Source organism: Chryseobacterium sp. PvR013 (genome assembly GCF_017833095.1).
Lineage (GTDB): Bacteria > Bacteroidota > Bacteroidia > Flavobacteriales > Weeksellaceae > Chryseobacterium > Chryseobacterium culicis_A.
Genome location: NZ_JAFIBT010000001.1, coordinates 4546365 through 4604035, shown reverse-complemented (window position 1 = coordinate 4604035; position 57671 = coordinate 4546365). Strand labels below are relative to the sequence as shown.

The following is a 57671-nucleotide window of genomic DNA, read 5'->3' as shown; positions in this document are numbered from 1 at the left end:
TTAATCTTTCCTTCCTGAAGCTCATTTTCAAATTTTTCTTCCATCTGTGTGATCGCCTGTTGTGGAGAAAGCGCATAGGCATCCTCTGTTACCATATAAGCAAATCCTTCTACCTCACCATTTTCTTTTTCAAAAGCTGAAAGAGGAGTATATTCACCTCTTAACTGAAGTGCAATAGAATAGACGATATAATCATTATAAACTCTGATGTTTTCATACTCTTCATTTACTTTCGGCTCTGTTACTGGCTGTAAAGTGATTTCCGGAATTGTTTCCGCCACCTCTTCTACTGTTTCCTCTACGATCTTTTCCTCTGGCATTTCCATTTCCTGAACCGGAGTACTCACATTTTCCTGACTGTTATTCTTTTTCTTAAAAAAATCAAAGATTCCCATACTGTTATTTATAATTGGCGGTAAATATAATAAAAGCGATCAACAGACTCATCATAAAAAAAATGCCATTGTGTCAGTTTCTGCTTTGTCTTTCTGGAATTTATTTTGAAATAAAAAAACCCGGCGGAGCCAAAGGCTCCGCCGGGTTTTTTTATTAATTAGGTTTATCATCTGTAAGCTCAAATCCCCAATCTTTTCCTTTCTGGGTGGCTGGAATACCTTTCGTCATCCAGACCGGAGCTTTAGCTCCTTTAAGATAATAATCAAAAAACTGCTGTTCGCGGATTTGGATATCTTTTCTGTTCTGACGTTTGATAAGGTTATGATCATCACCATTATAATTCAGAAGCCATACTGGTTTTCCGAGACGGCGTAATGCTGTAAACATTTCAATTCCCTGATACCAAGGTACTGCTCCATCTTTATCATTACTCATAATAACCACTGGAGTTTTTACTTTATCAATCGTAAAAAGTGGTGAATTTTTAATGTAAAGATCCGGTGCTTCCCATAAATTCTTTCCTAATCTGCTTTGAGATTTCTCATACTGAAACTGTCTGTTCATCCCTGAAGTCCATCGGATTCCTCCATATGCTGAAGTCATATTAACAACAGGAGCACCACTCCATGCTGCTGCATACATATTGGTATGAGCAATAAGATACGCTACCTGATAGCCTCCCCAGCTTTGTCCCTGAATTCCGATTTTAGCAGCATCTACCCAGGAATTTTGCTTCAACTTTTCAACTCCGGAATTAATATATTCCATTGCAGATTCTCCTGGAAATCCGTCTGTATAAGAAATATCAGGGGTAAAAACCAGATAACCGTTGCTCACAAAATAAGAAATATTTAATCTTGAAGGTGTCGGAGCAGGTGCCACATAACGGTTTAAGTTATCCGAAAGCTTTTCATAGAAATAAACAATCATAGGATACTTTTTATTCGGATTGAAATCTTCCGGTTTGTATAAAATTCCGGTAGAGGTATTTCCTTTTGGAGTCGTCCAGTTTACCAATTCATCTGTTCCCCAGTTATACAGGTTTTGCTGCGGATTTGTATTGCTCAGTTTTTGCTGTTCTGAAAAATCTGATGTTGCAAAAATATTTGGAGAATCCGTGTAAGATTCTTTTACTAAAATATATTCTTCAGCATTTTTTGCTTTCTGAAGACTTCTGTATCCCCATACGTTTTCCATCTGAATTTTTACAGGATCAGAATTCGACTGAATAGAGGTTTTGAAAATTCCGTTCGCCTTGGATGTATTATCAAATGCAGATAAATAGATTGATGATTTTCTGTTCAAACTTTTAATATCTTTATCTAAGACGTATGTTTCAAATGTTATTTTATGTTTACGTCCAAAACCATTGGTTATATTTCTCGGTTTTTTGGAACCATTCAGAAAGAACTCCCAAAGGTCATAACGGTCTTTGATAATCACAGATTCATCTTTATCTGTCCAGGATGCAATACCATAAGAACTTGGAAAATCCGGCATATCAAATTCTTCGTCAACGAAAGAAACAGGTAATCCTGAATTCAGCGGAAGTGTTTGTTTTGTTTTCACATTGTAGCTCAGCCACTTCCCTTTTTCTCTGTCAAAAATCACCACAAAATTCCCAAGCGGAGATACTGCAACCGATCCATCCAGATTTTTAATGACTTCTGTTCTTTCCCCTGTTTTATTATCAATCAGAAAATAGGTTTTCTTGATTGAGCCCTCCCATTGTGAAGAAATACGGTTATTGATACTGGTGATACCCATCGCAAATTCAGCATTTCCTTCGTTTACCAGCCTTAATGTATCTAAGTCTTCACCATCAATATTTCTAAAGAAATCCGGTTTTTCCGTTTGCATTACTGCAGCGTAAGATTTCTTCAGATCATTTTTCAATTCTTTTAACTGCACCGTTTGCAGATAGTCATCCCTATAATTCCAGATATCTACCACAGCATGGTCGTTTGCAATCATCGCCGTATCTTTTGCGATAGGCTTTGGACTCACCCCAAAATACAGTTGTTTTCCGTTTTTACTGAAAATAAGCGAACGATTTTCAGAAATCACCCACCCTTTTTTCATGTTTGTATTTTCATTGGTAACAATTTCTTTTTTGTTTCCTTTAAAATTAAAGTAATACAACTGATATGATTTCACCAAATCATTCTGTGCTGAAGAAGTTCCCAAATAAGCCAATTGATTTCCTTCTTCGTCAAAAGACAATTGTGAAAAATCACCTTCCATTTCAGAAATTGTATGGACTGTTCCTTTCTGCAGATCCACTACCTGTACGGTTTGAAATGCATATTTCTTTGGCTTGGATTTGTCTGTGTCCTTTTTATCTGCAGATTTTTCATCTTCCGAATCCTTACCTTCTTTTTTATCCTTTTTAGGTTTCTCTTCCGGCTTTTTAGTCACAAAAGCAAGCTGCTTTCCATTTTCACTGAACTCGTAGCGTATTACATTATCGTAGGTTGTACTTTTTCCATCCAAAAGATTTCGTACAACCAGCTGCAATGGCTTTACATTCTTATCTTCATCCTTATTTTCGTCTCCATCTTCTTTATCAGAAGCATCATCCGAAGATTTATCTTTTGTATTTTCAAGAAGATAAGCAACGTAAGAACCTGCTTTTTCAGGAACTTTAAAAGATTTTACATTAGGAATTTTCTCCGTTTTATCATTAAAAAAATCAACGATGGCAAGACTGTCTTTCGTTAATTTATTTTTTTTAAGCTTTTTATCTTTTACCGCTTTTATATCTTTATACTGGGGACGGATTTGAAAAACAGCAAACCTGGAATCATTTGTAAAATCCACTTTTGTGGCTCTTGCAAACTTCTTTGAGGTTTTATTTTTAACGGAATATAAAGAAAGGTTAGAATTTCCTTCCTGAGCATCCACAGAGTAAGCAACCCATTTTCCATCATTTGAGATTTTTCTCGAGCCGATATTTTGCCAGCTGTCATAAACAGAATGGTCTAAAGGCTTTTTCTGCGCATACATCCAGGAGGTCATGATGAGCAGAATAAAAACTGTACATTTCAACTTCATATTTAAAATATTTTAAGAATTAAAAATAAGGTATTTCTTCGACAAATTCACATGATGAGCACATTTCAGGCTAAAAAAATGTCATTCTGTCACATTCCTCATGATGGTATTTTTTTTGAGAAGTATGTGGAATAATTAAAATATAAAATATGATGACTAAAGGAAATATTAATGTATCTGTGGAAAACATTTTCCCACTTATTAAAAAGTTTCTTTACAGTGACCACGAAATATTCTTAAGAGAATTAATCTCTAATGCGACTGATGCTACTTTAAAATTAAAACATTTAACAAGCATCGGTGAAGCAAAAGTGGAATATGGAAATCCAAAACTTGAAGTTAAAATTGATAAAGAGCAGAAAACATTACGCATTATCGACCAAGGTATTGGGATGACCAGTGAGGAAGTTGAAAAATACATCAACCAGGTTGCGTTCTCAGGAGCTGAAGAGTTTTTGGAAAAATATAAAGATTCTGCAAAAGATTCAGGGATTATCGGACATTTCGGTCTTGGATTCTACTCTGCTTTCATGGTGGCTGAGAAGGTGGAAATCCTTACAAAATCTTATAAAGATGAACCTGCAGTACGTTGGATCTGCGATGGAAGCCCGGAATTCACTCTTGAAGAAACCACTGATAAAACTGACAGAGGAACAGAAATCATCCTTCACATCGCTGAAGATTCTGTAGAGTTTTTAGAAGAAGGAAAGATCCGTGAACTGTTATTAAAGTATAACAAATTCATGCCCGTTCCAATTAAATTCGGAACAAAAACACATACACTTCCATTACCGGAAGATGCTCCTGAAGATGCCGTAGCTGAAACAGAAGAGGTAGACAATATTATCAACAATCCGGTACCAGCGTGGACAATTGCTCCAAGCGAACTGACCAACGAGGATTATATGAAGTTCTACCACGAACTATATCCTATGCAGTTTGAAGAACCGTTATTCAACATCCACCTGAATGTTGATTATCCTTTCAACCTTACAGGAGTTCTGTTCTTCCCGAAACTGAGCAACAATTTAAATATCGACAAGGATAAAATTCAATTATACCAAAACCAGGTATTCGTAACGGACGAAGTAAAAGGAATTGTTCCAGACTTCCTGATGCTTCTGAGAGGAGTAATTGATTCTCCGGATATCCCATTGAATGTATCCCGTTCTTATTTACAGGCAGATGGTGCCGTAAAGAAAATTTCATCTTATATCACGAAAAAGGTTGCCGACAAAATGGCTTCTTTAATCAATGAAAACCGTGAAGACTACGAGCAAAAATGGAATGATATTAAAGTCGTTATCGAGTACGGAATTGTTACGGAAGAGAAATTTGCTGAAAAAGCAGACAAATTCACATTATATCCTACAACAGATGGGAAATACTTCCTTTGGGATGAATTGGTAGAGAAAATCAAGCCTATACAAACAGACAAAGACAATAAACTTGTGGTACTGTATGCAACGAATGCTGATGAACAGCACAGCTACATTCAGTCTGCGAGAGATAAAGGGTATGAAGTTCTTTTATTGGACTCTCCTATTATTTCACACGTGATTCAAAAACTGGAAACTTCAAAAGAAAATATTTCATTTGCAAGAGTAGATGCTGATCATGTAAATAATCTTATCAAAAAAGATGAGCCGGTAATTTCAAAATTGAACGAAACTGAAAAAGAATCTTTGAAAAAGAATGTAGAAGAGGCTATTCAGGATTCTAAATTTACGGTTCAGCTTGAAGACCTTGACAGTAATGATGCTCCGTTCACTATTACCCAGCCAGAATTTATGAGAAGAATGAAGGAAATGCAGGCAACAGGCGGAGGAGGAATGTTCGGAATGGGAGGTTTCCCGGAGATGTATAATCTTGTGGTGAACTCCAACAGTGAACTTTCTAATCAGATTTTAAAAACGGAGAATGCTGAGGAGAAAGAAAGCCTGATCAAATATGCGCTGGATCTTGCCAAACTTTCACAAAATTTACTGAAAGGAAAAGACCTGACAGATTTTATACAGAGAAGCTATAAGCAACTTGAAAAATAATACACAAGAGACTGTTTCATTTTGAAGCAGTCTTTTTTTATCTTTTTAACCACAAAAGCCACAAAAGATCCTGGGCACTTAAGCTTTTTGAAAATCTTAAATTTCCACAGATTTTTGTGGAGAGTTTTATGGAGAGTTTTTGGGAAACGCAAAGACGCTATTTTTTTATATACTATGTGCTTTAAGACGCAAAGATTTTATCTCCGATAAAATTGTATCCTGCTAAGTCGTTATCCATTATTCTTGCTGAAAATCTTTGATTTCCCTGTGTCTTCAAACAGTATAAAAATAGAAATCCTTGCGCCTTTGCGTTTTTCCAACAATTCCAAACAATCTAAAAATTGTACACAATTAATCCAAATAAGATTCATATTATACAGCTTTTCTGCCTTTTCTATTCGCTTTCATTGCTTTGCTCTACATTTTTTCTGTTTTCTATTGTATAGATTCTGCTTTTTTGCCATTTTTGTATAAAATGTCGGTCATGCAAAAAGAAAAATTACGTCTCATCAGAAAGCAAAAAGGCTACACTCAACAACAGGTAGCTGACTTCATCGCAACGGATGTATCGAATTACAGCAGAAAAGAAAGTGGTGATGTAAGAATTGTAAAAGATGAATGGGACAAACTTGCCCGTTTTCTGGATGTACCGTTTGAGGACATTTATGAAGAGGATGAAGCAACGCTTGTTGTTAATAATGATCATCCTGTGTTTAATGACAATTCTGGTACTTCTGCTGGGACAATTAATAGTCAGAATAATTATAGTAATATTCCAGGATCTATTATTGAAAACCTTCAAGGTTATATCGCTTTATTAAAAGAAGAAAACGAAAGGCTAAAAGAAGAAGCGAAAGGTCTCCCAAAAGGAAGAAAATAATATGGTTTTAAACTGTAAAAATATAGATGTCACTCATATTAAATTATGGAGTGACATTTTTTCTGTATTAATGCATACTAGTTTTTTTTAACGCAAAGAACTAATGATTCAAATGTTTTATTTCAGGAAGCAAAGAATTCCGACTTTGTCGTTGAGGAAGCTGTGTGGTAATGCGTTCGCTTAGAAAGAATCAATGGAATTGATTCCGACTTTGCTCTCTTAAAAATATTACAGAATACGGAGAAAATCTTTGCGTTAAAAAATTCTTTGATTTAAATCCTTTGAAATTTACAATTCAGTCAATGGATCCCAGAATAGTTTTTTAAAATTTTTTATTCTAAGATTTTCCACAGTGATTCCTTCTGCTTCCAGTTTAGGCTGAAATTCCGGGACAGATAATACTCCTGAGCTGGAAATCACACGGTGGGCAGGAACATCTTTCGGACATCCACCCATTGCTTTTCCTACATGCCTGGAATGATTTGGATAGCCAACAGCCTTTGCTATAGCTCCATAAGTAGACACTCTCCCTTTCGGAATAAGTCTTGCCACTTCGTAAACCTGTTGTTTGAAAATTTCTTCCATAGCTGAGTATTCTCTTTTTGCATCATTTTTGAACTCTATCAAATTCGATGATGTTTCATTAAAAGATAAAGATATGAAAAAATCATTTTTCAGGCTGCTGAATGCCGTTAATAAAAAAGTTCTTCCGAAGCTGAGTAAGAAAGATCCTAATCATCTGACTAAGGTTGAAAAGGGAATTCTGGCGTATCGATATTTTGTGCTGGTGAATTCTTTGGATTGATTTTTCTGGATTTGTGTGAATGTTTTTCCCGCAGATGACACAGATTTTCATAGATTTTGGTGTTGAATTTTGGGAAACGCAAAGACGCTATTTTTATATACTATGGGCTTTAAGACGCAAGGATTTTATCTTCGATAAATTTTGGACTATTAAATCTATACAGAATCCTTGCTGAAAATCTTTGATTTTCTTTCGCCTTAAAAATATCCACATACTTAGGAACTCTTTGCGCCTTTGCGTTTTCCAACAAAATTACACTTACTTATGGTAATAAAAAAAGCGCTCCAAATGAATTGAAGCGCTGATATTGTAATCTCTGATGAGATGTTTATTCTTAAGCGTTTTCTAAGATATAAGAGAACATTAATGGTGCACAGATTGTTGCATCACTTTCAACGATAAATTTCGGTGTAGTGATATCCAATTTACCCCAAGTGATTTTTTCATTGGGAACAGCTCCTGAATATGAACCGTAAGATGTTGTAGAATCAGAAATCTGGCAGAAATAAGACCAGAAAGGAATGTCATGCATTTCCATATCCTGGTACAACATTGGAACTACACAAATAGGGAAATCTCCTGCGATACCTCCACCAATCTGGAAGAATCCAACTCCTTTTCCTGCAGAGTTTTTAGTATACCAGTCCGCAAGATAAGTCATATATTCAATTCCTGATTTCATTGTAGTAGCTGTAAGCTCTCCTTTGATACAGTAAGAAGCGAAGATGTTCCCCATTGTAGAATCTTCCCATCCCGGAACTACGATTGGTAAATTAGCTTCTGCAGCAGCAATCATCCAAGAATTTTCTCTAGGAATTTCATAGTACTGCTCCAATACTCCTGAAAGGATCATTTTGTACATGAATTCGTGAGGGAAATATCTTTCTCCTTTAGCTTCTGCATCTTTCCAGATCTCTACGATATGTTTTTGTAATCTTCTGAAAGCTTCTTCTTCAGGAATACATGTATCAGTAACTCTATTTAAACCTCTTTCTAAAAGATCCCACTCATCCTGAGCCGTTAAATCTCTGTAATGAGGAACTCTTTCATAGTGAGAGTGTGCCACAAGGTTCATTAAATCTTCTTCAAGATTCGCCCCTGTACAAGAGATAAAATCTACTTTCCCCTGACGGATCATTTCTGCAAGAATTTTACCCAATTCAGCAGTAGACATTGCTCCAGCTAAAGTGATCATCATTTTCCCGCCATCTTTAAGATGGGCAACATACCCTTTAGATGCATCCACCAATGCAGCTGCATTGAAGTGCAGGTAATATTTCTCTATAAATTCAGAAATTGGTTTGCTCATTTTTTTAATTTTTGCAAAGATAAAACTTAAAAACGGAATGCAGTCAAAGCACTTGAAGAAAGTATCATAGAGAAGTATTTTTTTATCATTTGTTAAATAAGTTGTTGGAAAACACAAGGACGCAAAGGATTTTATATTATCTGCAAAATCAACGTGAAATAAATTATACAATATAAAATTTTATCGAGATAAGATCCTTGCGCTTTAAAACTATTTAGTATTTAAAAAATTTGCGCCCTTGCGTTTTCCAACACATTACTATAAAAAAGCGCAGCCCAAAATGAGCCACGCTTTCCTATTGTAATTTAACTTAATAATATTCAGTAAAGGATTATCCTTCCCAGGTTTCCACTTTCAGAATCTCGATTTTCCTTTCTCCGTCTCTGAAAGGCCAGTCTATCACATCTCCTACTTTATATCCAACGACTGCCAGGGCAATATCCGAAAGGATAGAATGTTTATTCTTTTTTAGCTTTTGTTTGGTAGAAGGCACAAATATATATTCATGCTCAAAATCTAATGTATGGTCTTTTAAGGTCACTTTTCTGTCAACGGTTACAATATCGGCAGGAAGATCTCTTCTCAGAACCTGTTTTGCCTTTCTAAGTTCTTCCGTTAATCTCTTTTCTTCTTCGATGCTCACTTTTTTTCTTCTGAGTGTATCTTTTATAGCATCATAAATTCCGGTGGTTACAATAATATGATTGGACATTTTCTTCAATTTTTTAAAATTAAATGCAGTTATTCCCTGATGATCCAATGTAGAATCCAGGTGTAGAACAGCCTTCTTCCATAGAAAACTGCAAAAAAGTAATACATAAAATCCGAATTGATTCCCTGTCTTGGATCCTGACAGGGCTTATATGATGAAGTCCTTAGAACTTTTCAGAAAAGAATCTGTGTGAAGATAAAGTAAAGACAGCAGCAATCCTGACCGGCGGCGTTCTGCAGATAAAAAGATTGTTGCTGTCATTATCAATTATTATTAACTCTAACAAAGATACAGCTTAAAAACGGAATGTGGCAGCTGCACTTAAAGAAACTCTGTGCAAACCTTCTTTTTGATCACCATCAAATTTATAAGTGACTCCGTTATACTTCATTTTATTCAGGGTTCCACCACTTAAACCTACTTTTGGGCCAATCAGAAAATTTTTGCTTACCTGATACTGATACCCAAGATCAACTTCTGCCCCGAACGTGGTTCCTTTACCTTTTACATCTCCTGTTTTGTGGTATAAGACATTACTCCCAACGCTACATCTGCAAATATTTTATGTCTTGTAGCCAAATGATTATTTGAAATAAGCCCGGAGAAACCGAAAAATATAATATTATCCTTTGTCGTTACAGGAACAGACACAGGCATTCCATTTACATAACCAAGCAGAAATCCGTCACTGGATGCACTGTAATTAGAATATTTTAATCCGAATGCAAGACCATTTTTCACTTCATAATGGGCTGCAATGTCAAAGTTCAATCCATTTTTCAGGTCTTTTACATATTCTTTTTCTTCTTTACTAAGTCCGGAAATTGTTTTTGCAGTTCTCCATGCGTACCCAACGGAAGGTCTGATGGAAAATTTCTGAGCGAAAGACATAGTGGAGATTGAGAATACTCCAACTAAGATTAATTTTTTGATCATGGTTTTAAAAGTTTCCGCAAAAATAATGCTTTCTGTGAGAGAAACAAGTTAAAACCTGAAGCGTCTGTTTTCTTTTTTATCTGAAAGTTTTTTCTTGCCATCCAGCCTTTTTTGCTTCTGCGCTTTTGAGGGTTTTGTTGCCGTTCTCTTTTTGGGAACAATGAGTGCTTTGTTTACGATTTCAATTATTTTTTCAATGGCTTTATTTTTATTCATCAGCTGGGTTCTGCTTTCGGAAACCGTCAGGAATAAAAAACCTTCAATATTAATTCTGTTTTTCAGTTTATTATGAATCAGTAATTTTTCATCTTCACTAAAAACTTCTGATGCACTTACTTTCCAAAGCACGGTAACAGCAGTTTCCACCTTGTTGACATTCTGTCCTCCTGCACCACTGCTGCGGGAAGTTTTGAAACTGAGTTCTTTTGAAAAGTCTTTCATTTTTTGGTGACTAGAGGTTTATGTTGATGCTTTTATACAGTTCCATTCTGTTTACTTTCCCGTTAGGGGTTCTCGGAATTTCACTGATGAAGATAATTTCTTTTGGTTTGTGGAAATTTTTATCAAAAGGGATATCCATCACTGTTTTTATCAATTCATCGGATTTATTTCCTTCTATAATCAATATCAGTTTCTGACCCAAACTTTCATCAGGCAAACCCATAAACACCGCTTCATTCGGAAGTTCTTTTTTCACCAATGTCTCCAGTGTTTCCGGGAAAATTTTTGCTCCTCCTGAGTTAATCACATTGTCAATTCTTCCAAGGAATTTAAACTGTTTTTCATTTCTAATATCAACTAAATCATTAGTTTGCAGTTCGTCAGCATTTATATTGGGAGCAAAGATCTTCAGGCAACCTCTGTCGTCCAAAGAAATAGACACATTTTCAAAAACAGTGAAATAGTCTTCCTGTTCCGGCATCAATTGTTTTAAGCCAATATGGGAAAGGGTTTCAGACATTCCATAGGTTTCAAAAATACGATTTGAAGGGCTAAGGTTCATTTGCAGAATTTTACTTTTCAGGCTTTCTGAGACGGCAGCCCCTCCAATGATCAGGTTTTTAATCAGATGAAGCTTTTCCAGAGAGTTTTCTACCTGAAGAGGTGTCATGGCACAAAAGTCTATTTCTTCATCCAGATTTTCCACTGGTTTTAAAGAAGGTTCAGCAATTTTTAATTTTAATTTTCTTTCTATGGAACGGACAATCATCATTTTTCCTGAGATGTATTCTACAGGCAGGCAAAGTAATGCACTATCCCCTTCTTTTAATCCCAGAAAATTACAGGTCATTACTGCGGAATTGATCATTTTCTTTTTCTCAATTTCAAAAATTTTCGGAACTCCGGTAGAACCTGAAGTCTGAACATTTACTTCTGTTTTTTCTGAAAACCATTCTTCCAGAAAAATTTTCACTTTCTTTTCAAATTCCGTATCGAATGATAATTTATTAGTATTGAGATTATTGAAGTCTATCAGCATATTTTCTGTAAATAAATTCTACAGTAAATTTAAAAAAAAAATCAAAAAGTTCTTGTATATAAAGAAAAAAGCTGTAAATTTGCACCACCAAAATAAAACAGACCTATAGTGTAACGGTAACACTCCGGTTTTTGGTACCGTCATTCGGGGTTCGAATCCCTGTGGGTCTACAAACCACTCTTTTTTAAGGGTGGTTTTTGTTTTTTGTTCTCTTTTGAAAAATAAAAAAGGGAGATCCTGAATCCGTCACAAAAGTTGTGGACCCGGTAAAAAGTTGAGTTCATCTGAATAGAAAAAATGTTCTGTTCTTTACAGATTAGAATTAAGGGTCGCTTAAATGGGTTTTCAATGCAAAGTTTTCACTGAAATTATTCTTCTCACATCCTTTTCGCTACTAAAAAGTATTTCTTATTATTTTTTAAAGTGGCCTTTTAATATAATCTTCATTATAAATTTGGGCCTTTTGAATAATTTCGTTGATATAATCTTTGTGCATATTATATAAACCTGATAGCTTGAAGATTGTAATATTTCTAATTGCTTCTTTTATTTTTTTATCATCCCAAGTACCCAATTGGTTTTTCTTAAATTTAACCCTATAAGCACCATTTTTACCATTCACAAAATCAATATTTTTTGGAGCTATAGAAAAAAGTATGTCTTCTGAAAATCCTTCTATAAATGTACGAACGTTCATCCAAGTTAAATAGATCTGATCCTTTTAGATTTGAATTATATATATGGCAACCAGGTATTAAATTATAAAAACTTAGAGCCGGATAAAGATAGGTGGCTTTATCAAAAAAATGATCAAACTCAAATCTGTTTCCTTATTTCAAATCACTTCCCAGTAAAAATATATAGCTGCGATTACAATATTCACGAGTCCATTTATCGTGAATTGATTATTAATTCACACCGTCTTATCTCTGTTAAAAATACGTGTTACTGCAACTACAGAATAGCGAGGTCAAAAAACTTTTATAAGGACCAAAAAACAATGAAATTTGCACTCTAAAGAATGTGAATGATCATTGGAATCAAAAAAAATATACCAGGAAAACAGTATAGAAAAATGTAAAAGAATGTAGTTGATTTAAAATAAATTACAAAAAAACATTGCGAAAATATATGTTTTCTAAGTTGCAACCATATTAATAATTCACTAATTGACAGTACGATAAAAGAGGGCAAAAATCAATAATTACCCAAAAGAAAGAGACTTCTATTTAACTACAATAAGTCTATCAGGAACCAACTTTCCCTCAAATCATCAATTTTATAAAAACTAATTTTCAATAATAATGAAAGTACCATTAAAAACAATATTTAGCTGGTTTGAAAAGGGTGATATACCCACAGAAAATCAATTTCAGCAGACCTTTTCTTCATTCCGTCATTTAGATGAAAATATCAGGATGGATGAGGTAACGGGTTTAAATGAAACTTTTCAAAAAACGGTATCCAGCACAACTTTTACAAATCATCTGCAAGATGAAAGCGCACACCATTTAGTGCTCGCAAGACTTAATGCATCCAATCTTACTGCCAGAAATATAGAAGAATGGAAAGAAAAATTAAAGATCAAACTGGCAGCCACTATAGACGATGGTGAAGAGACCGGAAATGTCTATACAAAGGAGCAAATCGAGGAAATTGTAAATATACTTCAGGCAAAAGATAATGAAATGCTTGAGCTGATTGCAAAAATCAACGAAATACTAACTTCGAATGATGATAATCTTGATAAGCTTCAGAAAATCGTAGACTACATCAAAGAAAACAGGGAGCAGATAGAATTGCTTAAAGGTTCAGGAGCAAATTCTTCCTTTGGAGGAATTTTAAGGCCTACTGATCATATTATTGTTAAGCCTGGATCAGCAAAATGGTTTTGGGCAGGGAGTGGAGTCTACGAAAATGCTTCAGGAGTTAAGGTTGAAAATTTCGGGATAATTTCCTATGACGGTTTGGTTTGGTCTGTTCTGGAGGTTAATATGCCTGGAGGTGGAACAGATGGTTTTATTGATTTAACACAAGAAGATTAAAATGAGATATACAGGAAGAATTTATTTTACAAATTATGAAAGATCAGATAAAGAAGTTGCAGACAACTTCATTTATCCCGTGATGTTCTTCATTAAAAATGAAGATGGAAAAATCATTAAACAGATTGCATATTCAGCGTTAGGAGAAAAGTCAGAAAGTGAATATGGAACTGGTGGAGGAACCGGAGGAGCCAATGGAATTGTTTTCCGCGCAAAATCTGAAATACCTACATCATTCATAAAATCATTTGGAAGCGAAGTTAAAATAGTTTTTTCGTGGTCATCCATCGACAGCGTTGATGGTAGTGAGACTGGCGGAGGAACTGCAAGTATTTTAAAAGGAAATACGATTCTATTTAATAAAAACATTAATCAGGGAGTCAATGAGATAGATATTACGTCATATATTTTGGCGGGAGATAATACAATAACGCTCAGTATCACCGATAGTTATGGAAATAATAGGAAATTAAAATATGACATTCAAACAATAGCACTTGCTTTAAGTACTACCTACGACAAGACCACTATTAATTCGGGACCAATCATTTTTCGATATATTCCAACCGGGAATGTAGAGAAGACGATTCATTTCAAATTAAATGGATCAGATCTTCCACCAGTAGTTACGTCAATTAATAACAAAGAACTTCTTTATGAAATTCCAGCACAGTCTCACGGAGTTCATATTTTAGAGGTGTATATGACCGCTGATTTGTCCGGAGAGATCATTGAAAGCAATCACTTATTTACAGATATTATCAGTGTTGCTGCTGGTAATTTAACACCTCTGGTGTCTTCAGCAAATAATGTTGCCGCTAATCAATATGCTCCAGCTTCGATTGAATATCTGGTGTATTCACCATCATCAAATTATAGCGATGTTGAGATTTTGGTCGACGGATTGAAGGTTTCAGAATTGGTAGTAAATAGAAGTTTGCAGAAGTTCACCTATACATTTATGGACTCAGGTGCGCACACTGTAACTTTTAAATGTGGCACTGTCACGAAAAATACTTCAGTAGTTGTAACAGCATTTGATATTCAGGTTGAAGCCGAAACGTTAGGCCTGGAATTATTTTTAAGCAGTCGGAACAGAAGCAATTCAGAGATTAACAAAAACGAGTGGAAATACAAAAACCTGTCATGTACTCTTACTGATTTTGATTTCAGCACCAATGGATGGGTTCAAGATTCAAAGGGTTCTGTGGCACTTAAAGTGAGCGGAAATGCAAGGGTTGAGATTCCTTTCAAGATTTTTGAAAATGATTTTAAAACAGGTGGTAAAACATTAGAATTTGAATTTTCAACTTCAGATATAAAAAACAGTGACAGTACTATTTTTTCTTGTAAAAATGGAAATGTTGGATTTGTTGCTACCTCAAATTCGTTTTCGTTCAGTTCTGAGCAGGACAGTACTTCCATATTTTTTAAAGAAGAGGAAAGGATCCGTGTAAGTGTAGTCGTTACAAAGGTTGCAGATCAAAGATTGGTATTTGTGTATATCAATGGAATTATATCTTCATTATATCAGTATAATTCATTAGACAGCTTTTTACAACAAGCTCCTCAAAACATTACCATTGGAAGCAGTGATTGTACTATTAATCTATATAATATCAGGGTTTATAATAATAATCTAAACGCGGATCAGATGTTGTCAAATTACATCGCTGACATGGATAACCTGGTTGAAAAAGTCAATATTTACGAGAGAAATAAATTGTACGATGCATTCGGAAATTTGTCCTACGATAAATGTTTACAATCAATTCCATGCTTAACCATTGTTGGAGATCTGCCAACTTATAAAGGCGATAAAAAAACAATTGTTGGAGAGTATGAAAATGCTAAAGATCCTACAAAATCGTTTTCTTATGTAAATGCGAGTATTGATGTTCAGGGTACATCATCACAATATTATCCCCGAAAAAACTTTAAAATCAAATTTAATGGAGGTTTTAAAAATGGTGAAATAAATTCTTCAAAATACAAGCTTCGTGATAATTCATTAGCGGAAAAGACATTTACTTTTAAAGCCGATTTTATGGAGTCTTCTGGTTCTCACAATATTGGTTTGGCGAGGCTTGCACAAGATTCTTTGAATCAATTGGGTTATTTAGTTCCACCACAATTAATTAATCCTGATATCCGTACTACGATGGACGGGTTTCCAATGCTTATATTTCACAGAGCGACACCAGATTCGGAGCGTATTTTCTTAGGAAAATATAATTTTAATAATGATAAGTCTAATGAAGCAACAACAGGTTTTACAGGTGGTCAGGAATGCTGGGAATTTTTAAACAATACGTCAGATAATACATTATTTATTGCTACAGATTTTCAAAGTGTAGACGGAAATGGTAAGCATTTATGGAAGAATGATTTTGAGGGAAGATATCCGGAAGATAATGAAGATACATCGAATCTTGAAGCTTTGCATACATGGATTGTAAGTTGCAAAAATAATCCTGCAAAATTCAAAGCCGAGGCTCAAGATCATTTTAATATTCAATTTTTATTGTTTTATTATGTATTCACTGAGTTTTTTGCAATGGTTGATCAGCGCGCTAAAAATCAGATGTTTGCGATGTATCCGGATGCGCAAGGAAATAACCGTTGGTATCTTATTTTTTATGATAATGACACAGTTTTAGGTCTTAATAACGAGGGCCACAATGTGTATGATTATTGGGTGGAAGCTCACGACCAAGTAGGAAGTGGTTTTGTCTGGAATGGCGCGCTTTCAGAGCTTTGGAAACTGGTTGAAGTGGCTTTTGATACTGAAATTACCGCATTATACCAGCAAATGAGAACTTCAGGAATTCTGACTTATGATAAGTGTAATACTTATTTCAACACATTAGAATCTGACAAATGGGCGGAAAGTATTTTCAATGAAGATGCGAAATATAAATATATAGATCCTTTGGTTATTGCCGGGAACGGAAGTTACTTATACACCGCACAAGGCTCAAGAAAATCGCACAGGAATTATTGGTTATTAAATAGATTCAGATATATGGACGGAAAGTATGACACATCTACTTTCTCATCTGATTATATCACGATGCGACTTTATACACCTTCGGGCACGCCTGTAGTTGCTCCCAATGCTAATTTTTTACTAACTGCTCAAAAAGACGGATACACTAAAATTAAATTTGGTTCCTATATCAACCGTGCGAGGCTTAGAAAAAATGTTGCATCTTTAGTTCAAGCTCCGGCTATTACTTTTAACGATACAGAAACCATTATTTATGGTGCATCTGCAATTAAAGATCTTGGAGATTTGTCAGGAAAGTATCTGGGTACTTTAGATGTTTCAAAAGCGACGAATTTGTCGAGGCTTCGGATTGGAAGTCAAATTTCCGGTTATTCAAATCAAAATTTAAGAAACTTGTTTATTGGTAATAATACAATTTTAGAAGAATTAGATATTTCAAATTGCCCAAATTTAAAACAATCAATAGATTTAACTGCTTGTACAAGTATTAAAAATATTTCCGCTGCAGGAACAGGAATATCGTCGGTATTATTGCCAAAAGGAGGTTTGCTTGCTTCCTTAATTTTGCCAAGTACAGCAAATACTTTGATTTTGGATAATCAAAAATTTATTAAAAATTCTAATTTAACTTTTACGGAAAGTTCTATAAAAACTCTTGTAATTAAGGACTGTCCTTTAATTAATGTTAATGATATTGTTTCAAATCTTAAAAATTTGAGCAGAGTGAGAATTAATAATCTAAATGGAAGTAGTACTTCTAGCGAAAATTTCTTTCCACTTATAAATGCTAAAGGAGTTGACGATTTAGGTAATACAGCCCCACATTCTATCGTTGAAGGAAAATGGACTTTTACTAATATTTATCAAGAAGATAAAGATTTCATGGAAGCTAATTGGCCCGACTTTCATTTTACTTATACAAACATTACCAATTTTATTCAGATTTCGGATATAACAAGAAAAACTACATTATTAAAAGCCTATGATACTAATGGTGATGGTGAATTAAGCTTTTCAGAGGCAAGATCTGTTACTGATATACCTGCCAGTAGTTTTAATCCTTTTATTAATTCAGAAACATTCTTAGGTGGAAGTTTTGATGAATTTAGATTTTTTACAAATGTAGAAACTATTGGAGATCATGCATTTGACAACAACTCATTGCTAAGTATAACTTTTCCACCCAATATCAAGAAAATAGGGAGAAATGCCTTTCAATTATACGAAACAAGTGTTATAAATGGCAACTTTGATAACGTTGAAGAATTGGGTATTTCCCCAATTATGGGAAAATACCTAGACATTAATTTGTTTAAAAATGTTAAGATTTACGATGCATATTCGTTTACCTACAAGTATCCCAAAGCTGGTAAGTACAATCTCCCTTATATCACGCGAATATTTCCGGAAATGCTTACCACGAATATAAACAATCCAAATGTTGAAGATTATGTTACTAATTTTATTGATCTTACAGGATGTACAAGTCTGGAAAGAATAGATTCATTTGGTTTAAGACTAAGATTAAGAACGGGTGAAAGTGAAATAACTATTATATTTCCCGCTTCTATTAATTATATGGCAAATGGCTGCATGCATCTGATTGCAGCTGGTGGTCAAACCAGTGTTAAAAAAGTAGTAGTAAAAGTATTGGCAACTACACCTCCTGTTTTGGTAGGTACAAATCTCGTTTCTGATGGGATTATTATTGATAAAGTAGAAATTCATGTTCCTGCAGCAAGCGTTTCTGCTTATAAAACGGCAACCAACTGGAGCTATTTTGCCGCAAAAATTTATCCGATAACATAATAATAAAATATGACACAGACAGACAATATAATTAAAGCGGATCCTGGGAAATGCTTTAAAAGAAAAACAGATGGAGTTGTTTTTGGCGATGAAATCTATTTGGGAACGACTTATTATCTTGATGGAATTAAGCTTCAAGAACCCATTCAGGAAACTCCTGATGATTTTGAAGAAATTGATATTGAGGTGAAAACAGAAGAAATTAATTAATATGCTCAAAATACGAACGAATATAATAACGAATCAGTTAGAATAATACTATAATTACAAATATGTTTTTATGATGTTAGCTTTGATAGAACCATAAGGTCTTCAACTATTTGGTTCGACATTTGTTCGCTTTTGACTACAAACCATCCTTTTTAAGGATGGTTTTTGTTTTTATCCATCCATCAATTGTCATGGGAGTAAAAATCTATTTTTTTAATGTAAACAGCAGAAAATTGAAAGAAGATATTTGTAAATAAGAAAAAAATATATAAATTTGCATCACCAAAATAAAGCAGACCTATAGTGTAACGGTAGCACTCCGGTTTTTGGTACCGTCAGTCGGGGTTCGAATCCCTGTGGGTCTACATAACAGGAGAAATGATTATTATTATCATTTCTCCTGTTTTTATTTTGTGACAATCCATTGTTAATCTGAAAGATATAGTGAGCTACAGTATTAATTCTTGTGGTTCGATAATGATTTTCGTCAAATTCAAGTTTTTCAGGAAAAATCGAACCAATAATTTGTCGCTTGACTGCAATATCCCCTTCTGTATAGACTTTCCAGATATTGGTAAGCGTTTCTAATGCTCTTTCCAGTAGCTTTGGTATATCTATTTTATTCTCTTTAGGCTTGTCATTTAATTGTGTTTCCAGCTTTTCAATCTGGTCTTTATATTCTTTTTTTATTTCAAGATATTCTTCATCGGTCATTACTTCGGAAAGCAGTTTATTTCTCGCCAGAGAAATCCTTGAATTCAACCTGTCTATCTCATCGGATATCTTCTTTCTTTCATCCTGTGGGGCTTTTATAAACTTCTGATAGTTATCCAGAAATACTTTTTCTATAAGCTTTTTTGCAGGCTCAGCCATTTCCAATTGCTTTAATCCTTCTTCAAAAACTGAATTGACCAATTCTGCTCTATGACGGAATCCACAGGTTGCATTGCAATGATAATAGTAGTATCTGTTATTTCTCCCTTTTGAAGCGCTTGCTGTAATATTCTTTCCACATCTAGGACATACCAAAAAACCTCGCAATGGAAAATGCTCACCGGAAAGAATTTTAGTATTAGGCCGCTGGAGTCTTCTTTTACCATCCAGTGCTTCCTGTACTCTGTTGAATAACTCCTCACTGATTAAAGCTTCATGCTGACCATCAACAAAATGTGCTTCTTCATCTTTGTGTTTTTCTAAAAATACTTTCCCATAGTATATGGGATTTCTTATTGCGACATGAAAAGATGTTCTGCTCACTTTTTTAATTGTTAATTCATTGACCCTTTTTCTGATTTGATTAGACGCCAATACCCCTTTTGCAATCTCATTAAAAGCCCAGTTCATTGCTGATGCTTCAGGTTCTTGCAGTACAATATACTTTTCACCATTTTCCCTGCTTTTGTTAGCATAACCAAATGGTGCTTTTCCCATAACCCTTCCCTCTTTTTTTGCCCTACGCATTCCATAAAACACGTTAAGCGCCCTTCTGTCATTTTCGACTTCAGGCGCTGCCAAATAAATTGCAAGCATCATTTTATTTTCGGGAATAGAAAGATCTAAAGGCTGGTCAACAGCCTGTGGTTCTATTCCCAATTTTGCAAGTGTACTTATCATTTGATATGCATCCCCAGCATTACGGCTGAAACGGTCCCATTTAGTAAATAGAATAAGGTTTGTCTTACAACTTTTCTTTTTAAGTGTAGTTAAAAGTCTTATCCAGCCGGGGCGGTTAAATGATTTTGCGGAATGGTCTTCGTAGATGATTTGTCCAATAGAGATATTGTTAGATGAACAATATTTTTTTAAACGATCCTCCTGATCTCTTTGTGAATATCCTTTGTCTGCCTGTTCATCAGTAGAAACACGGATGTATAGATCTGCTACCTTCATAATTTTCATGTTTAGTAAATATTAGAGGATAGCTTTAGAAATACATTATTCAGAACCGAAGTACTGTCTAATAACAGATGAGGTAAGAGTGTACAGAAACTCCATGATCAATTCTGCCTCTTCCTCAGTTATTTCCACGCCTTCGTTTTGAAAGAATTCTACCACCTCCTCAATGGGTATTTTTTTTATTTTCTTGTCCTCCAGCACTCTGTATAAATTTCAAATAAAATTATTAGCTAAATTGAATAATAATTTTATTCGGCTTCGAAGGATTGTCTATGTCTTTTAATGGCTTTATTTTAAGGCTAGTATTTTCCGCCCACAAAAGAATCGGAGGTTTCACCTTAAGTACATTTCAATTGGATTATTATCCATCTACAGCCATGAAGAAATTTTAATCAATTTCTTCCTTTTATTCAGGTAAAGTAAATTTCTCCCGATTACACTTATCACCTAGTCAATAGCTAAGCCTCTTGTTTTATTTTAAACATTTCTCTAAAGCGTTTTTATGTTTCTTCCCTGATGTATTTTCTTTCCATATCATACATATAAAAAAGAGCCCACGCCGTTGTATATACTATTAAAGTATTTAGTGAGTGTTTATAACCTCACCCCACGGGTGTACAAGCACCCTCATTATTTTTTAGCTATCCAATTATTAATTCGATCCCGGCTTTTTCGGCTTTGTATTTTATTTTGGTCTGCAATTCATAATAGCTCCAGTTGCGTAGCACAAATTCATTATCTTTTGCAATACCAATTTTATCTTCCTGATTTTTAAGAATAAGTGTAGATGCTTGCTGCTGGATGCAAAAATCTATAAGCTGTCGGCTGTATACATGAAGCCGATGACTTACATACCGACTCTCCAAATTTTCAGTTTTATACAATGCTTTCTGTTTCCGTTTGACTCCTTTTCCAGAGCGAGCGTAGCCAATACCAGCTTGAATCCTTTTTTGACTTGCTTGAATGGCAAGTCTGCGATATAAAAACTCTTCTTTTGTGCCGATATTGATGCGCACATTGCCAGCTTTTGCTACGATAGGATGCTCCAGAGACAAGGATGCTTCCGCAATAATTTCGGGTTTTAAAAGATGTTCTTTCTTTTCAAATTCAAAAACTGCAAGCCAGAATATTTTCCTGTCTTTAAGTTGGATCTGTGAGTTGCAAAGCTTTATCTCTTCTTTTAATAGGCGCTCCATAATCACTCGCTTATCAGCGTAGTCTTTTCCTAAGTATGTTTTGACAGGTATCGCAAACATATTGAAGCAAAATGCTTTCTTTTCAGGATCATACTTCATTTTACTGATGCATTTAATCGGAAGTGGGATTGGAATGTCTCTTTTATAATTTCTAAGTGATTTTGTTCCCTGCCAATAATCGGCTTTGCTTTTAGAGAAAGTAGATTGAATTGTATTGTTCAGGCTTCCCAGAATATCTGTTGGGATTTCTCCTTTGAATCGGTCAAAGACCATTCTTGCTGTGCTGTTTGTTTTCGAACGGTCAAACATTCCCATCTGATCTTTTTTTTCATCAGCTAACTTGTATTGTATTTTTTCGGTGAGGTAAAAGAAATCCTTGATCATTTCCTGAACATACAAATGAGAAGCGATTAAGTTTGCCGCTCGGAAACATCTATTCTGATAACGGTAGAGTTTTTCCCATATTTCTTTTTTTTCATTGGAAGGAACGTCGATCAGCAACTGAATTTTTCGGGTAAGGGTAATCGTTGATTTTTCCATTTCAAAAAGGGATTTGAGAGGTATTTCGATTTTGTAGATATTGATAAGCATATAGAAATTCCCGCTGGACCTGCTTTTCAGAAAGTTTAAGCTCCCTAGCAATTACTATGAAAGAGGATTTTTGCTCAAACCTTCTTTTTAATATCTCGAGCTGTTGGCAAGTAAGTTTATCTGGGTGCTCTTCATTAGCTGAAGCTTTTTTCTGTGGATGTTCTAAAGAACTTCCTTTAATAATTTTCCGAAGATCATTTATAGCTCTGCTCACCTCATTGCTGATGCCTGTCACACTACTTCCCATTGCTTCTGCGATTGGTTTGTATTGAAAACCATATTCAAGACAAAGTTCAATAAGGTGTTTTCTTTTGGGATCGAGTACGTTTACAACCTTTTTAACTTCATCAAATTTCTTTTGTTCAGATTCCTGATTGAGAAGATTCTCTTTATCATTCTGGGGATCAAAACCTATAAGATAATCCTGATAGTTCTCAAAACTTTCAAGTGATGCCGTTAAGCGTGCGAATTTATTTTTCGGAGTATTGAAATATGTAATGCAGTCTCTTTTCAAAACAAACCGTAAAAAGCCAAGAATATGATTCGGAGTTTCAATGGAATCACGGTGTAGCCAAAGTTTGAGAAAGGTATCCTGAACAAGCGTTTCTACTACAAAATCATCATCAAGCATTTGTCTTCCGAGCCAGAAAAGAAGTCTTTTGTATCGTAAATAAATATGTTCTAAAGAGATCGGATTACCTTTTTTCAGCAACTCATATAGCTGATGATCAGTGGGCATACGAGGCAAAGAGTGTGTTCTTTTCATAGCAGTATATTTTAGCTAATTTATTGCTGGAAGGAACTGCTTCAATCAATAAGATGAATTCTTTGCATCAAAACGCTAACTCAACTACATCTTGCCTAAAAGAAAAGGCGTGGAACTCGACTTATAGCATTAGAGGCACTGGTATACCCGTGTACGATAAGAGAGCCCACGCCGCGGTCGTGAGCAAATTTACTTATCTTCTCGTACACATAAAAATTACCAGTTTTCTAATGCGAGATTCTAAGCAATTGCTTCAATATTTTTAATTCTATTGGAATAATTGCATTTTATTATTTACAAATATACAAAAACTTTCATGTAATCCAAATGGATTACATGAAAGTTGTGTTTTTTTGCAAAATTGCGTTATGGCTGGACTCAACGAGGAAGATATTTTGCTGAAAAATAAAATTGCTGATAGAATTAAGTTTCTAAGAGCTAATACTGGTTTGTCTCAATCTGAATTTTCTAAAAAATACGAAATTGACAGACAAATATTAAATCGTTGGGAAAGTAAAAACAATAAAAGAGGATTGACAATCTATACAATAGCAAAATTTTGTAATCTCTTAGGAATTTCTCTCAAGGATTTTTTTGATTTTGACGCATAAAAGAATAGAAAAATTACGTGAACAATTTTTTAAATCATATAAGGGTATTGAGGATTTAAAGAAATAAGGTGTTTATAAGATTCTCAAGGAAAATAGTCCTTAGATGTGTCTTCTCAATAGAATTTGAAGCTACTACCCCTAATTCCGCGACGACCAATTATATTTTTCAAAAGAAAAAAGGAAAAAAGAAAGCCAAAAATTCATTATGGAAGATTTTAAAAAGCAAGTTTATGATAAAAAATACAACCTGCAAGGTGGAGATTTTTTGTCATATCCTTTGGACCTGAACTTGTCTTTTTAAAAATCTGAAACAATACCTTTGTTTTCTTTTATGAATTTTTTGCAGTGCTACTTAGGACCTCTTTATCTTTTTTCTTTTTTGCTGAACCGGAATATCTTCGGTATTATATTGTATTCTATGATCACAAATGTTCAGTAAGGAAAATATTTCTAAGCTGATGTCAGGATTTTTAAAAATCTCTTCTAGTGATGAAAAAGGAATATTGTTTTCTTCAGAAACTTTTTTACAAATACGATCAACAATTGCTATGAGTTTTTCTTTGGTAGTATCAAATAACTTAGGCTGTTTAAACTTTTCAAATTGGATTGATTTTATAATCGTATCCTTAACAGAATTAAAATAAGTTTCCTTTTCTCTTGTATATACTGCAATATTAGACAATATGCTGGAAAGCTTGTTTTTTAACTGTGAAACTTCTTTGTTTAAGTTAATATTCTTTTGTTGAAGCTCAGTAATGATTTTAGTTTTGGATTGAAGAATTTCTTTATTTTTAAGCAGTTCTACATTATATGATTTAAAAACTCTTTCATAGTTTTCAATCGTTTTATCTATTTTGATCCTGCTAAAACCTAAAAAGTCATTTTCCTTGACAATAAGATCTGTAAACTTTTTAGATTTGAGCTCTGCCTTCATTTGAGCTATCTTACTATTTAATAATACAAGCTCATTTTCCTTTTTTTGGATTTTAAATTCAATGGCTTCCAGTCTTCCTTTAGAGCCTGAAATACCTCTCTCCATTTCCAAGCATTCAGCAGTAATATCCTGCATTTTTGAATAATGAAAGAATTGGTGTTTCAATGTTTTCCCTGTTTCCAAATCCTGCCAGTCTGCTACCAAATGAGCATGATAATTAGGTTTCCATACTTTAGAATCTTTATCATAATGACCTTCATCTTTATGAATGGCAATTTGAAAAGTTTTTATTCTCAGCTCTTCTTCAAGCCTTTTAGCGAGCCTATGCAGATCTTGCATCGTTGTATTTTCTTTAATGACAACTACAGCTTCACGAATCGGCATTGCATTTTTCTGTAATTTCCTTCCTGATTTTTCCTTACAGTATGCTTCTATTGATTTTAGCCTATCTGAAATCTTATTTTCTACCCAATATTCATTTTTTACCGTAAGATCCTTTTTTATATAATCGAAGGTTTTTCTTCTGAAATTGTGTGCTTCGGAATCTGTTTTGACTGCTTTGAAATTGATAGACGTTTTCATAAGACAGTAAAATAGCTCACCTATCTTTTACTTATAAATGACAAGACTCATTTGGCTTCAACTGTCATTTATTGGCTTGGAAAAATAAATCCATTTCTCATCAATACGTTATTCTCCTTTTTTACTAAAAATACCTTTCTAACCCTATTAGAAGATTATAGGTAAGAGCTTAAAATATAATATTTTCATCAGATGTCGAGATTTATCCCAAGATACTACAACAAAGCCCCGCAATCGCGAGGCTTTGTTACTATAATTGTAAAAGATTACAGTAATTAAATTATTGAGAAGATGAACTTTTAATCGATGAGTTGTGTATTTTTAATATATTCAATTCATTGATACACTCTGTAAATTCCTTCTTCTTATTTTCCTTAAAATAAGGTAATTCTTCTATACCATTTTTAATATCACTATACTTTATTGGTAAATTATAAGTTTGCACTTTTTCTCCTGTAAAGTAATGGCTTCGAGCATAAACAATTGATTTTGGGGTATATTGATCAATTGCTAAACACTTTTCAAAAGCATTGACTTTATTTTGCCTAACCAATTCGTACCTAAAATATTCATCAGGATACTTATTCTTAAAATCTTCGATAGAAAGTTTTTTAGTGTAGAAAACCATTTCACCATATGAAATATCTTTTTCCTTGACTTTCCTATAGGAAAGACTGTCTTGATGTAATTTATAAGGACTTGTGGTAACCTCACAAATATTTTTATTATTTATTATAAAAATGCCATTGTAAAAACCTTGTTCATCGTGGAAACCGTCTTCTATATAAATCTGAGAATATTTTTTGTCAGGATCTATATCGCAAGACTTTACACCTAGCAATCTAAAAACCTTATATGCTTCTGTAAGCATTTTTATTGTCTTGGGATCACTATAGGTAATAGAATTTTTATCTTTTAATAAATTTTCATTCATTTGTCTCAGAGTTATCTTTCCTTGGGAATTACACGAAGAAAATAACATAATACTTAATAATAATAAAAAATTTTTCATTTTCAAAAGTTTATTGTTTATCTAGGGCGATTTTTGAATTTTTGCAATTTATAATATCCAGCAGCTCCAATATAATTATATCTGTTTTGCAATATTGTGCTGTTAACATTAAGAACGCTTTGAACACTAGGAGTAGGAGATATTTGACCTCCATTTGAATTGTAATAAATACTACTTCCCGCATTATCTATTAACCTTCCTTCATTATTAGGAATACAAGTAGAGCCTAAACAAATACTACCATAATTTGTTCGCAATGGTAGACCCGACTCAGCTCTTACAATATTTTCTACGTGTGTACCATATATTTCCGCTGTTGTGCTGTTAGGTCCAAATCTTGTATCGGATTGAGAAGTTACTCCTAAAGCATAGTTTTCATAAATATGCCCCATTTCATGTGCTATTGTTGTGTATAAAGGAGAATATTTAGAGTCATTACCCGAAGTAGTCCAAACTCCTTTGGTTGAAGATGTATTTAAGTCAATTATATTGCTGATACCATATTTTATTTGTGAATCACCATTAGTAGAATTAAAATAAATATCTCTCGTTTTTCCATCTTTTCCTTGTGCCTGATCAAAATATCCAATCATTGTTTTTCCTATTGAAGTATTTTTGTCTAAATGATTTAATCCTGCTATAGTCTGAACAACATAATCTGATAATTGAGTACTTGCATCAATATTGGTCCATTTACCATCTACTTGATGTTGTGTCGCGCCATTATGGTATCTGTATTGTGTTCCATTTTGATCGTTAATATATATCCACTCCCCGTTTATATCAATAAATTTAGTTGGATTATTTGCTACATAACTATAAGGGGAAGTAGGAAAATAATTCTCACTGTAATTATCTAATACTCCCCAACGTCCGATATCTGTCATATAAAACCTTGCACCATAATCATACATCCCCGTCTCCTGAAGTTCTTTACCATTATATTTGTAATTCTTATAACTTCCAGATCCGAAGAAAGCATTTCCTGTTTTTAAGTGGTTCATTCCAAAAGGGTAATAATCATTAGCGTCTGTAATTTCAAGAGAACCTACGCTGTTTCTTGCATAACTTATCCTGACATTCCCCAAATGATCTTTATATTGGTAAATATACTGATCTTTCCCGTAATCATAAAAACCTTCTGCTGTAGGAAAGAACATGAGTTGAGGAGTCTTAATAGTAGTTATTCCTAAAGGAGCTGCAGGTGCTATTGCAATCCCACTTTCAGTACTGTAAGCCTGTTGTTCGTATGCATATTTTAATTTTTCAGTGATCATGCTGAGTTCTTCGATACCGCCTCCCCCATTATTGTCTGATTCGTTGCGATAATATTGAAATCCATCAAGATAATCAGTAATCTCAGTTACAGTATAACAATTGATGATTCCACACTCACTTTTGGGAAGCTTTTTCTGAAGACGAACTCCGTCTGCTCTGTACAGGTAATTATGAAGGCCAGAGAGCCCTAGGTTTCCATATTCAATCTTATTGGGAAGATTCAGATGATTATATGTAATCTTGGTTATATTTTTATCCGGCATCTGCCACATATTTCCATTGCTGTCATACTGAATCGTTCCTCCTCCACCTTCATATCCTGAAGGATTATTCCTGTGGTCTTTAATCACAGATACCTGATTGGTTAGATTATTGGCTCCATAAGTATATTCCAACTCATCAATGACTGTAGCAGTTGTATTATTTCCTTCTATCGCAGAAGTTCTGTAAAGGTTTGTAATATTTCCATTCAGATCATAAGCAAAGGATTCGGTATGTTCTTTACTGTAAGGGTTCACAGGGTTTTGATAATATCCTGCTGTCAATCTGTTTAGGGCATCATATGCATAACCATACCTCTTCGGTTCTATAGGTGGATTGGCTCCTATAGATTCTACGGCTCTCCAGTCAACTTCTGCTATATTACCGTTGTATTTTGCCTTTACATTCTTCCCAGAGAATAATGCTGGATCAGGATTCTCTATTCCATTCACCTGATTGTATTTAATTTTGTAGGAAAATAGTTTCCCTCCTAAATCAGGAACCGACATCTGTGTTTTATTAATATCTGTCAGCCAACCTCTTATGTTATAAGCATAATCAATACTCTGCAGATTATTGCCGACTTTTTTGTTGGTAATCTGAACCAGCTCATTATAACTGTTTTCTGTAAGAATCTCTTCCGGTTTGTCATCTACCTGATGTTTATGAACCAGCAATCTGTTCTGATTATCATATTCAAAACGTTCCGTAATAGTAACTCCTGACTCATTGGCTAATCTTTTATGTAGAGTAACTGTTTTCTTTGGTGTCCCGGTAAAATCCAGCTCAGATTCTGTTCTGGTATATCCTCCCAAATGATTGATAGAATGGCTTCCAATAGCTCTTCCCTTTTGATCATAATAAGTGTAGTTTTTCGTCCAGTTATCATCTTCAATATTCTTTACAAAGCTCATCACAGGAAGTCCTTTGGTGCTCCTACCATCAGTCGTAGCGCTGGCAGTAAGTACAGGTACTCCCTGAATAGTTGAAGGAAATGCAGGATTGAAACTATATGTTGGATAGCTGTCATAATAATTAACACTTAACAGTATACTAAGACCAGTAGGAGTGGAAAGCTTAGTATAATATACAGGAAGGCCATTTAAGATAAATCCTGTTGTAGCAGTTCTGGTTTCATATAAATTAGTATTGATATTAGCACTATTTTGCATTGAGGCCCTGCTGGCAGGATTATTTGTGATCCCCGTATACACGATTCTTCCAAACTGATCATATTTAGTAAAGAGCCATTGTCCTTTATCTTTAAGAACGGTATCCTGATTAAGAATTAGTTGATCAGCTTTATTATACACCATATATTCCCATCCTTTTCCAGGAAGCTTCTTCTCCACCAATCGATTTCCTTCATCATATTTATACTGATAACATAGCTCGTTTAGTACAGTATTAGCATCTGCTTGTATGGCGGCTTTTGGAGGAATCACAAAAGCCAGTTGATTATAATCATTGTAAACATAATAGGTATCTGCATTTTCTGTATCACTGATTACTTTTCGTACTAATACAACTTGTCCCTGACTATTTTTAAACTCAATAGTTTGGTTTCCGTCTTCATCAGTAACAGTATTCTTAAACAGCTGCCCTGATCCATAAGAAGCTGATAATATTAGTTTCGCCACAAAAGTGGTGTAACTAAATGTAGCGGTATATTTTTTAACCTCTCCGTTCTTATTGGATTCATACTTAAAGGTTACAGGCTTGCTAGCCCAGTCATTACCTACCTGAATTTGCTGTTGAAGCCTGTCTAAAGGTGATTTTTCAAGCACTTTTTCCGTAAAGGGTCTTTCTCCAGAGTATATTGCTTCTGGATCTCCAACCGGAAAATCAACTGCCAAGGAATTTTGTGAGTAAATTTTTCCATTTTGCGTTCCTGATTGTGGTACTGGAAGATAATCCCGCGTTGGTTTTCCATAGTAATCGTATGTAAAAGGAGTTACAATATCTCTTCCCTTTGGGGAAGCCTTTATATTAATCGTTTGTTTAGCCCTTCCTAATCCGTCAAAATATTGAATAGCCTGTATTTGCTTAGCATTGCTATCACTTTGAGTTTTAGGTTCGAGGTACGTTCTTGTATAGACATAATTTTCGTCAATCGTACCGGTAAGGCCAGAAGGAAGTTGGGTCTGGCCTTGGACTTCTGTAACGGTCCATACTAATATGGCCATTGTATATATTCTTCTCATTAAATGACAAATTCTAGGTTATAAGTTTTTACTTGTAAATGCGTATTTCTATTATTCATTACCATATTAGTTCGGAGTTTTATCATACTCAAAAACAAAATACAACTGAGTCCCAGGAGCCACATAACCATTAGGAATAAATATAAGGTCACCAGCAGAAGTGATCTGTACTTTCCACCAGGTATTTGTTGTAAGCTCTTTAACATTATTATTGAATATATCAGGTGCTAAATTTGTATTAGGACGACATGGATTCGGAATGTTAGCAACTCCTTTTTGCCACCATTGGCTGCCATCTGGATTGGTTAGTGAGTTAGGTACTTTGACCTGTATATCTACCTTAAAGTGTCCTAAAACGCTTTGAGAAATTTCTGCATGAGGTCCAACTTGAAATCCGTTTATTGAACTTGCATAGCATTGGGCATTATAACATTGTGCGTTGGTATTCGCAGCATTCTGCCCATTCGCTGCAAGATCATTGGCTGCCTGTTGTTCAGCATCGGTGCTGCTGATCAATGATACGTACTTATTAGCAGGTACTATATAAGTGTAGGTACCTCCAACCTGTAACGAGTTACAGTTATTTTTGGTATAGGTTTGGCTTCTTTCGCTGTTATAGAATTTCTTGATATTATATTTATAAGCAAACTCTTTAATAATGTTACCGGATTGATCCACGATTCTTTCCAGTTCATTCGCTGCATTGTACTTATAAAACTCTCTAATTCCTGAAGGTTGTCCGATGCTTTTCACACCAATTAAAGGATCATAACTGTAAGTGGTAATAAGATATCCTGCCAATTCAGGACGGTTTTTAAATTGGTCCAACGCATTAACAAAATCTTGTTCAGATGCATCTGTCGCCTGCTGAGCATCTATTTTAGAAGCATTGATAATCTGATCAACATACGCTTGAGGAATATCGGATAGCTTGGCTCCCTGAATTTTCACAATTGGAAGGGTATTATTCTTATATCCCCAGATAATCGATGTAGAAACCCCATTTTTGGTTGTATACTGAAGTAGATTACCTTTACTGTCAAACTTGTCATATGTAGCTTCAGTGACTGGAGAGTTGCTTTGCAACTGATAAGAAACTTGCGCAGTAGGTAATGGCAGACCGGAGGTTTTATTATCAGCTTCTGTTTGGCTTAACGGGTACAACGTTTCTGTTTTAGAAACTACTTTTCCGTTTTTCATTTCCTCAGATTTAAGTGGAAGGCCCACCATATATTTTCCTAATAAAAAGTTATTTGGCTTATCAAAAGCATACGTAAAGTTCGTTTGAAACTCATCACCGTTCGAATCTATAATTTTCTGAGACTTCAGAGTATTATAGTTATATTCATAATCATATGATTCCTTTGTTTCTACTCCGTTTAAAGTGGTTTTAATTCCTTTAAGAAAGCTGCTATTAAAATTGACGTTATAAGCGGTAACTGTTAGTAGGTTCAACATATAATGAATATTTTCCTCTACCAGACCATATGCTTTTATCAGATCATTGTTATATCCATATTCATATTCTTTCGTCTGCACCACTCCACTAGCAGAGGATGTAATTTCTTTAAGAGGTTTTCCTCTCATAAGAGAAAAAGATGTGAAAGGAACACTTTTATACAGTCCGGTAAATTGATCAGGCGGTCCCATAATTATAGGCCCTCTCTGATCATTACAACTAGGAGTGTCAAAATTGGTAAAATAGTTTTCAGTTTTACCATTATTGGTATCTGTTACGGTTACTTTACTATACCCAATCATGTTATTCTCCCCTTTTAAGGATTGATATGAGCCCATTGATTTATGACTAAACTTATACATATCTTGGACTTCTCCAGCTCTGGTAAAGTTGAACTGATAAGGTAAAATACCGCTGGATTTTCCGTTATCACCATTATAGGAATAGTTCTTGATTACACATCCTGTACTATGTTCTGAACAAGCCTCAATCCTCTTAATTCTTAAACCACCCGCTATTTCATTAGGAGAAACGGTGTCAATCAGCTCAAGGGTATTCGCAGATGTATAGAAAGGGTTTTTATTTCCATACTTGGAAAAATCATTGAGCTCATAGATGAAATGGGTAACTCCTCCCGTAGGATGGTTTATCCATTCTAAAGTCTCAGCTTTTGTATATTCAAGATCCGGAGTACTATGAGTTGATGGAGCATAGTATCCCCATTTATCATATTTTGAATCAAGGTATAGGGGAAGCGTCTTAGGATTATAATCAAATGAGTATTTTTCATCGTTATTCTTTATCACTGCTTCCAAATGCATTCGCTTGGTTGTATCAACATTATTATAATGAAATGTTGTGGTGTTAACGGTATGGTTATCCTTATCCCTTACAGTGATACTATCAATTTTAAACCAGGTGTTAAAGAGAAGCGAACTATCTCCCGAGCCCAGATAAGAACCCATTTGGCCTCTTAATTGCTCGTTCAAAACCTGATAATTTAATGGCTTTACTTGTGATGTATTAATTTCAACGGAAAATTCATCACTTTCTACTTTTTTCAAATAAGTATTATACTGCCAGTTTAAAGCTGTTGATCCATAGGATTCGAAAAGGTCAATATTGGGTGCTTTTAACACAATATCATAACCTACCTGACTTGCAATATAGTTAGGCTTTGGAGCTCTTTCGTAAGTGTATTTTACTTTTTTGCCATCTGGAAATTTAACCTCATTGATTAACCAGGAACTTGCTACAATCTGTTCATTAAAATTACAATTGGCACAAGGAGGTCTTTCTTCAGTAAATTCTACGGCATTATCATCCTGTCCAAAAATATATTGGGTACCATCATCCATCGTGACTGTAAAACCATATAAAATTCTTCTCAGATTATAACTGATATAACTGTTGGGTTTTATTGTGTGATTTTCTTTATAGACATGCTGTATTGAAAATGTTTTTCCATCACGAGTTCTTCCGATCCATTTTCCCTTCTCATTCATGTAAAATCGTCCATTAATACCCAATACATTTAATATAAATTCGTCCGGATCAGGGATTAGCATCCATTTATCCGTATAATTATCTAGCCCTCCTCCGAAGTTAAGAGTGTTCGTATTTCCACTCTGCATTGAGTAATTATAAAAACTTGTAAATCGTAGTGAGTTTTCCGCATCGTAATAAAAAGCAGATAATGAGGCCTGAGAATCCCAGTCAGGTTTATCCAATGTATTGTAATGATCTAGATAGGAAAGTTTGTCATGTTCGTTAAGATGACTTGTGTAAAGTTCATCATACTGCCCGTTAACGACTCTTGTAATTGCCCCGCCGATATTGGTACTCCATCCTAGTCCAACCCAACTGTGTACAGCTTCGGGTTTAACCGTACTAACATCATAGTTGAGTGAAATGTTAAAATTAGTATTGCTAACTTTTTTCTCAAAGATCGGAATAGAAATATCAGGGAGTCCTCTGTATAAATTTACTGGATAAAGTCCTTGAAAACCAAAACTTTTAGAAACGGGGCTCTGGGAAAAAAGATTGGTATATAAAAGCTCACTTTGTGCATAAGAAACACCTGATTGCATGAAAAATACTGCCAAGAGAAGGTGTTTGAATTTAATATTCATGAATTATTGATTTTTATTTTTTGATAAGTTTGGCATTCGCCATTTTATTTGTATCAGTTTTTATGGTCACCAGATAAGCTCCCTGAATGAGTGCCTGAGTATTAACCTTAGTCACTCTATTCTTTGTTTTAATACTCTGAAGCTGTCTTCCGCTCATGTCATACAGCAGAATATCTGCATCTTTAAAATCAAAACCAATTTCTACATAGGCATAATCGGAAACCGGGTTTGGATAGATCTTGATATCATAATTCTCGATTAACTGATCAACCTGTTTATCTCCCAGCTTTACAATCTTCCAGTTTTCTTTCCCCAGTTCTTCAGCACTGGTTCCGGCCAGAACAATAGAACCATCTCTATTAAGTTTTAAATCAGAAAGTCTTTCTTCCTTCTTTCTGGATTCTCCTTTCACATGTTTTCTCCACTGCTCAGTACCATTCTGATCCAAATACAGCATCCAGAAAGTTTCATCATCAGTTTCTATTCTTCCTTCAGCATGAGTATAGCCTCCTAATAAAATTCCTTTGGAAGATTTATCATCTGCTGAATGAATCACGTTCATTCCCATCAAAATATCCCTGTTTTTGAAGTTGTAGGATTTCTGCCACTGCTCATCACCTCTTTCAGTTAATGATATCAGCCATAGGTCTGATCCTTCTTCAAGGCCTGCCGTTTTATTTCCTGATCTGTCTGATCTGGATTCTCCGCCGATAATAAAGCCAGTTGACGTCAAGGCTAGCGTTCTCAAATGGTCATCTCCTTTACCTCCAAAGTTCTTTTCCCATTCTACCCTTCCGTTTTTATCAAGCTTCAAGATCCAATAGTCACCCTCACCAAAGTTTTCGGTTTTCTTTGTTCCTCCAAGTGAACTTCTGGAATAAATTCCAAGTAGTGCTCCTCCATCACGAGTAGGGATCATCTTCTCTACTTCATCAAGTCCACGCCCTCCCAATGTTTGCTCAGACAGAATCTTTCCGTCCTTATCTAACCTAATGATCAGAACATCTTTGGAGCCATAACCTTTTGATGAGCCCTGTACATTACCCGCAACAAAGAATCCCTGATCTGTAGTCTCAATCACAGCTCTTGCTTCTTCATCTGATGAGCTTCCTAAAGTTTTCTGCCATAATTCGTCACCAAACTCATTGATTCTAATTAACCAAATGTCTGAGCCACCTTTAGAATCTTCCTTTTTATCAAGTCCTTTTCCTGAATACGATGAACCTGTGATCAGAAAACCACCGTCCTGAGTAGTAACCGTTGAAGATAAATAGTCGTGATTGTTTCCAGAAAAATATTTTTCAAAAACCTGGTCTCCCTGCTGATTTAATTTAATCAGGTGAAAATCATAACCATTGTTCTGCTTACTTCCAGTCTCCAGCTTCCCGCTTCCTGACTGTATAGAACTTCCTGTGATAAGATACTGTTGATCTATAGTTGTAGTAATTTGGCTTAAAAAATCCTGAGTAGAGGACTTAATGTCTTTTTGCCAAAGAACTTCCTGGGCAGAAGTATCCAGAAAAGCGCATAAGGTGAGCGCTCCGAGATAGATTTTTCTCATTTCCCGTATTGTTGTTTTTTGAGTTAGTAATTAGTTTTTTAAAACTTCGCAAATTTAACCCTTTTTAAACATAAAAATCATTTTAATGTGATATCCGATAAATAATATTCTTTATAATTAAATTCTCTCTATTTAAATTTATTTTAATTCGATTATGACAAAAATATCCATCAACAACGACAAAACTTGTCGTATTAATACTAAATTTTGATAATATGAAAAGCAAGTACAAAAGAAAAAGACGCAAAATTTATATAATAATATTCTACAATGAATATTTACTTGTACAAGTATTGAAATAGATAACAGAGAGAATAACCATCATCTAATGTTGTTCGTCCTCCTGAAAAAATTATTAATTAAGGTCAGATTATAAGTGTAAAACAAAATCATACCGATTCAAAAGTCTCACAGAGCGAAGCAGCAACTTTGTTAGGACGTAAGGACTTTCAAAGTTGCGAATGAGCTCCTAACTTCTCCACGTAGTTGTAAAGTCACACGCATTTCAATAAGCAATAAATCTATTCTTAAAACAATATTTTGTAACATTACTCTTTTACAAAGCAGGCTTGATTTTCATTAATGTTTTAAATGTGCAAAACAAAACCACCTACATATTTTAGATTTTGTTTAATGAAAGATGGACTTCTCAAAATTATTACGTGCTAAAGTAACTATTACCGGAAAAATTTGTAATTCCAATTACTAATATCTTCACCAATAAAAGGCTTCTACTTTAGACTTTCATCGATAATCGAAGTCAAATGTTTCCATGCACTTCCATTGTACATGCATACATCATTTACAGGATTAATTTTCTGAAAAATGAATTATGCTACACAAGGAAACGGTTAGTAAGGAAATGTGGGAACTTCTACAAAAACTGATGAAAGATGAAATGCTAAAGGACTTCACTTTGGTGGGCGGTACCGCCTTAGCCTTGAAATTAGGGCATAGATTATCCATTGACATTGATCTATTCACTACGAAAGACTTTAACTCAAAAGATTTAATTAGCTACCTGCAAAAAAAATATAAGGCAACAGATGAGATTGTTTTTGAAAATACCGTTATGACCTATATTGAAGACATAAAAGTTGATCTTTTAGCTCACAAATATCCTGTTATAGCAATCGATAATTTTTCAGAAAATGTTAGAATGATTTCAAATGATGATATTGGTGCTATGAAACTTCACGCAATATTTCAAAGTGGAGCAAGGTTAAAGGATTTCGTAGATATGTATTTTCTTCTTGAAGAAAATCCTTTAAAGTCATATCTAGACAGCTACCAACAAAAATATAATGGAAATTCAAATTTAGTAGCACGTTCATTAATTTACTTTGATGGTATTAGAACACAATATGATGTTTCAATGATTCAAGGCAAAGAGAATAATTGGAAGACAATGCAGGAAAGACTTAAAAAAGCTGTTTCAAATCCCAATCTTAAATTTGGAAGTTCACTTTCAAAAAAAGCCATTCCCATGAATAAAGGAAAACGATTTAAAAGGTAATTTTGTTGCGAAAAAGAGATAAAAACCTTATATTTATTGTATGAGAATAGAAGATAAAATATTACCTGATATTCATCCTAAATTCTTTTGGGATACCGATTTTAGTTTATTAAATTGGGAGACAGCCTGTGTGCCTATCATATCTCGAATCATCGAAAGAGGAGGTCAAAATGAGATAGATGAAATTATAAAATACTATGGTCGTGAAAAAGTTGTAAATACAATTCGAGACGAAATCTATTTTTTGGCGAATTATGCAATTGACCGAGCAATCGACTTTTTTCCGGAACTTAAAAAAGAGGAAATGCATTGTTATAAGAATAGAAGTGGTAAACCTTATCATTGGATTTAGTCTTTCGAAGCTTACATCCGGAACTCAGCATCAATAATATTTTTGAGAAAATAATTTCTCACAATAAAAATTGAAAGTTGTTAATTTTCGTGAGGCATTTAAAGGCGGGAAATTAGCTTCTTTTTCCTTTTGAAAAAAAGATGTAAGGTGTCCGCTTTTTAGCGGACTTCTTAATTTTTGTAAACCATAAGTGGCGAAACATTAAAAATAATCTTTTTTGATACTGGTATTTTCAGATTTTCTAAAAACTGCAAATAAAAAACCGTAGCACTTCTACTACGGCAATTTTGTGGAAAGAGAGGGAGTCGAACCCTCCGGAGCTGTCTTAATAAGTTCATTCTTAGTTTGTACCTAAATATTAACGACGATCTTTCTGCTTTCCAAAATTGCTCCCATCCACCAAACCGTATTATTTTTCATATTATTTAAATTTAATTGTTTTAAAAGTCCGAATAAACTAACTCCTCCCAAAGCAAACTGAAAAAAAGTAGGCAGCGGGCAACCAAACATTAAATTAGATACTAAAACTAGAACTACTGATATCCATTTTAGTAAATCTAAAATACTACTTTTTTATGATATGAAACTATTAATCTTTTAATTTCAAACTTCTAAAAGGATTCTCAATCGAGATTGAGACAAAAAAGTAAATTAAAAAGGAATCGTTTTGTTAGATTATTTTATCATATTGTAAAGTAGAAATCATTAGATTCACAATAAGCAACTTCCCCGTTAGATTTCATTCGTTCCCAAACTTTTGTTCGAGCTTCTTCCCAGTTATTATTTCCTCCTTCAGAAATAATACGTTTCACAAATAAATTTTTACAATGTAAAATCATCGCTCTTGAAATTCCTTTTCCTAAATAATATTTTTTTGAATCTGAAAATAGATCAACGACTTTCAAATCAGTGCCATTTTCCATCTCTCGGAGCATAAAACTAAACTTGTCAAGTTCTTCTTTCCCTTTCTCCCAAATCTCAAAAATTAATATATTACCATTGTGCGCTTCTAAATATTCTTTTTGGAAACTATATAAAAAGGTGTATTTTTTTTCATCTTTTAAAGAGTATAGAATACCTGTCATTTTTTCATCGCTTTTTAAGATTTATTACTAATCAATTTCTAAATTATCCAATAATCCAGAATCTTTAGTTATAAATATACTTACAATTTCATCAGAGTTAAAATTATTAGTATTATCCGTTCCAATTAATAAGTCTTCATCAAATTTTAAATTGAGCTTTTTAAGATCGCTTCTAGTTTTTTCATTCGATGATAAATCAAGTTTTTCTAAATTTTTTGCAATACCTTTTGGTTGTTTTACTGCTCGAATTAATGGAGGACAAAGAGGATAAGATATTTCTTCTCCAATTGATAATATTTTATCATCTTCATAGTAAGGCAAATAAAACTGGATGTATGAATTTTGATAATATAATTTAATCCAGTAAGTAGGCAATTTACTTTCAAAATTTCTTTTTCTAAATATTAAAATTTTTGGTACTGAAACACTGAAACCTAATAAGCCTCTATGAATTTGCTTAGCGTGATGAGCAAAATGAGATGCATTCTGATTTTGCATTATAAAATTAAGACAAAGTTTATATTTTGAAATATTGTCATCAGGAATTACAGTTAATGCAATTTTCAATAGACACTTGAAAATATTAATTGGTATATATGAATTTTCAATTACGGAGAATTCAATATTTCCTTTCTCTTTTTTTTGAATTACCCCATCCTTAAGTGCTCTTATTTCAATACCATTAAAACCCTTAAAAACATTTCTTTTAGCCTTTATAGATTTATCACCAGATAAAAAAGTTGGTGGAGTTTGAAATCCTAAAGCATTGATACTTCTATCCAACCCTAAGAAATTAGCCATATCACCTTCAAAAGTTGAGAAAAAATTGTTACAAGTATCACATTCATGATCAGATATACCTGAATTTTTTCCAAATAATTCTGAAATTACATGTGTCTTACTTTTAAAACTGGTTTCATTTGAGTCCTTACCACAGAACCGACATATTCTATCGGATACAGATTTTCGTTTTAGGTTTTTATAACTAGTAGGCGGTTTATAGTAAATTTCTAATTTATATTCCTTATCAAAAGCTTTTAAATGCTCAATATTTTCTGAATAAGTGTAGAATACCATAATATTGATTTAATCGTTTTTTGAGATTTTTTAAGCAGAGGAACTGATCAGGTTGTCTCTTTTGTCAAGGAGTTTGTTTATATAATTCTCTATTGCGCTTCTCCCAGTATTCATGTAGTCCATGTCGGGTTGTAGTAATTAAGTCAATAATTTCTTTTAACGAGTCTTCAGAGAATTGCATATACTCCTGCTCCATCCCATTACTTAATATTTTTAAATTTACATAGGTATAACCATCGTCATCGGTATTTTCCCAATCAGCATGAACTACAAGGTTTCTTAACCTTCCACTTTCTCTAAGATTTGCTATCAATTCTTGATATCCTTCAATCTTTATATCACAACCGAAATGGAAATCTTCGCTAAACCTTTTGAATAAATCTACTTTAGTGGCATATGACATTCTATGCAATACAATTAATCCTGTTGAATCTGATCTGTCAGTAAATATTTCACATATTATTCTATCTAGTGATTTTTCCAGACCATTAAAATACATAACTATTAAGCCGATAAGTGGGAGAGAGCTGTCAAGATATTCCTCCGCCTTTTCCTCGTCATCTATTTCATGATACAGATGTTGTTCAAATATTTTCTTTTTTAGCTTCATAGTATTTATAGATATTCAACAAATATAAATTCTTGCTACGCAATCTATTGGCGCATCTTATCGTTTTTTTGAGATTTATTCAGTTCTATTTTACTATCTCGGCTATTACATCGAATTTTTCCATCAATAGTAGCTTATAAAGTTCTTTGACTTCGTTCCAATCTTTAGCTTGATATTGGGTTTGTTGTCCTTCAAAAATTACAAAAAGTGATAAATCTTTATTTACTTCAATTACATTTTCATCATCGGTTATAACTGAAACCCAAAATGCTCCATGTTCGTCATCCACTAATTGAATGTCTGATATTGCTTGTACTATATCCCTTTCATCAATATTGTCTTTTTGATAGCCACCTGCATATTGAATGTAATTTTCTGTCATCTAATCGTTTTTTGAGATTTCGGTTATTTCTTTTATTAGTGTTTTGGACATCTCTATAATATGGTAATCGAATGATAAATTTTCAATCTAAGACTGTTGTTATACTTCCCATTTCGTCGTACTAATTGCATTGTAAATCAATTATTTCCAAATTTCATAAAAATCAATTTCAGATATTTCACAATTATCGAAATCTTCAATTTCTAAAGGTTGATCTATTAGAAATCCATATTGGTCTTCAAAATTTTGTTCGTCATATTTTAAAATCTTTTCATTTTCAAAAATTTGAATTTGTTTGTTTACATTAAGATTTTCGTCCGTTTCAAAATAATATGTGGAATTTCCCCAAGAATCAGTTACTTCTTCTCCAGTTGTTTCGTTCCAAAATTTTTTAAAATATCTATTTTTCATTATGACGAGATTTGTTTACATTTCCACACACTTTAAAATTTGTGAGTTACATCAATGTGATTTATACAGCTTTCGTAAAGCTAATTATGCCCCTAGTTTAGAATTTATTTTGATCGTTTTTTGAGATTAATTGATTAATTTATAGCCTTTATTTCTTCCAAGGCTTTAAGCGCTTGTTTGTATACATAATCTACTTCAAATAAACTTAATATAAGCTGCTTGTTAACAATAAATGATTTTAATATTTGCAAGTTTTTAAGTTTCGAAGTATACCTATAGTTGGTATGCACAATTGCATGTCTAATTTTGCCCAATTCCGCAAAAAAATCATTTTTAAGGTCATTTTTTTCTTCATAATTTAGATATTTAGAAAATTTAGACCTATACTTATCTTCCCATAAATTATAGATCATTGCTATTGTATTGCCTGCAATTATCTTTTGATAAAACCCGAGATGGTTTGCTTCCTTCAATTCTTCTTCTGTAAACTTTATCTCAATTTCACATTCTTCATCTACTATATGGAAATTTTCAGGATTTTTCGTAATGTCATCTTTTATAAGCCTTTTATAATTATAAAGTCCGGCATTAGAAAAGCGGTATGCTTTATAAATATTCTCAATTTCAATCCTGAAATTTTCTATGTCGTAATTGATGTTATGCATCGTTTTTTTGAAATCTAATTTAACTTAAATGGAAAAATCTTAAACAATAACTATTATTTATCTTTTAAAATTTTATAAAAATTATAACGTCCTGAACTGTTTTGTCTATAAATCTGATAATCTTCCGAATTTTTTGCTTTATAAATTGAATCACTTATTTTTAAATCATCTTTTTCAGGAGCATAAATCCAAAAAGTATAATTAAAATTTTCATCTCCAACAAATTTAGCAACTTTAGAGTTTTCAAATTTTCGATTAGATTTTATTTCCTCAACTATACCGGTCAATACTGAATTGTAAAATTTATTGTATTTGTTTAAATTCCAAAAAAATCCAAATATTACACTTAAACATATAACTATGAAAATTGAAATATTACCTCGTTTGTTTAGCTTCATAAATTTAATTGTTTTTTACATCATTATATGTTTATAATCGTTTTTTGAGATTCAGTTATATCTATTATTAACGTCCGTAGCTTGGTGAAGTTGCAGGCTGTTTTATTTTTTACATTGTTTGCACCATTTATTATTTCTAATTGCCTTTTCTGGAGTTGCTTCCCATTGATGATTATTTTCACAAATCCAATTTAGTTTTATTTTGTAACCCAGATATTCACTTGATATACATTTACCATTTTTGCTTTCAGCAATTTTATGCATAAATTCAATATCATATTTTCTTCTGCTCAATCCAGACTTATTTCTACCACAAATTGGACACCAATATCCAGTTGTTACATTTGATGGTTTTGATGAAAACTGATGTCCAAGTTTGCATTGCCATAAAAGATGCGTGTTATTGTTAATATATTTTTCTGATAAACATTTTCCTTCGAATTTGTTTGCTAAAATCTGCATATCTTTTATTGTTTGATTTTTACCTAAACAATTTGGACACCAAGAATTACTATTTTTTATATTATTTGCAGCAGCTTTCCATTTATGACCTTTTTCACATTGCCATTCTAACGGTTCAAAAATCCCTAAATATTGTTTTGATAATAACTTACCCTTTTTACTTTCTGCAATAATTGATAGTTCTTTAAGCTTGTTTGGACAATAAACATCTTTTAAGTCTACAATTTTTTGGTCAAAATTTTCAGGAATTATTATTTTATTTTTTAAGCATTCATCCTTAATAAAGGCTTTAAGATTTTCAACTCCGAGTTTTTCTAGAATTGATGGAACTTGAATAAGAATTACGTTGTTTTTAGAGCAAAGTTCTAACTTGAGTTTGTCTCGGTTTAAAGTTTGTTGAAATTTTTCAGGCTTTGCCGAATAAAAAAAATTGATTTTCTTATAATGTTGTTCTCCTTGATGTTCAAATGCTATTTTTAGTTTTTCTGAAAAACCATCTAATTCCATCAAGTTATCATTTTCAGTTTTTAGCCAACTTGGTCTAGCTTTTTCAAATTCAGTTTCAAACAATTGTTCAAAATATTCACGACATATTTTTTCGCCAATGCCTTGACTACATTTTGGACACCAAGCACCACGCTTAATTAAACTTGGCATTGCTTTCCATCTATGACCTTCGGAACATTGCCATTCTAATTTAGTTGATGAATTTTTATAAATAGAGGATAAACATTTCCCATTTCTCTCTTTTGCAATTAAATCCATTTCTAGAATATTGCCTATATAATTTCCAGCACAAAATGGACACCATTTGTTACTATTAATTACATTATCGGCTACTGCTTCCCAAATGTGACCATTTATACATTCCCATTTATATTTAGATTTGATATTAATGAATTTTTCAGAATTACAAAACCCTTCTTTTTTTATTGCGAAGTCTTTTAAATCTTCAATAGTATATTTAATTCTATTTCTTGCACGGTTAATAAGTGCACAAGTCGGACACCAATTTCCACCATTTTTAATTTTATGAAATGAAGCTTTCCAAATATGACCTTCTGAACATTTCCAGTCATATTTTTTTTCTACACCTAAAAAAACATTCGATAAACATTTTCCATTTTTGGCTAAAGCAAATTCTTTCAAATCTTCTATAGAATATTTCATTTTTCTATTTTGCAAAAATTCAATTTTATTAATTTTTATACTTTTAGAAAATTTGGCACTTTATTCTTCTAAAAAGTCGTATAAATATACTAATAGCCAAATTGTTATTCTGGTTTTCACCTTTAAACTTCTTACTTGATTCTCTGATAATCCAACGTTATTTATTTAATCTTTTTTAAGATTTAATTATTGATACGGTTTTCGTTTTGAAGTTCTTTAAGTAAAATAATCAGCTTTGAAAAACTATCATTAAAGTCCTGGTTATAATCTATATCAAATATTTTTACTCCATATTTTAAACATTTTTTACGTTTTTGATTATCGAAAAATTGTGTTTTGGCTACACCTTCTTTTCCTCCAAAAAAATCTATGGGATGAAAATGTTGAATACCATTATATTATATTGCAATATTTAGTTCTTTAATAAATATATCGAACCTCTGCCCATTTAACCATTCCGGAGAATGCTGGCTAATGATTCTGTAAGTAGGAAATTCGATGGTAAGTAGATTTAGAAAATGCTTTTCATAACATAATTTCCAACTTCATCAAAGCCTTTTTCTTGGCGGATATGATTTTCTAAGCTCCTGTAATTATTCATTAGGCGAGAGTAAAAAGTCTTTTTAACATCGTCAGAGCTATAAATTTTCTTGTCCCAATCTATAAAATTTCTTTTATAACCAGAATTAATGACTAACATATCTCTCAACAAAGTATAGGAAATTTCATCAACTTTAGCAAGGTTACGTAAATAATCTAAGCAAAAAAATTCTTCAATTTCAGCTAGATTCAATTGATTTAGAAAAGTTATAAATTCTTCACTACTAATTACTGTTTTAGTACTAGAAGATAAACTACGCAAAAGCGAATGAATAATCTTTTCTGTCTTTAAATTCTCTTTCTTATAAATAACATATGTCAAATATTTCCTAGGTAAGACTAAATCTTCACCAAAAATATTATCAATCTTTTCTCTTTTTGTTCCAAAATTTTACATTCCGGTAATGATTTAAAACAAAGTTATTTTTATTAAACCAATGGTTTTTAATTTCATATTATATATCGATTATGTTCAAACAAAATGCTTGACAACAGTAGAACCATCGCAATTGCGATGGTTCTACTGTTATTTGCCAAGTTGACAGATTCTGTACAAGTTGAATTAGTGTAACAGAAATCATACTTGGAAGAAAACTACATTACTTAAATGAAATAACCAATGCAATTATAAAAAGTAATATATATATAACTAAAGGATATAATGCATAATACATTTTTTTATATTCTTTTTTTATATATAGAATAATAAAAAAGAATATTGAAACAAAAACATTTACAAAAATTAATATAGGAATTATATTTGTATAAAATTCGTAATATAACTTTCTATTAATATTATAATTAAAAATTAACTGGAATATTAAATAGATAAAAACATTTACTACCAAAAATAATAATGGTAAATATTGAATTTTATTCTTCATTTTTAATCATTTTTATAACCTGTGAAGTCAAAACCATCAAAAATTGATTTCTGATCCGCAGCAGAATCCCCCATATTACCCCTCATCAGCTCATTTAAATTTGAACCAAATTTAACAGTTTTCTTATCAAATGCATTTAGATGCATCCAGCCTCCCCACATATAATTTCCTGCGTCAAACAAATTATACAAAGTATTAGAATCTCCAAATCTAAAATAATCTTCTGTCTCCACTATAGTTTCTAAATAAGGTCTTCTTCTATTCGTTTCATATTCTGGATATGAATAAGTACGAAGTAGTGTGGACATTGCAAAATCTGCCTTATCGTAAGATTCCTTTTTAGCTATTTCTAATGCAGCATACCTACTGATCATCGCTGCATCTTTATCTCCATTCTTAAGAGCTCTATTAGCTCTTAAATTATACTGTGCAGCATCAAATCCCGCTGCCTTCATAAATTCAAAAAAACGACTCTTGGGGATATTATAAAATAATTGATCTCCCTTCTTATATGTCCCAGATTTTAAATTATTTTTATCCACACCTTGGGGATCATTGAAATATAATTGTTTACCATTTTGGTCAAAGAATCTATTGGCTTTATTATTTTTTACAATGTTAGTGATAATTCCTTTACGATTAACAGTTATATCATCAGATGGCCTTGATAGTGAATTTCTAAAATTTATAAAAGCCTGTTGTGCAGCTTCTCCATACAAAGGAGCTTTACCATCAGGGTCTATAAACATTATTGGATTATCAAATGCATAGTTGTAAGGTGAGTGTCTTCTCATTTTGTCAGCTAATGGATCAACAACACTCCATCTTCCTAAATCAGGCATATACATTCTAGCACCGTAATCATACATCCCTGTCTCCTGAAGTTCTTTCTTATTGTACTTATATTTATAATTTAAATTCAAAACTAAATTGTTATATCCCGTATGTTTTAGACCAAATGGATAATAATTATCTTCAGCCATAGTTACCAAGGTGTTTGTACTAGTGTTGAACAAATAGCTCAATCTCACATTTCCTAATTGATCTAAATAACTATAAATATAAGAATTTTTAACAAAATCAAAATATCCTTCTGAAGTTGCAGTAAATTGCAATATATTATTTTCATATTGAAAGCCACCTAAATAATCTGTTTCTTTTGTCCCATATTTCTTTTTAATTTTTGTTCCATCGGCACGATAAAAGTAATTCGTATTACCTGTATTTTGAGTAATCAATACCGGCAAATTCAAGTAATTATACTGTATGCTAGAAATTCCCTTGTCTAGATGGCTTATCATATTACCATTATTATCATAAGTAATGGTATTAGGAACAGAAGAGTAAGGATATCCTTTATTATTCTGGCTTAGATCTTCAATTCTTGTGAGTTTATTACCATTATAAAAATATTTCAGATCATCCATTAATGCTGCTGTAGAAGTTCCATATACTCTTTCATTTCTTTTTAATGTTATAATATTACCATTAAGATCATAAACAACATTTTCATTATAGTAATCGTTACTAGGGACAGTAGATAAAGGTTCTTGATAAATCCCTGAAGTCAATCTATTGATATTATCATAGGTATAACTATATCTTCTGAGAATTCCATCTCTGGATGTTTTCCATTCTGTTTCAGTAATGTTTCCATTATACTTTGAAAGACTAGCCGATGGATTTTGATATTTAATTTTATATCCAAACAAATCAGCACCAAGATTATCTGGATCATTAATCTGAGTCAGCCATCCACGGATATTGTAATTGTAATCTACTGATTGTAATGAATTGGCAAGATCTGTTCCTCCTACCTTTTTATTCGTAACCTGGGATATTTCGTTATAACCATTCTGAGCTAAAATCTCTATTGGATTGCTATCTATCTGGTGTTTGTGTACTAATAACCTGTTTTGACTGTCATATTCAAAAGTTTCTGTAATAATCTTCTCTATATCTGTTTCTAATTTTTTATGTTTTGTAACAACACTTTTAGTTACTCCCGCAAAATCCATCTTTGGTTCTGTTCTTGTATATCCTCCAAGGTGATTGATTGAATGGTTCCCAATAGCTCTTCCTTTCCTATCATAATAAGTATAATTCTTGGTCCAGTTGTCATCTTCGATATTCTTTACAAAGTTCATAACAGGCAGACCTTTTGTACTTCTTCCATCAGAGGTGGGCGAATCAGAAATTACAGGCTCTCCCTGAATGCTTGAAGGAAATGCAGGATTAAAACTGTATCCAGGATAGGCATCATAATAGTTTACTGATAATAAAGCAACCCATTTAGAAGCATTGGGATATGTAACACCCGGATCATAATAAACATCCATTCCCTGTCTGGTAAAAACTACATAATTAGTTCGTGTCATATTTCCTGAACCATCAGCCAACGGTTGCTCTACACTACGGTCTCCTCCTGTAGCCAGCCCCGTAATAACGGTCCTTCCAAACTGATCATACTGGGTGTAAAGCCATTGTCCCTTTATTTTTAATTCCGCATCCTGGATTCCTACAAGTCTGTCCTGTTTGTCATAAAGCATAAACTCAGAACCTTTGCCCGGAAGCTTTTTTTCTACCAATCGGTTCTTCTTATCATACTTATATTGATAGCATAAATTATTAAGAGTTTCATCCGGAAAGAAACCGGTTGTCATACTTTTAACCGCATCCGAGGCTAAAGGTGGAATAACATACGTAAGATTACCATAAATGTCATATACATAGTAGGTATCTGCTTTATTGCCATCCACATATTTTCTCTGTAAAACAGTTCATAAATTCCTCTGACGTGTTGTTGTTTCCACTTGCAGGAGTCCAGTCTTCATCTTTTGTTATTTTTTTTATCAATTTTCCTGCATCATAGTTTGGACCGAATAATAATTTAGGATTATAAATATCCTGAGTAAATGTCAGTTCAATATCATATTTCTTTACTTCATCAGAAAGCATATTTACATCGTCGGTAAATTTTATTTCATGTCCACTGTTTTTCTGCCAAGCTGTTCCCGGTGCTGTTTGCATCAAAACCCTGTTTAACGGAGATGCTTCAAATACTTTTTCCGAGAAAGCAGGCTCACCATTATAAAAAGATGAAGATAAACCTGAAACTACAGCTGCATCAACGAAAAGCCCATTGTTCTGCGAAGTCGGAACAGGTAAAAAATCTTTCGATTTCCTTCCAACATTGTCATATTCAAAAGGCGTCACCAAATCTTTCCCTAAAGGTGTTGCTTCTTTGTCAACGATCTGCAATTCCCTTCCCAGTCCATCATAATATACAATGGATGTTTTCTTCTTCCCGGAATCCCCTTGGTCTGTAAGATAATTTACCGACATAACCTTATTCTGTGAAGTCCAATTAGAAAGATATGTTGAGATTTCTGTTGGTATCGAAACCGGAGCGGTCAAATTAACCGATATCGTCCCAGAAAAACCCGTTAAAGAGATTGGGTTAGTATGATAAATGGCAAGCTGATTGTCAACAATAAAAAACCTATACCCCTTACCATCAAAAAAACTTCCTGCCGGAATAGGGATTTCTGTATTAGGCAGTGTTCCCACATAATCAGTTGGCGCTATTTTACCTTGCTTCAGAGTTGTCTCTGTAAAACCTGCACTAAAATTGAGACTAAGCATATTATTATTTATATTTAATGATACTCCACCTCCACCTCCGTTAATATATGTTGCAAATATATCCCAGTTATAATATTTAGAATAATTTGAAAATTGAGCTTTTATTATTGAAGCACTTAATATAAGCGCAATCAATACAATTTTATATATTGATTTCATCAGATTATCAGTTTTTAATTTCATACGTATAACTCTTTACAAGTTTTCCATTCTGGTCTTTTACATTGATCAATCGTCCAATATTATCATAGTTATAATATTCAGTTATACCTGATGGGCTCATGATACTGCTAACTCCAAACTCACTCTTATAAGTGTACAGTGTACAAAGATGGTTAGGCAGGGCTTTGATGATATTTGCCTGCTGCTGGGTTATTTGGGTATAATCAGGTGAGATCACGTTGAGTAGAGGCTTAAGTATTGCCAAATATCCTAAAACAGTACTTTCATCTGTAATTTCAGTTCCTTCTATCTTCAATATCGGGTATTTATTATCGTAACCGTAATAATAGTAGGTATAGTTCCCAGTCGGTAGATGTGCCTTTAAAATATGTCCGTCAGTATCATATTTATCGACGATCAGTTTTTCTTCAAGAGCATTGGTACCTTTAGCTTCCGATACTTTTTGCGGGAATATTCGGGATGCTACGGCAGTTCCATTGGCAGCCACGGTAGGCACAAGGGCATAGTCTGTCTTTGTTTTGCTTAACAGCTGCTGATTGGCAAGTTTACTGGCTTCTACTACAGAGTATTCTCTTCGATTCACCATAGCAGTATATGGATCAGTACCATTTTTATCAAAAGAATAAAGATAATTATCAGATATTGATTTTCCATTGGTATCTATATAAGATTTACTCTTCTGGAAATTATCCCCAAAATTCCCATAATCTATAAAACTGTTGCTTTCGGATGTCTCAAAATACTGCCCTCCATTTCCATACGTTCTGATCTTTTTTGATGTAAGGTTAAAGTCAGAAAAATATAATTCATACGCGGTTCCAGCAATAACATATTCCAGGGTTTGCCCATTAGAACCTGGACAAGCAAGAAAAAATTTACCACTTAATCCCCGTGCTGCCTGAGGAGAAGTTTCACTATAAGTGAAAATCTCTTCTTTTAACAGACTATTAGCTGAGTTATAATACTTCCTTTCTTTCGGAAGACCTCTTTTATAACCGAACTCCGTATGAGGATCAAAAATAGAATTATTTTGTCCTAGCTTTCCACTATTGGGTAAATTTGGAAAGTCCGAATAATTGGTAAAATTATTAACAATATATCCGTTATTTTCTGTTTTTTCAACCACTGTTGAATACTCAATTTGCGGTCCCATCAAATTGGAAAGCTGTATTACTGAACCGATGCTGAACTGTGTTTGGTAATAAGGAATCCCATTCTCAGTAGGGATAAGAAAATTCTTTATATAATATACATTTTTTTGAAGCAGTGTTCCTGAAGATACAGATGAATTGGCATCAATGGTATAGCTGTACTCTTTTACGATTTTGTTTTGCGGATCACTGAAATCCGACATTTTCTTTATTCTTACTCCTCCAATGATTCCGCTACCAGAAACCAAACTGCTGTTTGAATCCAAATACTTGGAATACGTATGAGGTTCATATTCAAATGTTGTATAGCCTTTCAAAGGATATATAATTTTTGATAAGGTTCCAAAATATACTTTAGTCGGGTCTGTTTCTCTGGAAGGCTCATGAATAGTAGGTGAATTATAATCCAATGAAAAAGGGGTAGATTTATAATATCCGAAATGGTCTACATTAGTTGAAAGTAGACCTGGAAGCTGATTAAAGTTATTGTATTCAAAAGTATGATTGAATTGATTATCTACAGTTAATTTTTCTAGCTTAAGTCTTTCAGAAGGAGTGTTATTATAGCTGAAGGAAACCTGCTTCAATGTATTGCTCTGGCTGTCCCTTACAATAAAGTAATCCAGTTTCCTCCATTTCAATGCATTCAGATAAGAGCCAAAATGTCCTGATGTAACATTTGGATTTGGGGTTACTCCATTTTGTAATCTTTTTATATAATAGAACATTGCATTTTCATAATCTCCTGGCAGAGCTAAACCTGCCAGATAACTTAAGATATTGGAAAAAGCAGCATCCAGCGTAGGATCTCCATTGTTATATCTGTATTTCAATGAATTGGTAACTGATGAAGAAAAATTTATAGTTGTTGAAGATTTTGTCGTAATGGATTTTAAATAAGTAGGAATGATAAGCTGTCCCGCAGCAACGACTTGATTGCTTACACTGCTTCCACCACTACACCCAACTCCCGGAACGAATATATTTCCATCAAACTGTTTGCTATAACCATTAAATGAGTTAGTATTATAGAAGGATGCCATATAATCTCCTCTTTCATATTCGAAAGAATAAATCTTTGTTCCTTCCTTGTCATATACTTCAGATAGATACCAGGCATTGGCAATGACAGGATTTGCCAATTGATTATAAAAATCAGGAATAGTATATTCTATATTATCCTGAATACCTCCAAAAATATATTTATTGCCTTGGTCATCAATCATGGTAATTTTACCAAGAACCTTTAAAAATGGTCTTTGATTGAAATTATTGGTAGCAGGAAAATTCATTGGCGTAACCTTATCATTCATATTGATTTCCACCTTCATATTATCCTTGGAAGATACTTTCCAAACCCCATCAGAGCCTAAAAAGAACTTTCCCACATGTCCCATGAAATTAAAAATAAAAATATCCGGTTCCAGATCTGCTGCCGGAAAATTAGCATTGGTTGCTCCTCCATTTTTTATGACCGTTGTCATATTACTAACACTATTCCATTGATTCCCATTAAGTGCTGGAGTATAATAATAATATCCGCTCGCTATCCCCCATTGACTGGAACCCATAGGGACATCATTGGTAAATTTCTCGTCAAACGAAGCTCCTCTAACTACTCTCGTAATAACACCTCCTGCATTCAATGTCCAGTTCTGTCCAACCCATCCCGAAGTATCCCCAACTCTCACTCCACCTGTGTCATGACTTATGCTTATATCTAATGGAATACCATTTTCATTAAGAGAATACAATGGTATACTCACATTGGCTCTTCCTGAGGAAAGGTCCATAGGGATATCACCATACTTACCCAGAGAAGCAGAATTGGGAGATTGTATATTTTTGGGCAACTGTAATGTTTGTGCATACACTGAGACATTGGAAATAAATGGCAATACCATCAGTAAAAATATCTTTTTCATCATTATCTTTTTATCAGTTTAGCATTTGCTGTTTTATTAGTATCTGTTTTAATCGTCACCAAATAAGCTCCTTGAACCAAAACCTGAGTGTTTATCTTAGTCACTCTATTTTTAGTTTTTATACTTTGAAGCTGTCTTCCACTCATATCATATAGAAGAATATCAGCCTCTTTAAAATCAAAGCCAATTTCTATATAAGCATAATCTGATACAGGATTCGGATAGATTTTGATGTCATATTTTTCAATCAGCTGATCAACCTGTTTATCTCCCAACTTTAATATCTTCCAATTTTCTTTACCCAACTCTTCAGCACTGGTTCCAGCCAAAACAATAGAACCATCTCTGTTCAGCTTTAAGTCGGATAGTCTTTCCTCCTTCTTTCTGGATTCACCTTTTACATGTTTTCTCCATTGTTCAATTCCATTCTGATCAAGGTATAACATCCAGAAAGTTTCATCATCTCTTTCTATTCTTCCTTCAGCCTGAGTGTAGCCTCCCAATAAAATTCCTTTGGAAGATTTATCATCAGCAGAATGAAGAACGCTCATCCCCATCAGAATATCACGGTTTTTGAAATTGTAAGACTTCTGCCATTGCTCTTCACCTCTTTCATTTAAAGAAATTAGCCATAGGTCTGTTCCTTCTTCTAATCCGACAGTTTTATTTCCTGATTTTTCTGATCTGGATTCTCCGCCAATAATGAATCCATTGGAAGTTAATGCCAGAGTTCTGATATGATCATCACCTTTCCCTCCGAAATTCCTTTCCCATTCTACTTTTCCACTTTTGTCAAGCTTTACAATCCAATAGTCACCTTCGCCGAAGTTTTCTGTTTTCTTTGTCCCACTTATAGAACTTCTGGAATAAATTCCAAGCAACGCTCCTCCATCGCGGGTTGGGATCATTTTCTCTACTTCATCAAGCTCATGTCCTCCCAATGTTTGCTCAGACAGAACCTTTCCATCCATATCTAATCTAATGATCAGAACATCTTTTGAACCATTCCCTTTCAAAGAGTTCTGTAAGTTACCCGCGACAAAGAATCCAAGATCTGTAGTCTGGATAACAGCTCTTACTTCTTCATCTGAAGAACTTCCTATGGTTTTTTGCCATAATTCATCACCGAATTCATTAACCCTGATCAACCAAATATCAGATCCTCCATGGGAATCATCTTTTTTATCAAACCCTTTTCCTGAATATGAAGTTCCAGAAATTAGGAAACCACCATCCTGGGTAGCAACGGTTGACGATAAATAATCGTGATTGTTTCCAGAAAAATATTTTTCAAAAACCTGTTCTCCCTGCTGATTTAATTTTATTAGGTGAAAATCGTACCCGTTGTTTTGTCTGCTGTTTACTTGTAGCTTATCAGTTTGAATGCTGCTCCCTGTGATAAGATACTGTCCGTCAATTGTTATTATAATCTGGTTTAGAAAATCCTGAGTAGAGGATTTAATATCTTTTTGCCAGAGTATTTCCTGAGCAAATATGCTCGTAATTGTGCATAGAGATAATGCACACATGTAGATTTTTTTCATACTTATATAAATGTTAAAGAAATGGTGATTTATTTATTTATTATGTATACAGAAATACACAAATGGAAATTAGAATTATTGTTCATGGTTATGTTTTTAATGCAATCAAAATTAGGATATTTTAATATTTATTCAAAAAGAAATTTATTAACTTTCTTTAATGAAACAAAGGTATATTTGGAAAGCGACAAAACGTGTCGTATTATTTTCAATTTTTAGACAAAACTAATTGATATTTGCTAATAGAGGTCAAATAGACAAAGCTAATTTTACATGCTACTTTAAAGTAGAAAAATCTTTCAAATGGAGGTTAGATAAATAAACTCTAACTATCTAGCACTAATATAAAAGTCTCACAGAGCGAAGTAGCAACTTTGTTAGGACATAAGGACTTTCAAAGTTGCGAATGAGCTCCTAACTTCTCCGTGTAGTTATAAAATCGCACGCATTTTTAATAAACAATAGATTTGTTCTTAAAACAAAATTTAAAATAAATTACTTTTCACAAAGTACCCTTAATTTTGATTAATGGTTTAAAAAGCACAAACCTACTTTAAGGTTTCCTCCTAAAAGGTGAGTTTCTAAAAATAGGTATATACTTACTTCGCTACAACAGAAAAATTTTTAAGCTCAATCCTTAATATCTGCATCAATAAAAGGCTTCTAATTTTGACTTTCATTGACAATCGAAGCCAAATAGTTCCTCGCACTGCCATTGTACAGACATACCTCATTTTCAGGATTAATTTTCTGAAAAATGAAATTATGCTCCATAAGGAAACTGTCAGTAAGGAAATGTGGGAACTTCTCCAAAGGTTGATGAAAGATGAAATACTAAAAGATTTTAATCTCGTTGGAGGAACTTCTTTGAGCCTTCAAATCGGTCATAGATTGAGCATCGATATAGACCTGTTCTCCACTAAAGAGTTTGATGAGCAAGCCCTGCTAAAACATTTGACAGGCAAACATCCTACGGTGAAGGTAAGGGATATATTTAGCAATACAATCCTGCTTGATATAGGTGAGGTCAAGGTCGATATTCTAGCACATCAATATCCATTACAAAAAGCTTTTGAGACAAAGGAAGGTATAAGGTTAGTATCACTAGAGGATATAGGAGCGATGAAACTTCATGCTATTTTTCAAAATGGTACACGGATAAAAGATTTCATCGATATGCATTTTCTCTTGGAACACAATCCGCTTAAGATTTATCTGGAATCTTATCAAAACAAATACAATGGCAACCCTGTAATGGCTTCATACGCTTTATTGTACCATGACAACATAGACATGGATGCAAAAGTGAATATACTGAAAGGAAAGAAAGTTGATATGGATACGGTGAGTGAGCGATTAAAAAAAGCGGTCAATGATCCATTGCTAAAATTCAGAGAAAGGCAAGAATCTCCTAAAAAAAGCAGAGGATTTAGACGCTGAAATACATAATGTAAAGCTGAAAAATCGTATATTTATAGTATGGAATCAAGAGCAAAAATAAATAAAATTCCAAATCTCGACCGTGTTTTTTTCTGGGATTTTGACATTGATGCAATGGACTTTATGCAAGCCTATAAGACCATTATTGCCCGAATTGTAGAACGTGGAGGTCAACAGGAGATTGATGAGATCATCCGTTTTTACGGGTATGAAAAAGTAGTCACTGCTATCCGTGACGAAATTTACTTTCTGCCCAATTATGCTATCGAAAAAGCCCTGAAATTCTTCCCAGAACTTAAAAAAGAAGAAATGTATTGCTATCTAAATAGAAAGGACAAACCTTACCACTGGATATAGTTTTTGCAAACTTTCTTCCGAAACTCAAAAGCAATCGTTTTTTAAGATTAATTTAGCTAAAATTTTTCTATATCACCAGATCCTTGAATTCTCTTCATAATCAACATTCTCAACCGGTCCTCATGTTGATCCGCCCATTGTCCTAAAGCACCTACTAAGGGAATTAAACTTTCACCAAACTCAGTTAGCGAATATTCTACTTTTGGCGGAACAACCGGATAAATAATCTTTGAAACAAGCTCATGCTCCTCCATTTCTTTCAGCTGAATATTTAAAACCCTTCGTGATGCATCCGGTATCTTTCGCTGCAATTCACTTGGTCTTTTATGTCCCTGATGAATAAACCAAAGCAAACGTATCTTCCATTTGCCATAAAGTACTTCACCGATCAGATCAAGACCGCAATTTAAGTTCGGTATTATTTTTCTCTCATACATATTGTAAAATTAATCCTATGTTCCGATTTGTACAATAGGGGAATAATTTATCCCTATATGAATCGTAATTCCGTACTTGTGCAAACTGTTTTTATACTCCAATTTTGTCCTATAAACAATTCTAAAAAATGGAACAATTTAATTTCAACAATGAATTATCTGGCAAGATTGCATTGGTAACAGGAGGTACAAAAGGTGCCGGAAAAGCAATTGCAGAAAGGTTGCTGCAAGCCGGCGCAACAGTTATCATTTCGGCTAGAAATGCGCCAGAAGAAGAAAACAGTAATCTGCATTTCATTGCCTCCGATTTGAGTAAAGCTGAAGGAACACAAAAAGTAATCAACGAAGTATTGTCTACTTATGGAAGGTTGGATATTCTTGTCAACAATCTCGGTTCTTCATCAACACCCGCAGGAGGTTTTAACACTTTAAGTGATGAAGACTGGGAATCAACCTTACAGGCTAATTTACTTGCTCCTATCCGATTGGACAGAGGGTTTTTACCCCAAATGATAGAGAGAAAAAGTGGTGTTATCATTCACATAGCTTCCATTCAGGGTAAATTGCCTTTGTACGATTCTACTTTACCTTATGCAGCTTCAAAAGCAGGTTTAAGAAACTACAGTAAAAGTTTATCGAACGAAGTTACCCCTAAAGGTGTTAGAGTGCTGACTGTTTCGCCGGGATGGATCAATACGACAGCATCGGAAGCTTGGCTGGGTGAAATTGCAAGAAACGCTAATAGTACAGTAGAACAAGCACAACAAGGTGTAATGGATGCATTGGGTGGAATACCTTTCGGAAGACCTGCAGAAACGAAAGAAGTAGCTGAATTAGTTGGTTTTCTTGTATCACCAAGAGCCGCCTATTTAACAGGAACTGAATTTGTAATAGATGGAGGAACCGTACCAACAGTTTAATAATTTTAAAAAATAAAAAATGAATTTACCTAAAATAATCACAGATTTAATAAAAGCCCAAGATGATTTTGATAGCGTTGCCTATGCAAATTGTTTTTCTGATACAGCCGTAGTTTTTGATGAAGGAAAAAGGCACAATGGAAGAAAAGAAATAGAACATTGGATCGCAGATGCCAACGAGCGTTACAAATCAGTTATGAAGCCTGTCGGTTATGAAGAAAATGGAACGGAAAGCATTTTAAAAGCTGAAGTTTCAGGAACTTTTCCCGGAAGCCCAATTGTATTGAGTTATCAATTACAAATTGATGATGAATTAATACAATCATTGAAAATTACTGGATAAAATAAAAACGGCTAATTTTTAGCCGTTTTTATTTTAAGAATTGCAAAACATTTCTTTAAAGCAATTTTTATCGTTTTTTGAGATTATTTATATCGACGTTTAGAATCATTAATGATTCTTTTAACTGACTCATTATCTAAAATTTGCCAAACACAATATTCATTATTGCTTGAATATTTTTTACAATCTTCATTATTGTAAGTCTTTTCGTCGTAGTTTTCAAAAAACTTACTTCTTTCTTCTGCAATTTCAGGTACTATCAGATAATTATATGAATGACCTGTTTCCATAACAGTTTTCATCGCTTGATTTTGTTCGTTTATTGCTTCTTCGAAAGTCATAATAGTTATTTTTTTACTGCCGTGTTTATATTGAATCTAATTCTTTTTTTATTTTTTCGTAATCTTTTTTTATCAGTAGTCGTTCAGAATTCAGTGTAATAATTTTGGATTTTAATTTTAATGGTTTCAAATAATCGTTTTCCATAGCGCTTATTATTACTTGCCCATTTCCAAACTTATTCAATAGAAGTTTTACAATTTTTTCATAATTTTTTCCTGATTGTTCTTGTTGATTTGGAGTATCAATTACCAATGGAGCAAGAACTTCGTTTTGATATTTTTCAACCATTTTATATACTGACAGATAATATGCAAGAATTCCTCTTGCTCCTTCAGCAGCTCCACCTTCCCTAATGACTTTATTATAGTCTAACGGAGAATTTATTTCAGATAAATTGATTGAATCATAAGCAAGTTCACTAAGATAATCCGTGAAGAGTGAGATAAAAGTATCATTTCTATCTTCGATAATTTCTTTCGTTATAAGCTCTTTTTGCTTTCTTTTTAGAGCTTTTATTTCATTTTCAATTTCATGAACCTGATTTACTTTTTCAATTTTTGTTTTTTCAACATTTTGTTTTATTGCATTCCCCGCAATA

Annotated in this window: 46 protein-coding genes, 2 tRNA genes and 1 pseudogene (2 of these 49 cut by a window edge); 15 read left to right on the top strand and 34 right to left on the bottom strand. The window is 33.5% G+C overall.

What is annotated here, in order from left to right:
* Both JOE44_RS20960 and JOE44_RS20955 read right to left on the bottom strand, forming a co-directional pair.
* Positions 1–395, bottom strand: the start of a protein-coding gene (locus JOE44_RS20960; RefSeq protein ID WP_209787259.1) for a hypothetical protein. The gene continues 1039 nt to the left of window position 1, outside the view; 395 of the gene's 1434 nt are visible here — the first part of the coding sequence; it begins with the start codon at positions 393–395; its stop codon lies beyond the left edge, outside the window.
* Positions 396–549: 154 nt separating this feature from the next.
* A complete protein-coding gene (locus JOE44_RS20955) occupies positions 550–3450 on the bottom strand; it encodes a prolyl oligopeptidase family serine peptidase (RefSeq protein WP_209787257.1) in 2901 nt (966 codons plus the stop codon).
* A gap of 152 nt (positions 3451–3602) precedes the next feature.
* Here JOE44_RS20955 and htpG point away from each other — a divergent pair, with 152 nt between their 5' ends.
* Both htpG and JOE44_RS20945 read left to right on the top strand, forming a co-directional pair.
* Complete coding sequence (gene htpG / locus JOE44_RS20950; RefSeq protein WP_209789273.1) at positions 3603–5495, top strand: molecular chaperone HtpG; 1893 nt, start codon at positions 3603–3605, stop codon at positions 5493–5495.
* Between the two features lie 484 nt (positions 5496–5979).
* On the top strand, positions 5980–6375 hold the full coding sequence (locus JOE44_RS20945) for a helix-turn-helix transcriptional regulator (protein ID WP_209787255.1): 396 nt from the start codon (positions 5980–5982) through the stop codon (positions 6373–6375).
* Positions 6376–6663: 288 nt separating this feature from the next.
* Here the strand turns inward: JOE44_RS20945 and JOE44_RS20940 are convergent, their stop codons facing one another.
* Positions 6664–6960 (bottom strand): methylated-DNA--[protein]-cysteine S-methyltransferase, encoded by a 297-nt coding sequence (locus tag JOE44_RS20940; RefSeq protein WP_209787254.1) that lies wholly within the window; start codon positions 6958–6960, stop codon positions 6664–6666.
* A gap of 73 nt (positions 6961–7033) precedes the next feature.
* Here JOE44_RS20940 and JOE44_RS20935 point away from each other — a divergent pair, with 73 nt between their 5' ends.
* Positions 7034–7180 carry a hypothetical protein gene (locus tag JOE44_RS20935; protein WP_185097866.1) on the top strand — a complete coding sequence of 49 codons (147 nt, stop codon included), beginning with the start codon at positions 7034–7036 and terminating at the stop codon, positions 7178–7180.
* 334 nt (positions 7181–7514) lie between these two features.
* Here JOE44_RS20935 and JOE44_RS20930 read toward each other — a convergent pair whose 3' ends face one another.
* The 5 genes from JOE44_RS20930 to JOE44_RS20910 form a co-directional block, all read right to left on the bottom strand.
* Entirely contained in the window at positions 7515–8489 is a 975-nt protein-coding gene (locus JOE44_RS20930) for a deoxyhypusine synthase family protein (RefSeq protein WP_105681482.1), read from the bottom strand.
* 331 nt (positions 8490–8820) lie between these two features.
* The gene (locus JOE44_RS20925) at positions 8821–9201 is read right to left on the bottom strand and encodes a GreA/GreB family elongation factor (RefSeq protein ID WP_105681483.1); all 381 of its coding nucleotides are present in this window, start codon (positions 9199–9201) and stop codon (positions 8821–8823) included.
* Positions 9202–9705: 504 nt separating this feature from the next.
* Positions 9706–10137, bottom strand: coding sequence for a hypothetical protein (locus JOE44_RS20920; RefSeq protein WP_209787251.1), 432 nt, complete (start codon positions 10135–10137; stop codon positions 9706–9708).
* Positions 10138–10185: 48 nt separating this feature from the next.
* On the bottom strand, positions 10186–10578 hold the full coding sequence (gene arfB / locus JOE44_RS20915; RefSeq protein WP_209787249.1) for an alternative ribosome rescue aminoacyl-tRNA hydrolase ArfB: 393 nt from the start codon (positions 10576–10578) through the stop codon (positions 10186–10188).
* Positions 10579–10588: 10 nt separating this feature from the next.
* Positions 10589–11617, bottom strand: a complete 1029-nt coding sequence (locus JOE44_RS20910) for an AMP-binding protein (protein WP_209787247.1) — start codon at positions 11615–11617, stop codon at positions 10589–10591.
* 99 nt (positions 11618–11716) lie between these two features.
* On the opposite strand from JOE44_RS20910, the gene JOE44_RS20905 reads away from it, so the two are divergent.
* A tRNA-Gln gene (locus JOE44_RS20905) sits at positions 11717–11787 on the top strand.
* A gap of 248 nt (positions 11788–12035) precedes the next feature.
* Here the strand turns inward: JOE44_RS20905 and JOE44_RS20900 are convergent.
* Positions 12036–12314 (bottom strand): hypothetical protein, encoded by a 279-nt coding sequence (locus JOE44_RS20900; protein ID WP_209787237.1) that lies wholly within the window; start codon positions 12312–12314, stop codon positions 12036–12038.
* Between the two features lie 607 nt (positions 12315–12921).
* Between JOE44_RS20900 and JOE44_RS20895 the strand changes: the two genes are divergently transcribed.
* The 4 genes from JOE44_RS20895 (at position 12922) to JOE44_RS20880 (ending at position 19056) form a co-directional block, all read left to right on the top strand.
* Positions 12922–13662, top strand: coding sequence for a prefoldin domain-containing protein (locus JOE44_RS20895; RefSeq protein ID WP_209787235.1), 741 nt, complete (start codon positions 12922–12924; stop codon positions 13660–13662).
* 1 nt (position 13663) lies between these two features.
* A complete protein-coding gene (locus JOE44_RS20890; RefSeq protein WP_209787234.1) occupies positions 13664–18481 on the top strand; it encodes a leucine-rich repeat protein in 4818 nt (1605 codons plus the stop codon).
* Between the two features lie 9 nt (positions 18482–18490).
* Positions 18491–18691: a hypothetical protein gene (locus tag JOE44_RS20885; RefSeq protein WP_209787232.1), complete on the top strand. Its 201-nt coding sequence runs from the start codon at positions 18491–18493 to the stop codon at positions 18689–18691.
* A 294-nt stretch (positions 18692–18985) separates the two neighbouring features.
* Positions 18986–19056, top strand: a tRNA-Gln gene (locus tag JOE44_RS20880).
* A gap of 577 nt (positions 19057–19633) precedes the next feature.
* On the opposite strand, the pseudogene JOE44_RS25190 reads toward JOE44_RS20880, so the two are convergent.
* The 4 genes and pseudogenes from JOE44_RS25190 to JOE44_RS20860 all read right to left on the bottom strand — a co-directional run.
* Positions 19634–20581: pseudogene (locus JOE44_RS25190) on the bottom strand (recombinase family protein); the annotation flags it as partial.
* Positions 20582–20626: 45 nt separating this feature from the next.
* Entirely contained in the window at positions 20627–20788 is a 162-nt protein-coding gene (locus tag JOE44_RS20870) for a hypothetical protein (protein WP_209787230.1), read from the bottom strand.
* A 440-nt stretch (positions 20789–21228) separates the two neighbouring features.
* Positions 21229–22323 (bottom strand): hypothetical protein, encoded by a 1095-nt coding sequence (locus JOE44_RS20865; protein ID WP_209787228.1) that lies wholly within the window; start codon positions 22321–22323, stop codon positions 21229–21231.
* Position 22324: 1 nt separating this feature from the next.
* Positions 22325–23140, bottom strand: coding sequence for a sigma-70 family RNA polymerase sigma factor (locus JOE44_RS20860; protein ID WP_209787226.1), 816 nt, complete (start codon positions 23138–23140; stop codon positions 22325–22327).
* A gap of 368 nt (positions 23141–23508) precedes the next feature.
* Between JOE44_RS20860 and JOE44_RS20855 the strand changes: the two genes are divergently transcribed.
* Complete coding sequence (locus JOE44_RS20855; RefSeq protein WP_110008012.1) at positions 23509–23751, top strand: helix-turn-helix transcriptional regulator; 243 nt, start codon at positions 23509–23511, stop codon at positions 23749–23751.
* A 352-nt stretch (positions 23752–24103) separates the two neighbouring features.
* On the opposite strand, the gene JOE44_RS20850 is transcribed toward JOE44_RS20855, so the two are convergent.
* From JOE44_RS20850 to JOE44_RS20830, 5 genes are all read right to left on the bottom strand, one after another.
* The gene (locus tag JOE44_RS20850) at positions 24104–25267 is read right to left on the bottom strand and encodes a hypothetical protein (RefSeq protein WP_209787224.1); all 1164 of its coding nucleotides are present in this window, start codon (positions 25265–25267) and stop codon (positions 24104–24106) included.
* Positions 25268–25547: 280 nt separating this feature from the next.
* A complete protein-coding gene (locus tag JOE44_RS20845) occupies positions 25548–26279 on the bottom strand; it encodes a hypothetical protein (RefSeq protein ID WP_209787222.1) in 732 nt (243 codons plus the stop codon).
* Between the two features lie 17 nt (positions 26280–26296).
* Complete coding sequence (locus tag JOE44_RS20840; protein ID WP_245169831.1) at positions 26297–30022, bottom strand: DUF6443 domain-containing protein; 3726 nt, start codon at positions 30020–30022, stop codon at positions 26297–26299.
* Positions 30023–30088: 66 nt separating this feature from the next.
* On the bottom strand, positions 30089–33613 hold the full coding sequence (locus tag JOE44_RS20835; RefSeq protein ID WP_209787220.1) for a DUF5977 domain-containing protein: 3525 nt from the start codon (positions 33611–33613) through the stop codon (positions 30089–30091).
* A 13-nt stretch (positions 33614–33626) separates the two neighbouring features.
* Positions 33627–35174, bottom strand: a complete 1548-nt coding sequence (locus JOE44_RS20830; protein WP_209787218.1) for a T9SS type A sorting domain-containing protein — start codon at positions 35172–35174, stop codon at positions 33627–33629.
* A gap of 832 nt (positions 35175–36006) precedes the next feature.
* On the opposite strand from JOE44_RS20830, the gene JOE44_RS20825 reads away from it, so the two are divergent.
* Both JOE44_RS20825 and JOE44_RS20820 read left to right on the top strand, forming a co-directional pair.
* The gene (locus JOE44_RS20825) at positions 36007–36690 is read left to right on the top strand and encodes a nucleotidyl transferase AbiEii/AbiGii toxin family protein (protein WP_209787216.1); all 684 of its coding nucleotides are present in this window, start codon (positions 36007–36009) and stop codon (positions 36688–36690) included.
* Positions 36691–36730: 40 nt separating this feature from the next.
* Positions 36731–37042: a hypothetical protein gene (locus JOE44_RS20820; RefSeq protein WP_209787214.1), complete on the top strand. Its 312-nt coding sequence runs from the start codon at positions 36731–36733 to the stop codon at positions 37040–37042.
* Positions 37043–37725: 683 nt separating this feature from the next.
* Here the strand turns inward: JOE44_RS20820 and JOE44_RS20815 are convergent.
* The 13 genes from JOE44_RS20815 to JOE44_RS20755 form a co-directional block, all read right to left on the bottom strand.
* Complete coding sequence (locus JOE44_RS20815) at positions 37726–38127, bottom strand: hypothetical protein (RefSeq protein WP_209787213.1); 402 nt, start codon at positions 38125–38127, stop codon at positions 37726–37728.
* A 27-nt stretch (positions 38128–38154) separates the two neighbouring features.
* A complete protein-coding gene (locus tag JOE44_RS20810) occupies positions 38155–39204 on the bottom strand; it encodes a hypothetical protein (RefSeq protein WP_209787211.1) in 1050 nt (349 codons plus the stop codon).
* A 64-nt stretch (positions 39205–39268) separates the two neighbouring features.
* On the bottom strand, positions 39269–39814 hold the full coding sequence (locus JOE44_RS20805) for a hypothetical protein (RefSeq protein ID WP_209787209.1): 546 nt from the start codon (positions 39812–39814) through the stop codon (positions 39269–39271).
* 85 nt (positions 39815–39899) lie between these two features.
* Positions 39900–40196, bottom strand: a complete 297-nt coding sequence (locus JOE44_RS20800) for a hypothetical protein (protein WP_209787207.1) — start codon at positions 40194–40196, stop codon at positions 39900–39902.
* A 141-nt stretch (positions 40197–40337) separates the two neighbouring features.
* Positions 40338–40607 carry a hypothetical protein gene (locus tag JOE44_RS20795; RefSeq protein WP_209787205.1) on the bottom strand — a complete coding sequence of 90 codons (270 nt, stop codon included), beginning with the start codon at positions 40605–40607 and terminating at the stop codon, positions 40338–40340.
* A 134-nt stretch (positions 40608–40741) separates the two neighbouring features.
* On the bottom strand, positions 40742–41272 hold the full coding sequence (locus JOE44_RS20790; RefSeq protein ID WP_209787203.1) for a hypothetical protein: 531 nt from the start codon (positions 41270–41272) through the stop codon (positions 40742–40744).
* A gap of 53 nt (positions 41273–41325) precedes the next feature.
* On the bottom strand, positions 41326–41670 hold the full coding sequence (locus JOE44_RS20785; RefSeq protein ID WP_209787202.1) for a hypothetical protein: 345 nt from the start codon (positions 41668–41670) through the stop codon (positions 41326–41328).
* A gap of 102 nt (positions 41671–41772) precedes the next feature.
* Positions 41773–43302, bottom strand: coding sequence for a zinc-ribbon domain-containing protein (locus tag JOE44_RS20780; protein ID WP_209787201.1), 1530 nt, complete (start codon positions 43300–43302; stop codon positions 41773–41775).
* A 511-nt stretch (positions 43303–43813) separates the two neighbouring features.
* A complete protein-coding gene (locus JOE44_RS20775; protein ID WP_209787196.1) occupies positions 43814–44224 on the bottom strand; it encodes a hypothetical protein in 411 nt (136 codons plus the stop codon).
* Between the two features lie 564 nt (positions 44225–44788).
* Positions 44789–47545 carry an RHS repeat-associated core domain-containing protein gene (locus tag JOE44_RS25380; protein WP_209787194.1) on the bottom strand — a complete coding sequence of 919 codons (2757 nt, stop codon included), beginning with the start codon at positions 47543–47545 and terminating at the stop codon, positions 44789–44791.
* Entirely contained in the window at positions 47532–48614 is a 1083-nt protein-coding gene (locus tag JOE44_RS20765) for a DUF6443 domain-containing protein (RefSeq protein WP_209787192.1), read from the bottom strand. Before JOE44_RS20765 ends, JOE44_RS25380 begins: the two co-directional genes overlap by 14 nt.
* Entirely contained in the window at positions 48598–51690 is a 3093-nt protein-coding gene (locus JOE44_RS20760) for a hypothetical protein (protein ID WP_209787191.1), read from the bottom strand. Before JOE44_RS20760 ends, JOE44_RS20765 begins: the two co-directional genes overlap by 17 nt.
* Positions 51691–51692: 2 nt before the next feature.
* Positions 51693–53234, bottom strand: coding sequence for a T9SS type A sorting domain-containing protein (locus JOE44_RS20755; RefSeq protein ID WP_209787189.1), 1542 nt, complete (start codon positions 53232–53234; stop codon positions 51693–51695).
* A 765-nt stretch (positions 53235–53999) separates the two neighbouring features.
* Between JOE44_RS20755 and JOE44_RS20750 the strand changes: the two genes are divergently transcribed.
* Together JOE44_RS20750 and JOE44_RS20745 are read left to right on the top strand one after the other, a co-directional pair.
* A complete protein-coding gene (locus JOE44_RS20750) occupies positions 54000–54674 on the top strand; it encodes a nucleotidyl transferase AbiEii/AbiGii toxin family protein (RefSeq protein WP_209787187.1) in 675 nt (224 codons plus the stop codon).
* Positions 54675–54713: 39 nt separating this feature from the next.
* On the top strand, positions 54714–55031 hold the full coding sequence (locus JOE44_RS20745) for a hypothetical protein (RefSeq protein ID WP_209787185.1): 318 nt from the start codon (positions 54714–54716) through the stop codon (positions 55029–55031).
* Between the two features lie 56 nt (positions 55032–55087).
* On the opposite strand, the gene JOE44_RS20740 is transcribed toward JOE44_RS20745, so the two are convergent.
* Positions 55088–55468, bottom strand: coding sequence for a winged helix-turn-helix transcriptional regulator (locus JOE44_RS20740; RefSeq protein WP_209787183.1), 381 nt, complete (start codon positions 55466–55468; stop codon positions 55088–55090).
* A 128-nt stretch (positions 55469–55596) separates the two neighbouring features.
* Here JOE44_RS20740 and JOE44_RS20735 point away from each other — a divergent pair, with 128 nt between their 5' ends.
* Together JOE44_RS20735 and JOE44_RS20730 are read left to right on the top strand one after the other, a co-directional pair.
* Complete coding sequence (locus JOE44_RS20735; RefSeq protein ID WP_209787181.1) at positions 55597–56388, top strand: SDR family oxidoreductase; 792 nt, start codon at positions 55597–55599, stop codon at positions 56386–56388.
* 19 nt (positions 56389–56407) lie between these two features.
* Positions 56408–56731: a nuclear transport factor 2 family protein gene (locus tag JOE44_RS20730; protein WP_209787179.1), complete on the top strand. Its 324-nt coding sequence runs from the start codon at positions 56408–56410 to the stop codon at positions 56729–56731.
* 83 nt (positions 56732–56814) lie between these two features.
* On the opposite strand, the gene JOE44_RS20725 is transcribed toward JOE44_RS20730, so the two are convergent.
* Complete coding sequence (locus tag JOE44_RS20725) at positions 56815–57072, bottom strand: hypothetical protein (RefSeq protein WP_209787177.1); 258 nt, start codon at positions 57070–57072, stop codon at positions 56815–56817.
* Positions 57073–57097: 25 nt separating this feature from the next.
* Positions 57098–57671 carry the final stretch of a hypothetical protein gene (locus tag JOE44_RS20720; RefSeq protein ID WP_209787176.1) on the bottom strand. Its footprint extends 1130 nt past the window's final position, so only the last 574 of its 1704 coding nucleotides appear in the window; its start codon lies beyond the right edge, outside the window — the gene reads right to left on this strand; it ends in the stop codon at positions 57098–57100.

Bases quoted from the DNA above. Each gene is read 5' to 3' on its own strand.
- JOE44_RS20760 (WP_209787191.1), bottom strand. From the start codon at position 51,690: ATGAAAAAGATATTTTTACTGATGGTATTGCCATTTATTTCCAATGTC.
- JOE44_RS20725 (WP_209787177.1), bottom strand. From the start codon at position 57,072: ATGACTTTCGAAGAAGCAATAAACGAACAAAATCAAGCGATGAAAACT.
- JOE44_RS20765 (WP_209787192.1), bottom strand. From the start codon at position 48,614: ATGAAATTAAAAACTGATAATCTGATGAAATCAATATATAAAATTGTA.
- JOE44_RS20730 (WP_209787179.1), top strand. From the start codon at position 56,408: ATGAATTTACCTAAAATAATCACAGATTTAATAAAAGCCCAAGATGAT.
- JOE44_RS20780 (WP_209787201.1), bottom strand. From the start codon at position 43,302: ATGAAATATTCTATAGAAGATTTGAAAGAATTTGCTTTAGCCAAAAAT.
- JOE44_RS20755 (WP_209787189.1), bottom strand. From the start codon at position 53,234: ATGAAAAAAATCTACATGTGTGCATTATCTCTATGCACAATTACGAGC.
- JOE44_RS20890 (WP_209787234.1), top strand. From the start codon at position 13,664: ATGAGATATACAGGAAGAATTTATTTTACAAATTATGAAAGATCAGAT.
- JOE44_RS20735 (WP_209787181.1), top strand. From the start codon at position 55,597: ATGGAACAATTTAATTTCAACAATGAATTATCTGGCAAGATTGCATTG.
- JOE44_RS20840 (WP_245169831.1), bottom strand. From the start codon at position 30,022: ATGAGAAGAATATATACAATGGCCATATTAGTATGGACCGTTACAGAA.
- JOE44_RS20820 (WP_209787214.1), top strand. From the start codon at position 36,731: ATGAGAATAGAAGATAAAATATTACCTGATATTCATCCTAAATTCTTT.
- JOE44_RS20865 (WP_209787228.1), bottom strand. From the start codon at position 22,323: ATGGAAAAATCAACGATTACCCTTACCCGAAAAATTCAGTTGCTGATC.
- JOE44_RS20935 (WP_185097866.1), top strand. From the start codon at position 7,034: ATGAAAAAATCATTTTTCAGGCTGCTGAATGCCGTTAATAAAAAAGTT.
- JOE44_RS20850 (WP_209787224.1), bottom strand. From the start codon at position 25,267: ATGAAAACGTCTATCAATTTCAAAGCAGTCAAAACAGATTCCGAAGCA.
- JOE44_RS20945 (WP_209787255.1), top strand. From the start codon at position 5,980: ATGCAAAAAGAAAAATTACGTCTCATCAGAAAGCAAAAAGGCTACACT.
- JOE44_RS20830 (WP_209787218.1), bottom strand. From the start codon at position 35,174: ATGAGAAAAATCTATCTCGGAGCGCTCACCTTATGCGCTTTTCTGGAT.
- JOE44_RS20885 (WP_209787232.1), top strand. From the start codon at position 18,491: ATGACACAGACAGACAATATAATTAAAGCGGATCCTGGGAAATGCTTT.
- JOE44_RS20940 (WP_209787254.1), bottom strand. From the start codon at position 6,960: ATGGAAGAAATTTTCAAACAACAGGTTTACGAAGTGGCAAGACTTATT.
- JOE44_RS20750 (WP_209787187.1), top strand. From the start codon at position 54,000: ATGCTCCATAAGGAAACTGTCAGTAAGGAAATGTGGGAACTTCTCCAA.
- JOE44_RS20740 (WP_209787183.1), bottom strand. From the start codon at position 55,468: ATGTATGAGAGAAAAATAATACCGAACTTAAATTGCGGTCTTGATCTG.
- JOE44_RS20795 (WP_209787205.1), bottom strand. From the start codon at position 40,607: ATGAAAAATAGATATTTTAAAAAATTTTGGAACGAAACAACTGGAGAA.
- JOE44_RS20930 (WP_105681482.1), bottom strand. From the start codon at position 8,489: ATGAGCAAACCAATTTCTGAATTTATAGAGAAATATTACCTGCACTTC.
- JOE44_RS20790 (WP_209787203.1), bottom strand. From the start codon at position 41,272: ATGCATAACATCAATTACGACATAGAAAATTTCAGGATTGAAATTGAG.
- JOE44_RS20910 (WP_209787247.1), bottom strand. From the start codon at position 11,617: ATGCTGATAGACTTCAATAATCTCAATACTAATAAATTATCATTCGAT.
- JOE44_RS20895 (WP_209787235.1), top strand. From the start codon at position 12,922: ATGAAAGTACCATTAAAAACAATATTTAGCTGGTTTGAAAAGGGTGAT.
- JOE44_RS20900 (WP_209787237.1), bottom strand. From the start codon at position 12,314: ATGAACGTTCGTACATTTATAGAAGGATTTTCAGAAGACATACTTTTT.
- JOE44_RS20845 (WP_209787222.1), bottom strand. From the start codon at position 26,279: ATGAAAAATTTTTTATTATTATTAAGTATTATGTTATTTTCTTCGTGT.
- JOE44_RS20805 (WP_209787209.1), bottom strand. From the start codon at position 39,814: ATGAAGCTAAAAAAGAAAATATTTGAACAACATCTGTATCATGAAATA.
- JOE44_RS20855 (WP_110008012.1), top strand. From the start codon at position 23,509: ATGGCTGGACTCAACGAGGAAGATATTTTGCTGAAAAATAAAATTGCT.
- JOE44_RS20955 (WP_209787257.1), bottom strand. From the start codon at position 3,450: ATGAAGTTGAAATGTACAGTTTTTATTCTGCTCATCATGACCTCCTGG.
- JOE44_RS20785 (WP_209787202.1), bottom strand. From the start codon at position 41,670: ATGAAGCTAAACAAACGAGGTAATATTTCAATTTTCATAGTTATATGT.
- htpG (WP_209789273.1), top strand. From the start codon at position 3,603: ATGACTAAAGGAAATATTAATGTATCTGTGGAAAACATTTTCCCACTT.
- JOE44_RS20920 (WP_209787251.1), bottom strand. From the start codon at position 10,137: ATGATCAAAAAATTAATCTTAGTTGGAGTATTCTCAATCTCCACTATG.
- JOE44_RS20745 (WP_209787185.1), top strand. From the start codon at position 54,714: ATGGAATCAAGAGCAAAAATAAATAAAATTCCAAATCTCGACCGTGTT.
- JOE44_RS20810 (WP_209787211.1), bottom strand. From the start codon at position 39,204: ATGGTATTCTACACTTATTCAGAAAATATTGAGCATTTAAAAGCTTTT.
- JOE44_RS20925 (WP_105681483.1), bottom strand. From the start codon at position 9,201: ATGTCCAATCATATTATTGTAACCACCGGAATTTATGATGCTATAAAA.
- arfB (WP_209787249.1), bottom strand. From the start codon at position 10,578: ATGAAAGACTTTTCAAAAGAACTCAGTTTCAAAACTTCCCGCAGCAGT.
- JOE44_RS20860 (WP_209787226.1), bottom strand. From the start codon at position 23,140: ATGAAAAGAACACACTCTTTGCCTCGTATGCCCACTGATCATCAGCTA.
- JOE44_RS20835 (WP_209787220.1), bottom strand. From the start codon at position 33,613: ATGAATATTAAATTCAAACACCTTCTCTTGGCAGTATTTTTCATGCAA.
- JOE44_RS20815 (WP_209787213.1), bottom strand. From the start codon at position 38,127: ATGACAGGTATTCTATACTCTTTAAAAGATGAAAAAAAATACACCTTT.
- JOE44_RS20825 (WP_209787216.1), top strand. From the start codon at position 36,007: ATGCTACACAAGGAAACGGTTAGTAAGGAAATGTGGGAACTTCTACAA.
- JOE44_RS20800 (WP_209787207.1), bottom strand. From the start codon at position 40,196: ATGACAGAAAATTACATTCAATATGCAGGTGGCTATCAAAAAGACAAT.